The following is a 45655-nucleotide window of genomic DNA, read 5'->3' as shown; positions in this document are numbered from 1 at the left end:
GGACGCCCCGCGCACCCCCGGCCCCGCACCCCGGCCTCACACAAGGACGCCCGTCCCGCCCCGGTGGGGCGCCCGGGGCGGTCCGCCGTGCCGTCGTCGGTGGACGTGGCGGCCGAGGGCCCGCGCCACGCGGGCCGTGCGTGCGCCCCGGCGTCGCCGTTGCCGTGGTCCCCGCTCGGTATGCCCACCGGTCCCCGGAGCGACGGCCGCTCATGGATCGCCGGGTGTGTCGGCGTCCCCCGTGTGCGGCAGGACCTTGCCACCGCTCATGAGCATGCTCCGGGCCTCGGACACGCGCCGTGGGCCGGCCCGGCACGTCCGATGCCGGGAGACGTGCGTGCCGAGTGTCCGGCCGGCGGGCACGGGCCGTCGTGTTCCGCGAAGCCGATGTGCGACCAGGGCGGTGTCCGGCCGGCGCTCGGCCAGGAATGCCCCGGGCGAAGGCCGTGGCGGGCCGGTGCCGGTGCACGCCGCCCGGGCCCGCCCGCCGCGGGCCGGTGCTGGTGCCGGTGCGCCACGGGCTCGGATCCGTGCTTCGAGCAGCATCGGGCACACGATCCGCGGCGACGTGCCCCGGGTACGGCTCCGCGGGCGCAACGATGCGGCCCGTCCGGTGGCAGCGTGGCGGTCGGCCGCGGGATGCGCGGTGGCCGGCCTCCCGGTGACGATGCGCGGTCGCGTCGGCCCGTTCCGGTGGTGGGCCGGGTGGGATGGGAACACCACGGCCCGGCGCCGCTCCGGCGGGCCTCTGACGGAAAGGTCGGCAGGTGACGGATCCGGGGGTGCTATGGGACACCGGGCTGGACGAGTTCGCGGCCGCCGCCGCGCCATGCCCGCAGGCCGTCTGGGAGTTCACCGCCCGCCTGTGCCTGCTGGGTGACACCCACATCGGGGCCGCGCACAGCGCCCCCCGGCACACGGCGGGCAACGACGTCGACCTGATCGACCGCGACCCCACGGACGGCCGCCCGCGGCTGCGCGCCACCACCCAGGCCGGCCTGCTCCGCCACCATCTGGCCGCGCGGCTGGGCCGAGAAGGGCGCCGCGCCGCGGCCGAGCTGTTCGGCGAGGCCGCCCCGCCGCGCGGCGACGACGACGCCATCGCCGCCCAGCTCACCCGAAGCGCGCTGGACCTCGACGACGCGTTCGCCGACCTGCCCCCCGAGGCCGGTGTGGCCGTGCGCGCCGGCAACCGGGTCGACCCCGGCAGCGGCGCCGCGGTCCCCGGCGCCCTCTGGCAGATGGAGACCCTGCCCGCGGGCACCCGGTTCACCCTCACCCTGCGGCTGTGCATCGACGACCCCGAATCCGAGGGGCGGCTGCTCGCCCTGACCGCCCTGGCCGCCGAGGGGCTGTCCGGCGAGGGCCCCGGCATCTCCTTGGGGGCGCGCACGGCCCGCGGCTACGGTGCGGCACACGCCGACGCCTGGCACGCCCGCCGCCACGACCTGCGCACCCCGCAGGGCTGGGCCGCCTGGTACGCACCCACGTGGGCCGAGCGCTGGGAGCGCGCCCGCGACACCGTCGCCGACACCGCCGCGCACGAGGGCGGGGGCGGCCTGCTCGCCCTGCTGTCGGCGCGGCTGCGCGACGCCCCGGACCTGGCCACGGCGGTCGGCGACGCCTTCCACGACACCCTGGCCGCCCACGGCGACGACCGCCGCCACCGCGACGAACTGACCCTCACCCTGGAGCTCGCCGAGCGCCCCACCGCCGCGTTCCTGCCCGCCCCCGAGGAGCCCGGCGCCCCGGCCGCCGACGGCGGAGCGGCCGCCTCCCGGCCCGGGCTGCTGATGGTCGGCGACGCCCCGGCGCCCGACTCCATCGGCGAGGTCGACCGCACCCACCTGCGCCGTCCGCGGGTGACCGGTGACGGCGGCGTCGAATGGCGCCCCACCCTCGGCGACACCGCCCTGTTCGCGCTGTTCAAGCGCGTGAGCCAACGCCTCATCCGCGACATCTCCGGCGAAGCCGACCGCGCGCTGGGGGAGTGGCCCGAGCACAGCCCCGGCCGCCGGCTGCACACCCGCTGGTGGGGCGGTGAATCGCGCGGGGGCAGGGCCCCGGCCTCCTCACGCATCCGGCTCCGTGAGGCCGCCGAGCTCACCGGCGGCACCAGCCAGCGCACCGCCCGCGTCAACATCGACGCGCTCTTCGGCGACGCCGTCGACACCCGCTTCTTCGCCGACGACGTCTACGCGGGCGGGCGGGCGCACGTCACCCTCGACATCTCCCGCCCCGACGACGCCGTCCGCGGCCTGATCGCCCTCATCGTGCGCGAGCTGCGGACCGTGCCGCTCGACACCATCGGCGGCGGATCGGGCATCGGCAACGGCCGGCTGATCGTCACCGGAGCGGTCCTCACCCGCCACGACCCCGGCGCCCCGCCGCAGCCGTGCGACCTCGTCGCCGCCATCGACGACGCCCGGGGCCCCGAACGGGCGGCGGTCACCCCCTGGCTCGCCGCGCTGCGCGCCGCCGTCGCCCCCCGCGCCGCGGGCCGCCCGGGCCGGGCGGTCCGATGAGCGCCGCGCCTCCTGTGAAACCGTCCGCGGCGGGACCCTGGCTCAGGGCCGCTTCCGCAGGCGCCACCACATCGGTGGCCCCATCACCGCCGGGTACTCCCTTGCCGACCGGTCGTTGCCGGGCCGGAGCCGATCCCTCGATCCGGCCGGGCGGACCCACCCGGGATCATCCGCACCCTGGTCACAGGTGGCCCGGTTCGGGAAGGCTCCGCCTCCCGAACCGCCCGGCGGTGGCGCCGCGCCCACTGCCGCCGCATTTCCCAGGGCCACCTCCCCTCAGCACGCCGAGCCCGGATCCCAAGGAAGGCAGGGGCCGGTCATGACCGACACCACCACCGCCACCCCGAGCGCCGCCGACTCCCCGCCCGCTCCGCTGGGGGTGCACACCGTCGCCGTGGCGGGCGACCAGACCGCGCAGGTGATCTCCGAACTGTTCGGGTGCCGCACCCGAAGCACCCTGCTCGACTCCTACGCGCCCGGCGAACCCCAGTGGCTGCTCGCCGAACTCGGCGACGGCCGCATCACCGGCGGCTGCCCCGCCCAGGCCTGGCGGTTCTCCGGCGACGACCCGGAAACCGCCGCCCTGTCCGCCCCGCTGCTCGCCCCCGACTGCGGCGACGCCTGGCGGCTCCTCGACGCCGTGCTGTTCTCCCCCTCGGCCCAGATCCACATCGCCGAAGGCGCCGAGGCCGCATGGGTGTCCCACGACAGCGCCGACGCCGCCGCCCTCGCCCCGTGGCTGCGCCCCCGCGACCGCTCCTTCCTGCTGACCGGATGGCGGGCCCGCCCGGGAAGCCCCAACCGGCACAGCCGCACTCTCGAGGGCGACGTCCCCTTCAGCATCGGCCGCGAACTCTCCGGATCCACCGCCTGCCACCCCGTGACCTGGCAGGACTTCGAGGTGGAGTGGCCCGCCGCCGCCTCCGGGACCGACCAGCGGACCCCGGTCAGCGTGGGCAGCTGGGTCAGTGTCCGAGAGTACTGGGCAGAGGATCCCGTCACTGGGGCGGTCGGGGTGGCCTTCCATCGCCTGACCGGCTACCACGCCGGGCCGAAGCCCACGGCGCCGCTCGGCATCGACGAACCGGACGCCGTGTAGAAGGAGGACCGCGTGAGCGATCAGCCGCACTCCGCCGCCCGGAGACCGAGTCCTGCCGCAATGCCGCGCCGCCGCGCCTCCGTCGCCGCACGGCGATCCGCGCCACTGCCCCCCGGTGGCCGATCGCGATCCCGCGACGAGCGCGGCGGCGCCCTCAGCCGCCGCCCGGGCCCGCCCGACCCCCTCCGCGACCACCAGGCCGTCGCCCCCTACGGCCTGGTCCCGCTGCCCGACCACCCCATGCCGGCCGAGCGCCTCCAGGAATCCGTCCTGCGCAACGGCGTCACCCAGCGCCACGTCCTCGCCGGGCACGACCGCCGCATCCCGGGCACCCACACCGGCTGGATCGACCTCGAGATCCGCTCCCTGACCCCCCTCTTCGTCGGCGCCACCCACAAGGGCGCCGACCCCGCGCGCTCGCTGACCATCGACGGCCGCCCCGCTCTGCCGGGCGCCACCCTCCGCGGCCTCACGCGCAACGTCCTGCGCGTCGTCACCGGCGGCGAGACCGGGCACGTCAACACCCCGCAGCTCTTCTTCCGCGCACCGGCCGCCTCCAGCACCGACAAGCGCGCCCGCCACGTCATGCGCAACCAGAACCGCCGCTACCGCGAACGCCACGGGGCGCCCTCCAGCCCGCCCGGCGCGCCGGTCAAGGCCGGGTTCCTCCGCTACCTCGGCGCCGGACGCGGCTGGGTCATCCACCCGCTGCCCGTCGAGCGCCCCCTCCAGGTCCGCCTGACCGACGTCCGCGACGACCTCGCCCGCTACCCGGCGCTGCCGCCCTTCCCGCTGCCCGCCCCCTCCGGCGACCCCGCCGCGGGCGGCCACGTCCCCGCCGAAACCCACCGGGAATTCCAGTTCCTGCGGGTCACGGCCCTGTGCCCCGACATCGACGGCCGCACCATCGGCGAGACCCGGTTCTGGGCCATGGCCGTCCTGCCCGCCGGCGAACCCGTCACCCCCGCCCACCGCGAGACCGTCCGCGACCGGCTGCGCGAGCGCTGGTCGGAGAAGCTCGTCCGCGCCCAGCAGGCGGTCGACAAGGCGGGCGGCGAACGCGCCCGCGCCTCGGCCCGCGGCCGGCGCAACGACATCGACCGCGCCATGGAGCGCGTCGACTCCATCGGGATCCGCAGCCACGACTGCGTCCTGGTGCTCACCGGCGCCGCGGGCGAGCGGAAGAACGCCTACCTCTTCCCCACCGGCATCGACCCCGAGCTTCGGCTGCCGGTGCCCGACCACCTCGTCCGCATGGTGGAGTCCGCCGACCAGATCACCCGCTTCCAGGAACGCAACTTCCCGGTCGACCTCACCACCGGCCTGACCCTCGGCGAGGCCGCCCCGCAGACCCCTGCCGCCCCCGGGCGGGAGCGCCCTGGCGGGCTCGACCGCGGCGCCTGCGAGCCCGTCTGGTACCAGGACAGCGGCGGCCACGTGATCTCCTTCGGCCGCTCCGGCGGCTACCGGGTGGCCGTCGGCGAGTACGACCCGATCCGCCGCGCCCTGCCCAACGGCGTCCTCAGCCCCGACCCCGCCGACCCCGGCGCGGCCGGCCGCACCCCCGACATCCCGCGCGCGCTCTTCGGCGATATCGACCTGCTGCCCCAGCGCGAGGGCGCCGGCCCTGCGGTGCGCGGGCGGGTCTCCGTCGGGTCGGCCGTGTGCACCGACCCCGACCCCTGGTTCCCGCACGCGCTGCGGGTCGAGCTGCTCTCCCCGCAGCGCTCGTGCTTCGCCAATTACCTGCTCCAGCCCATGACCGACCGCACCTGGGGCAGCGCTCCCGACCTCGTCACCTGGTCGCACGAGGGCGACGTCCGCCTCGGCGGCTACAAGGTCTACCTGCACCGCCACGACCCCCTGCCCGATGAGGGCCGCCGCTACGCCGGCCTCCGCGCCGACCGGGTGCCCGACGGCGACACCAAGCGCGATGTCGTGCCGCTGCGCGCCGGGCTCACCTTCCACGGCCGGATCACCTTCACCAACCTCACCGACGCCGAGATCGGCGCGCTGCTGCGGGCCCTGCTCCTGGGCAACCCCGCCGACGGCGGCGACACCGCCGACCCCGTGTACGCCCACAAGCTGGGCCTGGGCAAGGCGCTGGGGTTCGGCAGCGTGCACATCACCCCGGTCCTGCACCTGATCGACCACGCCGAACGCGCCGCGTCGCTCGACCCGGGCGCGGGCGTCCAGCGCGTGGGCGCCGAGGGCGTGCAGAAGCTCCTCGACGCCTTCGACGACGCCCTGCTCACCTGGGAGCGCGAGGAGAGCGTGCGCGCCGGCCGGTCGCTCCCCGACGACTGGACCGACGTCGCGCGCGTGCAGGCCCTGCTCCTGGCGGCCCAGTGGCGCGATCGGCTGCCCGAGAGCTGGACCCGCGTCATGGAACTCGAAGAGTTCTCCGTCTACCCGGTCCTGCCCGCATTGCGGGACCGGTTCGCCGCCCATACCCGGATCTCGCAGACAGCTCCGGGCTGATGGGCACAGCCCCGGCGGTGCCCTGCCCCGTGCCGCCGGGGTCGCCGCAGCCCCCCGCCGCCCGATCGAGGGCATAGCAGCAGCGCATTCCGGCATCGCCCTACACCCGCAGAGCCGGAGACAGCCCGTCGAGGGCATGAGCCGCAGCGGGGGCGCACGGCCCGGTCCGCCCAAGGGAGGGTGGACCGGCAGCCGGAGGACACCGCCCATGGCGGGTGCCCTCCGGCGCCGGGGCTCGTGCGGCGGCGGTCCGGTGGTCTCCGGGCCGCCGCCGCGGGCCTCAAGGAGCTTCGGTGACGCCTTCGGGGACCAGGTCGGCCACCTCGACCGGCAGGCCGGTGCGGATCGACTCGTTGGCGGCCAGGCCCGTGAGCAGGGCGTAGGCGCCGTCGAGGTGGGTGGGCCGCGGCTGGGCTCCGGGGACCCCGAACAGCGTGTCGAGCATGCGCGTGTCGCCGCCGCCGTGCCCGCCCTCGCCCACCCGGACCGGCACCACCTGCGGCTCCTCCCAGTGGGGGCGCAGGGTGAGGGTCGAGACCGTGTTCTCCTTGGGGGCGGGCATACCGCGCACGGGCAGGGTGTCGGTGCGCCCGGCCGTGACCGAGGCGTTCTCGGTCACATCGAGCTCCAGCCGGCCCCGGCTGCCGGTGATGGCGACCCGGTAGCCCTCCCAGGGGGAGTAGGCGACCAGGTGGTAGCTGAGCTTGGCGCCCGACGCGTAGCGGACGAGCACCGACATGTCGTCCTCGATGGTGATGCCGGAGCCGAACACGTTGCGGTCGCGGTGGTAGCCGTCCTCGTGCTCGGCCTCCAGGTACAGTCGCGTCATCGCCGGGCTGTCGCTCATGTGCAGGGCGAAGGGGTCGTCCTCGGCGCCCGCGGCCTGGTGGGCGCGGTCGTAGCCGCCGGACAGCTCCCGGCGGCGGCCGTTGCCGTCGCCGTAGAAGAACAGGTCGCCCCAGCCGAACACGGTGCGCGGGGTGCTGCCGATCCACCAGTCGACCAGGTCGAAGTGGTGGCTGGACTTGTGCACGAGCAGCCCGCCGGAGTGCTCCTTCTCGCGGTGCCAGCGGCGGAAGTAGTCGGCGCCGTGGCGCAGGTCGAGCAGCCATTCGAAGTGCACCGAGGCGACCTCGCCGATCGCGCCCGAGGACACCAGCTCGTGGACCTTCGCGTGCACCGGGTTGTAGCGGTAGTTGAAGGCGACGTTGACGCGCCGGCCGGTGCGCCGCTGGGTTTGCAGGATGCGGCGGCACCCGTCGAGGTCGGCGGTCATCGGCTTCTCGGTGACGACGTCGCAGCCGGCCTCCATGGCGGCGCAGATGTAGTCGGCGTGCGTGCGGTCCACGGTGCACACCACGACCTCGTCGATGTGCTCGGCCGCGAGCATCTCGGCGAACCGGTCGGCGGTGTAGGCGGGGACCCGCGGGTGGCCGTTGGCCTCGATGAGGTCGTTGTGGGCGCTCATCCGTGTCCGGTTGGTGTCGCACAGGGCGGCGAGGCGCGCGACGTTGGCGTGGGTGGACGACAGGGCGCCGGTGTACATGCGGGCGCGAGACCCCGTGCCCACAACGGCGAAGCGGCGGGTGGCGGTGGAGGCCGACGTGGAGGATGAAGTGGAGTCGATCACACCTCTACGGTAAACGCTTTCCCTGCGTCGGTCCACTTCGGGGGATCGAATACGGGCGCCGTTGCGCCCCGTACGGGGCGTGTGACAGGCGGGGACGGTGATCGCCCGCCCTGCCCCCGGGAGTCGCCCGGATGTCGTGTGCGCGGCCGTCCCGGCCTGCCGGTCGGCAACGATCCGGACACGTTCCGCGCCTTCGGGCGTTCGTGCCGGTGGCGATCGCCGGGAGGCCCGGCGTCGTTCTCCGTGTGCCCTCCCGTTCCGCGTTCCGGCTGGTCGGGGGCGATTCTGGTCGGGTCGTCGCAGCCTCTGGCCGTCTCCGGATCCCCATGTGATGATTGACGTCACATTGCGGGGGTGTTAGAAACCGTTCATCACGTTCTGGATAGCGCTTACCGACACCGTCGCCGGACCTGCGCCGTCCGGAACGCACACAGGGGGAGCCGACGTCCCCCCACACTGCCCACCGGGCCGATCGAGGACGGTTGACGCACATGAACTTGGATCGAAGGGCCGGCCGGGTTCCCGCCCCCGCGCGGTGCGCCCCCTCCCGGGCGGGAGCGGCGGCGTGATCGGGGCGACCCGCGAGCGCGCCGCAACCGCGCCGGCCGAGGCCGCCCCCGCCGCCACGCCCCCGCGACGCCGCTCCCGCTCGCGCCGGCGCCGCGAGAACCTCGCCGCCTACGCGTTCCTCTCGCCGTGGATCGCCGGGATGCTCGTCATCACGATCGGGCCGATGCTGGCCTCGCTGTACTTCTCGTTCACCGACTACCCCCTCATCGGCGACCCCACTTGGGCCGGGCTGGACAACTATCGCGCGATGCTCGACGACGAGCGGCTGCACAGCTCGCTGCGGGTCACGTTCACCTACGTGTTCGTCTCCGTCCCGCTGCAACTCGCCATGGCGCTCGCCCTGGCCATCGTGCTCGACCGCGGCGTGCGCGGCCTGGCGTTCTACCGCTCGGTCTACTACCTGCCCTCGCTCCTGGGCGGCAGCGTGGCCATCGCCATCCTGTGGCGCCAGGTGTTCGGCGCCCAGGGCCTGATCAACCAGCTCCTCGGGTTCTTCGGCATCCAGGGCGAGGGCTGGGTCTCCCACCCCGACTACGCGCTGGGCACGCTGATCGTGCTCAACGTGTGGACCTTCGGGGCGCCGATGGTGATCTTCCTGGCCGGGCTGCGGCAGATCCCAGCGATGTACTACGAGGCCGCCGCGGTCGACGGCGCCGGCCCGGTGCGCCGGTTCTTCTCGGTGACCGTGCCGCTGCTGACGCCGATCATCTTCTTCAACCTCATCCTCCAGATGATCAACGCCTTCCAGACCTTCACCCAGGCGTTCGTGGTCAGCGGCGGATCGGGCGGCCCCTCCGACGCGACCATGTTCTTCACGCTCTACCTCTACCAGCGCGGCTTCGGGCAGTTCGACATGGGCTACGCCTCGGCGATGGCCTGGCTGCTGCTGCTGATCATCGCCGGGTTCACCGCCGTGAACTTCCTTTTCTCCAGGTACTGGGTCTTCTATGGTGACAACGACTAAGCCCTCCGACGCGCGCCGCCCCACCGACGTCCGGCGCCGGTTCTTCACCCACCTGGCGCTGATCGGCTTCGGGCTGGTCATGCTCTACCCGCTGCTGTGGATGGTCTCCAGCTCGCTCAAGCCCACCGAGGACATCTTCAGCGAGCCCGGCCTGCTGCCCAGCCCGCTCAGGCCCGAGAACTACTCCGAGGGCTGGAACGCGCTCGAGTACCCCTTCCACCACTACATCTGGAACTCGCTGATCGTGGTGGCGGGGTCGATCATCGGCAACCTGCTGTCGTGCTCGATGGCCGCCTACGCGTTCGCGCGGATGGAGTTCCGCGGCAAGAAGCTGTTCTTCGCGGCCATGCTGATGACGATCATGCTGCCCATCCACGTCGTGATCGTGCCGCAGTACATCATCTTCGCCGAGCTGGAGTGGATCAACACCTTCTATCCGCTGATCGTCCCCAAGCTCCTGGCCACCGACGCGTTCTTCATCTTCCTGATGGTGCAGTTCATCCGCGGCCTGCCCCGGGACCTCGATGAGGCGGCCCGGATCGACGGCTGCGGCCACGCGCGCATCTTCCTGCGCATCATCCTGCCGCTGTCGCTTCCGGCCCTGGCCACCACCGCGATCTTCACCTTCATCTGGACCTGGAACGACTTCTTCAGCCAGCTCATCTTCCTGACCGACCCGAACATGTACACCGTTCCCGTCGCGCTCCGCACGTTCGTCGACTCGCAGGCCCAGACCTCGTGGGGCCCGCTGTTCGCGATGTCGGTGGTCGCCCTGGGACCGATCTTCGGGTTCTTCCTCGCCGGACAGCGCTACCTCGTCAAAGGCATCGCGACGACCGGAATCAAATGACCGAAAGGAACTCGACTATGCGACCGGTTCTCAGGTCGGCGGCGGTCCTCGCCGCACTGGCCGTCGCCGCGACCGGATGCGGTGGCGGCGGCTCCGACGACGGCGTGGTGGAACTGCGGTTCTCCTGGTGGGGGGCCGACGAGCGGCACACCAGGACCCAGGAGGTCATCGACCGCTTCGAGGCGGCCCACCCCGATATCCGGATCACCGGCGAGTACACCGACTGGGACTCCTACTGGGACCGGCTGGCCACGAGCACCGCGGCCAACGACGCGCCGGACATCATCTCCCAGGAGGACCGCTACCTGCGCGAGTACGCCGACCGCGGTGCCCTTCTCGACCTCACCGAGTACGGCGAGCAGCTCGACCTCGGCGAGATCGACGAACTGGCGCTGACCAGCGGGCAGCTGGAGGACGGCACCTTCGGCATCGCGTCCGGGATCAACGTGGCGACCATCATGGCCGACCCGGAGCTCTACGACCAGGCGGGCGTGGAGATGCCCGATGACGAGAACTGGACCTGGGACGAGTTCATCGAGACCAGCGCCGCCATCACCGAGGCCACGGACGGCGAGGTCTACGGCACCCAGGCCATGGGCGTGACCGAGGGCCCGTTCCAGATGTTCGCCCGCCAGCACGGCGAGTCGATGTACACCGATGACGGGCAGCTCGGCTTCTCCCCGGAGACCATGGAAGCCTGGTGGGAGATCGTCGCGCGCATCCACGAGGAGGAGGCCGCCCACGGCGCTGCCGAGAGCGTCGAGATCGACGCCGGCGGCCCCGACCTCTCCACCGTGGCCACGGGCTCCGGCGCCATGGCGCACTTCTGGACCAACCAGTTCGGCGTCATCTCCAACGCCTCCGGCCACGAGCTGGAACTGCTGCGCTTCCCCGGGGAGACCGAGTTCGAGCAGCCCGGCGTCTTCCTCAAGCCGGCGATGTTCTACTCGATCTCGGCGGGCACCGACCACCCGGAGGAGGCGGCGATGTTCGTCGACTACCTCCTCAACGACGTGGAGGCCGCCGAGATCATCCTCGCCGACCGGGGCCTGGCCGCCAACACCCGGCTGCGCGACGAGACGCGCGACGCCCTGCCCCCGGCCGACGCCGCGACCGCCGACTACATCGACGAGGTCACCCCCGACGTCGCGGGCCCGCTCCAGGTGCCGCCGATCGGCGCCGGCGAGGTCGTCGACATCTTCAAGCGCATCAACGAGGAGGTCATGTTCGGCCGCCTGACCCCCGCCGAAGCCACCGACCAGTTGATGTCGGAGGTGGAGACCGCCATCGGCTCCGGCTGACCCGCCCCCGCCGGGCCCCCGCACGGGGCCCGGCACCCGCCCCGGCCTCCCGCCGGCGGCGCCCGTGCCCCCCTCCCGCACGGGCGCCGCGCCATGCCGGGAACCGGGCGGTGCGGGCGTGCGGCTCAGTGCAGGAGGACCGGGGCCAGGGCACTCAGGGCCTTGAGCTGCTCGGCGGCCGTGGGGGCGACGGGCTGGATGCAGACGTGGTCGGCTCCGGCCTCGTGGTGGGCCCGCACGGCCGCGGCGATGGCGTCGGGGCCGCCCCACGGCACGATCGCGTCGACCAGGGCGTCGCTGCCGCCGTCGGCGAAGTCGGCGTCGGTCCAGCCGAGATCGCGCAGGTTGTTGGTGTAGTTCGGCAGGGTCAGGTACGTGGCCATGAAGCCGCGGGCGGCGGTCCGCGCGCGCTCGGGATCTGTGTCGACGACCACCGCCACCTCGGGGGCCAGTACCGGTTCGGGGCCGAGGATCCCGCGGGCCTTGGCGGTGTGCTCGGCGGTGGTGAAGTAGGGGTGCGCGCCCGCCGTGCGGTCGCGGGCCAGCTCCAGCATGCGGTGGCGCAGGGCGGCCAGCACGACGGGGGCGGGCGTCTCCAGCGGGGCCGGGTAGGGGACCGACTCCATGGCGTCGAGGTAGGCGCGCATGGCCGAGTACGGCTTGGCGTAGTTCTGCCCCCGGGCCGCCACGATCGGGGAGTGGCTGACGCCGAGCCCCAGCAGGAAGCGGCCCGATGACAGGTCGTTGAGCCCGTCGGCGCCGGATGCGGCGGCGGCCGCGTCGCGCGACCAGATGCTGGCGATCCCCGTGGCCACGGTGATCCGATCGGTGGCCGACAGCAACAGCGCGGCCTGCGTGAACGCCTCCTTGGTTCCGGCCGCGTCCCCGCCGAACCACAGGGCGGTGTAGCCCAGCCGCTCCACCTCGGCGGCGACGCGGCGGTTCTCGTCCGCGGTGGTGGAGGCCAGCGACGTCCCCAGCCACACACCCGTGCTCCCCAAGCGCCGCTTCAGGGCGGCCGTGTCGGCTCTGCCCGCCATTCCCGCATCGCCCATGGGATGCTCTCCTCCGACCTCATGTACGCGTGGATTCGAACATGAAACCTACACGATGTACGCGCGCATGTGAACATGTCGAATACGGCATAATCGGGGCATGGCCAGCCGAACCGCGAACCCCCTGGTACACCCCCGCGAGGAGGATCTGGAGTTCCTCGCGGTGATGGCCGCCCTCAGCGATCCCGTGCGGCTCGGCATCATCGCCATGCTCAACGACCACCCCGGCGTCTTCTGCGGGCGCATCGACCTCCCGGTCGGAAAATCCGCCGCCACCCGGCACTTCCGCGTGTTGCGCGAGGCGGGGCTGCTCCGGCAGTGGGACGAGGGCACGCGCCGGCGCAACGCCCTGCGCCGCGAGGAGATCGACCGCCGGTTCCCCGGGGTCCTGGACCTCGCCGTGGCCGAAGGCCGCCGCCACGCGGGGGTGCGCTCCCTGGACGACTGAGCCCGCAGCCATCCGGTGGCATGGCGATATGACGACGGCGGCCCCCGTCCCCGAGATCGGGGACGAGGGCCGCCGGGCCGTTCAGCGGGCCGTTCAGAGCCCTTCGGACGCGATCGAGTGCTCCGCGCGCAGCGACGCGGCCGCCCGGTCGAGCAGGAACAGGGTCCGCGAGCTCCCGCGCGCGCCCGACGCCGGGACCCGATCCGGGGCCGCGCCCGCCAGGGCCGACCGCACGGCCCCCGCCTTGCCCTCACCCGACGCCAGGACCCACACCTCGCGCGCCGCCCCGATCGCCGGCAGGGTCAGCGAGACGCGGGTCGGCGGCGGCTTGGGCGCCTCGCGCACCGCCACCACCGTCCGCTTGCGCTCCCCGAGCGCCGGGTGCCCCGGGAACAGCGACGCCACATGGGAGTCGGGGCCGATGCCGAGCATGCACACGTCGAAGACCGGGGTCGGCGTGCCGACCGCCTCGCGCGCGGCCCCCGCCGCTGCGGCCAGGGCGCGGGCGTAGCGGTCCGCGCCCGCCTCGGGGTCGTCGCCGTCGGGCCCGTCCGACGCGGGCATCGGGTGCACCCGGTCCGGATCCAGCTCCAGCCGGTCCAAGAGCGCCGCCCGCGCCTGGGTCTCATTGCGCTCGGGGTCGTCGGCGGGCAGGAACCGCTCGTCGCCCCACCACACGTCCACGCGCCGCCAGTCGACCGCGTCGCGGGCCGGGGACACGGCCAGCGCGGCCAGGACCGCGATCCCGATCCCGCCCCCGGTCAACACCACCGACGCGGATCCGCGCGCGGCCTGGGCGTCGGCGAGGCGGGTGACGGCCCGCGCCGCCGTCGCCGCGGCGAGCAGGTCGGCATCGGCGTGGACGATGACCGTGGGCGCGCTCACGCGGGCGTCTCCACCGTCTTGAGCAGCGTCGTCATGTGCTTGGCGGTCCTCTCGTAGATCTCGTCGGCGTCGAGCCTACGCAGCTCCTCGGCCAGCGCCTCGGCGGCCCGCCGTCGCGCCAGCGCGACCTTCTGGTCCGGCCGCCCGGGCGACGACAGGGTGGCCACCCGGCCGTCGAGCCGGTTGACCGCGATCTCCCCGGAGTCCGTGGTCAGAGTGACCCCGGTGATGCCCGGCCCGTTGGAGACCTTGCGCTCCACCGGCACCTCCAGCTGGTCCGACAGCCACGCCACCAGCAGGTCGGCGCTGGGGTAGCGCGCCTCGGCCGACACCTCGGCCGCCGTGACCCACCCGCACGGCTGGTCCATGGTGCTCGCCAGCAGCGACCGCCACGGCGTGAGCCGGGTCCAGGTGAGGTCGGTGTCGCCCGGCGCGTAGTGGCGGACCCGCTCCAGCAGGTCCTTGACGGGGTCGGCGCCCCGCAGCGCGTCGGTGATGCGGCGGTGGGCCAGACGCCCCACCGGGTCCGACGCCGGGTCGACCGGCCCGGCGCCCGGCCACCACGCGACCACCGGCGCATCGGGCACCAGCAGCGGGGTGACGACGGAGTCGGCGTGCTCACCGAGGGGCCCGTACAGGCGCAGCAGCAGGGCCTCGCCCGGCCCGGACGTGCCGGGGCGGCGGATCTCGGCGTCGATGGCCGGCTCGGCGCCGGGGTCGCGGCGGATCAGCGCCAGCACCCGCGAGGGGTGCTCGCGCCCGGCCTCGGTCGCGGCCTGAACGGCGTCGTAGTGGTCGGCCTCGTCGGTGACGATGACCAGGGTCAGCACCATGTTCATCGCACCGCCCCCGACACTGTGCCGCTCGGCGGTCAGCGCCTCGGTGATCTGCGACGTGGTGGTGCGCGGAAGGTACAGCGTCATCGGTCCTCCCTTTGGGACGGCGCGGCGGCCGGGTTGTCCACAGGCGCGGGAATGCGGCGTGCGGCCGGTTCCGGCCGCACGCGAAGCTGAAGGTAGGAACCGGGGCTGGGGTTGCGGGTGGCCCCCCTGGGCCGGAGCGGCGAGCCGACGAACGAGCGGAGGCGGCGCTGCCGATCGCCGAAGGCGCTGTCCGCGGGGCCGTTGGAGTCGAGTGAGGAGGTGAGCGCTCCCCAGTAGGCACCTCGCGGCGAGCCGACGAACGAGCGGAGGCGGCGCTGCCGATCGCCGAAGGCCCACCCGCTCCGGCGGTGCAGCGGAGTGAGAAGGCAAGCGCCCCCAAGGAGAGCGCGGGGTGTGCGCTCGGGCGTCATGGGCGCCTCCACTGGCGGCCGTCGCGGGCCAGCAGGTCGTGGGCCGATTGCGGGCCCCAGGTTCCGGCGCCGTACTGTTCGGGGCGGCCCGCCTTGGCCCAGTACTCCTCCACCGGGTCGAGGATCCGCCACGACAGCTCCACCTCCTCCTGGCGGGGGAACAGCGGGGGGTCGCCGATCAGCACGTCCAGGATCAGCCGCTCGTAGGCCTCCGGGCTGGCCTCGGTGAACGACTGCCCATAGGCGAAGTCCATGGTCACGTCGCGCACCTCCATGGCCGCGCCGGGCACCTTGGAGCCGAACCGCAGGGTCACGCCTTCGTCCGGCTGGATGCGCAGGACCAGGGAGTTCTGCCCCAGGTCCTCCACATCGGCCGACGCGAACACCTGGTGCGGCGACCGCTGGAACACCAGGGCCACCTCCGTCACCCGCCGCCCCAGCCGCTTGCCGGTGCGCAGGTAGAACGGCACCCCCGCCCAGCGGCGGCTGTTGACCCCCACCTTCATCGCGGCGTAGGTCTCGGTGATGGAGTCCGAGGGGATCCCCTCCTCCTCCAGGTAGCCGCGCACCTCGGCGCCGCCCTGCCAGCCGGCCGCGTACTGCCCGCGCGCGGTGCCCGCCGCCAGGTCGCCCGGCAGCTCCACCGCCGACAGCACCTTCTCCTTCTCGGCGCGCATGGCGTCGGCGCTGAACGTCACCGGTTCCTCCATGGCCACCAGCGCCAGCAGCTGGAGCAGGTGGTTCTGGATGACGTCGCGGGCCGCGCCGATCCCGTCGTAGTAGCCGGCGCGGCCGCCCACGCCGATGTCCTCGGCCATGGTGATCTGCACGTGGTCGACGTAGCTGCGGTTCCACAGCGGCTCGAAGAGCGTGTTGGCGAACCGCAGCGCCATGATGTTCTGGACCGTCTCCTTGCCCAGGTAGTGGTCGATCCGGAACACCGACTGCGGCGGGAACACGTCGTCCACGACCGCGTTGAGCTCCTTGGCGCTCTCCAGGTCGTGGCCGAACGGCTTCTCGATGATCACCCGCCGCCACGAGTCGCCGTCGGACTCCGCCAGCCCCGACCGCTTCAGCTGCTTGACCACGGTCGGGAACAGCTTGGGGGGCAGCGACAGATAGTAGGCGTAGTTGCCGCCCGTGCCGCGGTGGGCGTCCAGCTCCTTGACGGTCTCGGCCAGCGTGTCGAACGCGGCGTCGTCGTGCAGCTCGCCCGACACGAACCGCATGCCCTCGCTGAGCTGGCGCCACACGTCCTCGCGGAACGGGGTCCGCGCGTGCTCGCGCACCGCGTCGTGGGCCTCGGCCGCGAAGTCCTGGTCGGCCCAGTCGCGCCGCGCGAAGCCCACCAGCCCGAACCCCGGCGGCAGCAGCCCCCGGTTGGCCAGGTCGTAGATCGCCGGGAGCAGCTTCTTACGGGCCAGGTCGCCCGTCACCCCGAACAGCACGAGCACGCTCGGCCCGGCGATACGGGGCAGCCGCCGGTCGAGCTCGTCGCGCAACGGGTTCGGGATCGCTCCCGGCATCACCGGTTCTTTCACGTCTTTTCCCCGCTATCTCTCACATCGGCTCCGCATGCTCGCGGTGGGTTGTGGACCCGCCGCGGCGCCCTGCGGCGTGCGGCGGGGTTCTGCGGTGGGCCGCACCGGGCGCGGCGGACGCCCGGTGCGCGCGGACGGACCGGTCAGCCCGCGTCGCCGAGCTGCTGGGACACCCGCGACAGCAGGTCGTTCCAGGACTTCTCGAACTTCTCGACGCCCTCGTCCTCCAGCACGGCCACGACGTCGTCGTAGTTCACCCCGACCTCGGCCAGGGCGTCCAGGTCCGCGCGTGCCTCGGCGTAGGCGCCGCGCACCGTGTCGCCGGTGATCACCCCGTGGTCGGCGGTCGCCTCCAGGGTGGCCTCGGGCATGGTGTTGACCGTCCCCGGCGCCACGAGCTGGGTGACGTAGCGGGTGTCGTCGTAGGCGGGGTCCTTCACCCCGGTCGACGCCCACAGCGGGCGCTGCGGTGAGGCGTGCTGCGCCGCCAGCGCCTTGAACCGCTCCGACCCGAACACCTCCTCGTAGGCCTGGTAGGCCAGGCGCGCGTTGGCGATCGCCGCGCGACCGCGCAGCTCCAGGGCGCGGTCGGTGCCCACAGCAGCCAGGCGCTTGTCGACCTCGGCGTCCACCCGGCTGACGAAGAACGACGCCACCGACTGGATGCGCGAGAGGTCGTGGCCGTTCTCGGCGGCCTGCTCCAGGCCCGCCAGGAAGGCGTCCATGACCTGCCGGTAGCGCTCCAGCGAGAAGATCAGCGTGACGTTGACGCTGATGCCCTCCGACAGCGCCTGCGTGATCGCCGGCAGGCCCTCGAGCGTGGCCGGGATCTTGATCAGCAGGTTGGGGCGGTCCACCAGCCACCACAGGGCGCGCGCCTCGGCGACCGTGCGCTCGGTCTCGCGCGCCAGCCGCGGGTCGACCTCCAGCGACACCCGGCCGTCGACCTGCCCGGTGGCCTCGTAGACGGGCCGCAGCAGGTCGGCGCCCCAGCGGATGTCGTAGGCGGTGATCGCGCGCACCGCCTCGTCGACCGAGACCCCGCGCACGGCGAGGTCGCGCAACTGGTCGTCGTAGGCGTCGCCCTCCTTGAGCGCCTTCTCGAAGATGGTGGGGTTGGAGGTCACCCCCACGACGTTGCGCTGGTCGACCAGCTCCTGGAGGTTGCCCGAGCGCAGGCGCTCACGGCTGATGTCGTCCAGCCACACGGCGACGCCCTCGCCGGACAGGTCCTGCAACGGATTCGTCATCACTTCGCTCTTCCTCGTCGTCGCCGCCGGCCGCGCAGCGGGTGCGCCCCGACGCGCAGGGGGTCCTTCCCCGGTTTCGGTGAAGGACCCCCGCCACATCGATCAGTTTCCGGTCGTCGTGCCGTACTCGCCGCCGAGCTTGGCGACGCTCGCGTGCACCGCGGCCACCACCCGGTCCGGTGTCAGCCCGAACTGCTCGTACAGGGTTCCGTAGGGCGCCGACGCGCCGAAGTGCTCCAGGCACACCGCTTCGCCGTGGTCGCCGATGAACTCCCGCCAGCCCAGGCCGATCCCGGCCTCGACCGACACCCGCGCCGGGACGTTGGGCGGCAGCACCTCGTTGCGGTAGGACTCGTCCTGCTCGCGGAACCACTCCACGCTGGGCATGGACACCACCCGGGTCGGGGTGCCCGACTCCTCCAGGCGGGTGCGCGCCTCAAGGGCGATGGTGACCTCGCTGCCCGTTGCGATGATCACCGCTGCGGGCTTGCCGTTGCCGGCCTCGGCCAGGACGTAGCCGCCCTTGGCCGTGTGCTCGGCGGAGGCGTAGACCGTGCGGTCGAGGGTGGGCACGTTCTGCCGGGTCAGCGCCAGCGCCGAGGGGCGGTCGCCGTTGCGCAGGATGGTGCGCCAGGCCACCGCGGTCTCGTTGGCGTCGGCCGGCCGGATGACGTCGAGCCCGGGGATGGCGCGCAGCGACCACAGGTGCTCGATCGGCTGGTGGGTGGGGCCGTCCTCGCCCAGGCCGATCGAGTCGTGCGTCCACACGTAGGTGACCGGAAGCTTCATCAGCGCCGCCAGCCGCACCGCGGGCCGCATGTAGTCGCTGAAGACCAGGAAGGTGCCGCCGTAGGGGCGGGTGGGCCCGTGCAGGGCGATGCCGTTGAGGATCGAGCCCATGCCGTGCTCGCGGACCCCGAAGTGCAGGACCCGGCCGAACCGGTTGCCCGAGAACATCTTGGTCGAGTACTCCTCCGGGATGAAAGAGGGCTCGCCCTTGGGGGTGGTGTTGTTGGAGCCCGCCAGGTCGGCCGACCCGCCCCACAGCTCGGGCAGGATCGGCGCGATGGCGCTCAGCACCTCGCCGCCGGCCTTGCGGGTGGCCATGCCCTTGTCGCTGGCCGGGAACACCGGCAGCGCGTCCTCCCAGTCCGTGGGCAGTGTGCCCGACTGGAGGCGGTCGAACAGCTCGGCGCGCTCCCCGGCGCCCTCGCGCCAGGCCGCGAGATCGCCGTCCCAGGCGGTGCGCGCCGCGCGCCCGCGGTCGATCGCCTCGCGGGTGAACGCCAGGAGCTCCTCGGGGACGTCGAAGACGGCGTCGGGGTCGAGGCCGAGGATCCGCTTGGTGGCCGCGACCTCGTCGGCGCCCATGGCCGCGCCGTGGACCGCGCCGGTGTTCTGCTTGTTGGGTGCCGGCCAGCCGATGATGGTGCGCAGCCGGATGAAGGAGGGGCGCTCGGTCTCGGCCTGGGCGGCCAGGATGGCGCCGTGGAGCTGGGCGACGTCCTCGTGGTAGGTGCCGCCCGCGGTCCAGTCGATCTCCTGGACGTGCCAGCCGTAGGCGCTGTAGCGCGCGGCGACGTCCTCGGAGAACGCGATCTGGGTGTCGTCCTCGATGGAGATGTGGTTGTCGTCGTAGATGACGACGAGGTTGCCGAGCTTCTGGGTGCCGGCGAGCGCGCTGGCCTCGTGGCTGATGCCCTCCTGGACGTCGCCGTCGGAGCAGATCGCGTAGACGAAGTGGTCGAAGGGGCTCTCGCCGGGGGCGGACTCGGGGTCGAACAGGCCGCGCTCGCGCCGTGCGGCCATGGCCATGCCGACCGCGTTGCCGACGCCCTGGCCCAGGGGGCCGGTGGTGGTCTCGACGCCGGGGGTGTGGCCGTGCTCGGGGTGGCCGGGGGTGAGGCTGTCCCACTGGCGCAGCCGCCGCAGGTCCTCCAGGCACAGCCCGTAGCCGGCGAGGAAGAGCTGGATGTAGAGGGTGAGGCTGGAGTGTCCGGCCGACAGGACGAACCGGTCGCGGCCGACCCAGTGGGGTTCGCTCGGGTCGTGCCGCATGACCTTCTGGAACAGCAGGTAGGCGGCGGGGGCGAGGCTCATCGCGGTCCCGGGGTGGCCGGAGCCCGCCTCCTCGACCGCATCCATCGCGAGTGCGCGGACCACATCGACGGCGCGACGGTCGAGGTCCGACCACTCAAGGGATTCCGAGGTGTCGATGTTCACGCGGGCTCAGGGCTCCTTTCGCGCATCCAGCAGATGCCCGGGCGCCATCGTCCGGGATCGTGAATGTGGGGTTGTCCGTGGTCGCGCCGCCCTGACGGCGGTCGGCGCGCGGAGCCCGCACACGGCCGGACCATCGGCCGGCCCGGGTCTCCCGGGTCCGCTGCGGGGCACGCGAATTCCGAACGCGACAGGTGCGACCAACTGCGAGCCTATCGCCCCAACGCGGGCACGGCATGTTCAACACGTCACCCTCCGGGCCGTGCGCGGACGGTGACCGCCCACGGCCACGGGAAGGGGCGCCGAAAGGGGGGAACGCCGCGGCGGCACGCGGGGGCGCATGCCCGGCGCGACGAGGAGCGATGCGAGACCGCGCCCCGGTCGAGGGGGCGCCGCGGCGAGTACTACAGTATGTCGTTGACGGGGTTGTGCGGTTCCTGGCGTGGCGTCGATTGAGACCCGGACCCCGCTGTGGCGAGCAGTGAAATCCCCGATTCGTTTGAGGTTCAGCGTGTCTGTGTCCGAAGACCGGATGTCCCCCGAGACCACGGCCCCCCGCGCGGTGCCGGGCACCCGGCGGCACTGATGGCCCTGCTCGACGAACCCCCGCAGGGTGCCGCGCAGGACCACGGCACCGCCCGCCCCGAGACGGCGGAGCCCCGCACGGCGGGGCTGGGCGCCTACGTGCGCGCCTATGTCGCGCTGTCCAAGCCGCGCGTCATCGAGCTGCTGCTGATCACCACCATCCCGGTGATGTTCGTGGCCGCCGCCGGTGTGCCGCCGCTGTGGACGGCGGTGGCGACCCTGGTGTTCGGCACGATGTCGGCCGCCAGCGCCAACGCGCTCAACTGCTACATCGACCGCGACATCGACCAGGAGATGCGCCGCACACGGCGCCGCCCGGTGGCCATGGAGCAGGTCACCCCGCGCGGCGCGATGACCTACGGCCTGGTGCTGGCCGTGGGGTCGACGGCCGGCCTGGCGGTGTTCGTGAACGTGCTCTCGGCCGCGCTGTCGGCGTTCGCGATCCTGTTCTACATCTTCGTCTACACGCTGCTGCTCAAGCGGCGCACGGCGCAGAACGTGGTGTGGGGCGGCATCGCGGGCTGCATGCCGGTGCTGATCGGCTGGTCGGCCATCACCAACCGGCTCGACTGGGCGCCGCTCATCCTGTTCCTGGTCGTGTTCTTCTGGACGCCGCCGCACACCTGGGCGCTGGCCATGCGCTACCGCGAGGACTACGCGGCGGCCAAGGTGCCGATGCTGCCGGTCGTGGCGGGGGAGCGCCGGGTGCTGCTGGAGTGCGTCCTCTACAGCTGGGCCACCGTCGTGGTGTCGCTGCTGCTGTGGCCGGTCGCCGGGACCACCCTGTTCTACCCGGCGGTCGCGCTGGCCCTGGGGGCGCTGCTGCTGGTGCAGGCCCACCGGCTGCTGGCCCGCGTGCGCGCCGGGGTCACCGGGCCCGAGCTCAAGACCATGGGCTTCTTCCACCTGTCCAACGCCTACCTGGCGCTGCTGTTCGCCGCGGTGACGATCGACCCGCTGCTCGCCGGCCTCCTGGCCTGACCCCGCGGGGCGCGCGGCGCCCGGCGGGCCGCCCCGGTCCGGCCGGGGGGTGGTATGCGTCTCCCAACCGGGCAAAACGGCTGTTCACGCGCGGGGTGGAATTCCTCGGCGGCATCCGGCACGTTACGATCTGGGGCCATGGCCGGACTTGACGCGAAAGCGATCCTGGAGGGGCGCCCGCCAGGGCGCCGCTCCATCGGACTGACCATCGGCATCTTCATCAGCGTCCTGTGCATGCTGGCGATGATCGGTTACCTGCTCTGGTCCGGACTCTCCAGCGGCGGAGTCGCCGGCATGGTGGGCTTCGTCATCAGCCTGGTCGCGGCGGTGATCCCGGTCGCCATCCTGGTGCCGCTCATCCTGCTGCTGGACCGGCTCGAACCCGAGCCCGGGCAGATGCTGATCTTCGCGTTCCTGTGGGGCGCGGGCGTGGCGGTGGTCGTCTCCTTCGTCCTCAACACGGTCGGCATGGAGCTGTGGGCGGTCCCCGTGTTCGGCCCTGACGTGGGCGTCTTCGTCACCACGGCCGTGGGCGCGCCGCTGGTCGAGGAGAGCGCCAAGGGGCTGGTGCTGCTCATCCTGCTGTGGCGGCGCCGCTACGAGATCGACTCCTACACCGACGGCGTCATCTACGCCGCGATGGTGGCAACCGGGTTCGCCTTCACCGAGAACATCCTCTACTTCCTCACGGCCTACTTCGAGTCGGGGTTCTTCGGCCTGGCGTTCACCTTCGTGCTGCGCGGCCTGGTCTCCCCGTTCGGGCACCCGCTGTACACGTCGATGATCGGGATCGGGGTGGCCTACGCCGCGATCAACCGGGGCGCACTGCGCTACGTCGCCCCGGTGCTCGGCTGGACCGCGGCGGTGCTGCTGCACGGGCTGTGGAACGGCGCCACGATCTTCGGCTGGCTCGGGTTCGGCATCGCCTACGTGCTGTTGTTCTTCGTGCTGCTGGCGATCATCGCGGTCGCGGTGCAGGACCGGCGCCGCCAGGTCGCGGCGATCTCCCACTACCTGCCGCCCTACATACCCACCGGCCTGGTCACCCCCGCCGACGTGCGGATGCTCAGCTCCATGCGGGTGCGGCGCTCGGCCCGCAACTGGGCCCAGCGCAACGCGGGCCAGCGCGGTCGGGCGGCGATGAAGGACTACCAGCTCGCCGCCACCGAACTGGCGCTCCTGCACCAGCGGCTGGACCGCGGGGTCGCCCGCCCCCGCCCCGAGTGGGAGGCCCGGCGCGACTCCTTCCTCGCGCTCATGCACGTGGCGCGCGAGGCGTTCCTCGGCCGTGTGGAGCGCCCGGCGGCGCCCGTCTGGGCGCCGAGCGTGACCGACTCCGGGTTCCTCAAGCGGGCGGACTTCCAGCACGTCATCGCCAGGGCCCAGGCGCAGCGCGAGGCGGAGCGGCCTCCCCCCGCTATGGGCGGGCCGCGGCCGCCGTCGGGTCTGCCGGGGCACCGGCCGCCGTCTCCGGGGCCGCCGCCTCCCCACCAGTGACGGCGACCCGCTCGGCGGTACCGAAGTACACGCGCAGGATCGCGACCCACACCAGCGTCGAGCCCAGGACGTGCAGCACCACGAGCGCTTCGGGCAGGCCCAGGAAGTACTGGGCGTAGCCGACCGCGCCCTGCGCCAGGACCGCGGCCACCAGCAGCAGAGCGGGTGTGCGCACCCCGCGCGGCGCCCCCGCCCGCAGCGCCGGGACCAGCAGCGCCACGGCGCCCAGCACGACCGCCCAGGCGAGCACGGAGTGCACACGGGTCACGGCGACGATGTCGAAGCCCCACCGCGGCGCGTCGGCGTCGCCGCCGTGCGGGCCGGTGCCGGTGACCACCGTGCCCGCCACCAGCAGCGCGAACCCCACGGGGACCAGGGCCGTGGCGATCCCGCGCGTCAGGGGCGACACGGTGGGCCGCAGGACGCCCTCGGGCTCGCGGCAGCGCACGTAGAACGCGACCGTGAGCACGACCACGACCATGGACAGCAGGAAGTGCGCGGCCACCGATGCGGGGTGCAGCGAGGACCAGACGGTGATGCCGCCGACCACGCCCTGGCCCAGGACGCCCAGCGGGATGACGGTCGCCAGGGTCAGCAGGTCGCGGCGGCGGGGGCGGCTGCGCAGCACCGCGACGAAGACGATGACGCCGACGGCCAGCACCACGAACGTCAGCATGCGGTTGCCGAACTCGATCGCGGCGTTGAGCGCGGCGTGCCCGGTGCCGATGGGGACGAAGCTCTCCTCGGTGCAGCGCGGCCACTCCGAGCAGCCCAGCCCCGAGGAGGTCACCCGGACCGTGGCCCCGGTGACGGCGATGCCCGCGTTCGCCGCGATGTTGGCCAGCCCCCACCACCGCAGCGTGGCCGTCGTCGGCCGCAGGGCGGTACGGGCGAGCAGCACCAGCCCGCCGACCAGCACGACGGCGAAGGCGACCTGCCAGGCCCAGAACGGCACGGACAGAATGACGATGTCGTCCGCCGCGAACACGGCCGGACCGGGGAGACCACGCATACGACACACTGTAGTACTGGCGGCCGGGTTCGTTGATCGGGGTCGGAACGGGCGTATGGCCAGCGGAAACGTCGACCACTGGATATCGATGACGATCGTCGCGTGCAGAAGCGACCCGAGCGATCCGCGGCGTCAGGCCAGGCTGCGTCGTGCGTTGGGTCAGATACGTCAGAGCTCCTCCCACGGTCACCCCGACGATCGAAATCACCGTTGTCCACAGATCTCCTGCCATGGGCCACTACTACCAGCACCGCTCCCCGCGAAGGAGCGTCCGGCGACGAGGACGGTTCCGGCCGGATCGGCGCCGCCTTGGCCGCTTCCCACAGGCTGAACGGGAAACACAGCACACGGCCCCGGCGACCGGATGGTCGCCGGGGCCGTGGCGGGCGCGGAACCTGACCCGTCAGATGCGGGTCACCCTATGAGCGAACGGGGAACTCACAGCGTGGAGACGTTCAGCAGCAGGTTGACGGTGTCGCCCTGCACGCCGCTGAGAGCGTCGGGGGTGGCGTTCTCGGTCAGGTAGCCCTGGACCTCGTCCTGGCCGGCGCCGGCGTTGGTCTCCTTGAACAGCGCCGCGGCGCCGGCGACGTGCGGAGACGCCATTGAGGTGCCGCTGATGGTGTCCTCGCCGCCACCGATCCAGGTGGAGGTGATGTCCACGCCGGGGGCGTAGATGTCGACGACCGACCCGTAGTTGGTGAACGACGCGGAGGCGTCGGTCTCGTCCGAGGCCGCCACCGTGGCGACGCCCTCGGCGCGGGCCGGCGAGGAGTTCCCGGCGTCCGCGCCAGAATTGCCGGCCGCCACCGCGACGAACGTGCCCGACGCGGAGAGCGCGTTCACGGCGTCGTCGATGGCCTGGGAGGCGCCGCCGCCCAGCGACAGGTTGGCCACGGAGTTCTCCGCGGCGTTCTCGGTCACCCAGTCGATGCCCGCGACGACGTCGTCGGTGGTACCCGAGCCGTTGTCGTCGAGGACGCGGACGCCGTAGAGGTCGGCCTCCTTGGCGACACCCCAGGTGGTGGAGCCGATGGTGCCGGCCACGTGGGTGCCGTGGCCGTTGCCGTCGGCGCCGTCGCCGCCGGTGGCGTCGAAGCCGACCTGGGCCCGCCCGCCGAAGTCGGCGTGGTCGGCCTCGATGCCGGTGTCGATGATGTAGGCCGAAACGCCGGCGCCGGTGGCCTCGACCGAGTAGGAGTCGTCCAGGGGCAGGGCGTCCTGGTCGATTCGGTCAAGGCCCCAGGTCTCGGTGGCCTGGACCGTGCCGACCTCCTCGACGAAGGCGACGCTGGAGTTGGCGCGAACGTCGGTGACCTCGGTTTCGCTGAGCTCGGCCGAGAAGCCGTTGATCGCGTTCGTGTAGGTGTGCTCGACGGCCTCCGACCTGATGCCGAAGTCCGACGCGGTGACGCTTGCCGCGGAGACGCCATCCTCCAGGACCACGATGTACTGGCCCTCGACGGCGTCGGCCGCGGTGTTCAGGGGAGCGAGGTCGTCGGCCCCGGCGGTGGCGGTGCCCATGAGGGCGAACGGCACCGCGAGGACGCCGGCCGCGGTGAAGCCGAGGGTCGTTCGCTTGGCGGACGATCGATCCACGTGATTCCTCCAGATCCGGATGGGGACACGGCGTACATATGGTGGGGACGCCGTGGGCCGCGGACCAGGTATGGTCCGAGGCACGCACGAACCGTAGATGAGCGATGAGCACATTGTGAAGGATCGTCACGGAGCGTGCTTGTTACTCGCAGGTTGCGGAGTATGACGATGCCCCGCGAACTGGGGTCGTTCGATTGGAAACTGATTCCCAGTGGCCGCTTTCGGCCATACCCTCACCCTGCGCAATCACGAACCGTGAAAGCGATCCCGGCCCCCGGGCCGGTCGGACCGGGTGGCCCGGCGACCGAATGACGCGCACGGGGGCGGTCGCCGTTCAGCGTTCGGATCCCGATTCCGCGGCGGGCGTGTCGGACGCCTCTTCCGCGCCGGGCGCGGGCCGCGGAGCGGGGGTGCGGGTCGCCCCGACACTGGCGCCCACCACGCAGCCCACGGCCAGCCACTGCCAGACCGACAGCACCTCGCCGAGCAGCGCGAGGCCGATCAGCGCCGCGGCGGCGGGCTCCAGGCTCATCAGGATGCCGAAGACCCGCGGCGGCATCCGGCGCAGGGCCTGCATCTCGAGCGTGTAGGGGACCACCGACGACAGCAGGCCCACCGCCGCGCCGATGGCCAGCAGGCGCGGGTCGAGCAGGGCGGTGCCGCCCTCGGCGATCCCCACCGGCGCCATGACGAACACGCCCACGACCGCGGCGATGGCCAGCCCCGACGTGCCCGCGAAGCGCCGCCCCGTGGCCGCGCTGAGCAGGATGTAGCCCGCCCAGGCCACCCCGGCCAGCAGCGCGAACGCCACCCCCGCGAAGGTGATGTCGCCGTCGCTGCGGCCGAGCAGCAGGACGCCGCAGCCGGCCAGCGCCACCCACACCAGGTCCACCCGGCGCCGCGAGCCCGCGACGGCCACGGCCAGGGGGCCCAGGAACTCGATCGTCACGGCGATGCCCATGGGGATGCGCGCGATGGCCTGGTAGAGGGAGTAGTTCATCAGGGCCAGGCAGACGCCGAAGCCGACCGCCACCATCCAGTCGGCGCGGGTGCGCCCGCGCAGGGCGGGGCGCGCCAGGGCGACCAGGATGACCGCCGAAGTGGCCAGGCGCAGCCACACGACGGCGCTCGGCGGCAGGACGCCGAAGAGGTTCTTGGCGATGCCCGCGCCCATCTGAACGGACACGATGCCGATGAGGACCATCCACGTGGGCGGGATGGTGTCGCCGGCCGCGCGCAGCAGGGCGCCGACCGGGGGGAGACCGATGCGGAGAGGGCGGGGGGAGGCGTTCGCCGTTGCATGTGCGCTCACAGGGGACCATCCTATGAATCCGCGCGGTGCCCCTCGGCCTCAGCCTGCGGAGACGGTGCGCGGCCGCCGCCCCCACGCCGGCCGGACCGGGCTGCGTAAGAGCGGCGGCACTGGGGAATGCTCCATTCGTCCGGATCGCGAAGGAAAGCCGAGGGGCTCATGGGGTTTTCGGTCACATCCGAGGTGGGCCGGCTCCGCCAAGTGCTCGTCCACCGGCCGGATCTGGAGCTGACCCGGCTCACCCCGTCCAACAACGACGAACTGCTCTTCGACGACGTCCTGTGGGCCCAGCGCGCCCGTGAGGAGCACGACGCGTTCGCGGAGGTGCTGCGCGAGCGGGGCGTGCGGGTGGTGCTCTTCCACGAACTCCTCCAGGACGTCCTGGAGATCCCAGAGGCCGCCGCCTACATCCTCGACAACGTCTTGGACGAGCGGTTCTTCGGCCCCATGGCCGTCGACGCCATCCGCTCGGCGTTCGAGGCGATGGACCGGGCCACGCTGCGCCGCCTGCTCATCGGCGGGATCACCAAGCGCGAGCTGCTGCTGCGCATCGAGGAGCCGCGGTCGGTATGGTTCCGCAGCCTGGGCCCCGACGACTTCGTGCTGTCGCCCCTGCCCAACCACATCTTCACCCGCGACACCTCGTGCTGGCTGGGCAACGGGGTCTCCATCAACCCCATGCGCAAGAAGGCCCGCCGCCGCGAGACCATCCACTACGAGGCGGTGTACCGCTGGCACCCGATGTTCGCCGAAGCCGACTTCGAGGTGTGGAACCCGGGCCGGGCCTGGGCGCCGGCCACGATCGAGGGCGGCGACGTCATGCCGATCGGCAACGGCTCGGTGCTGGTGGGGCTGAGCGAGCGCACCCGCCCGCAGGCGGTGGAGCTGCTGGCCCACGAGCTGTTCTCCCGCGGCGGGGCCGAGCGGATCCTGGGCCTGTGGATGCCCAAGTCGCGGGCGGTGATGCACCTGGACACGGTGATGACCAACGTCGACCACGGCGTCTTCACGAAGTACGCGGGGCTGGGCATGCTGCCCTCCTACACCATCGAGCCCGGCGACGACGAGAAGGAGCTGAAGGTCACCGACCACCCGCCCGAGGACATGCACCGCGCCATCGCGCAGGCCGCGGGGTTCGACGACATCAAGGTACTCACGCCCGTCCAGGACGTGTTCTCCTCGCAGCGGGAGCAGTGGGACGACGGATGCAACGTGTTCGCGGTGGAGCCCGGCGTGGTGGTCGCCTACGAGCGCAACGTCACCTCGAACACCTACCTGCGCGAGAATGGGATCGAGGTCATCGCGGTCAGCGGCAGCGAACTCGGCCGCGGCCGCGGCGGCCCGCACTGCATGACCTGCCCACTGGAGCGCGACGCGTGAGGCTCAGGCCGCCTCAACGCTCGCGGCCACAGTGGTCGGGACCGGGATGGGCAGGCCCTCTTCACGCATTCCGTCGAGGTGGAACTGGATGGCATCCCGCATCTCGGAAATGGTCTCTTCGACAGTGTCGCCCAGAGCCACGCATCCGAGAAGGTCAGGGCACCACGCGCCGTATCCCCCGTCCGGTGTGGGTTCAACGATGATGCCGTAGCTGCTCATGTTCGATCCTTTGCTCACAGGCCCGCCTGCTTCAGGATGCTGCGTTCCATGTCGATGTTCAAGGTCTGTCCCCGGCGTCCGGGGATGGTGACCAGCCCCTTCTTCGTGGGGTGCTTGTACTGACGGTGGCTCCCGCGTGTTCGACAAAGGTACCACCCATCATGTTCGACACATTTGATTATCTCGCGGACTGTCATCGGCATGCTGCGTAACGTATCGACTCATGTGTGCCGCGTCCGGCGAATCCGAGAATTAGTGTTTACGCCTACTCCCAGCGGAAGTACCTGCTGGCCAGAGCCGCTGCAATGACCGCCCAAGCGGCGAGGATCGCCGCGGGGACGAGGGGCGCCGAACCCTCTGTCAGGGCCGAGCGCAGGCCCTTGGTCAGCGCGGTGATCGGGAGGGCCTGGACGGCCGCCTGGACCGGCTCGGGGAAGCGGTCGGTGGGGAAGAGGACGCCGCCGAGGCCCAGGAGGATGACGTAGACGAGGTTGGCGGCGGCGAGGGTGGCCTCGGCGCGCAGGGTGCCGGCCATCAGGAGGGCCAGCGCGCTGAACGCCGCCGTCGCGAGCAGGAGGAGGACCGCGGCGTAGGCCAATCCGGAGGCGCCGGCGGCGGGCCGCCAGCCCAGGGAGAACGCCACACCGCACAGGACCGCGATCTGGAGGGCCTCCACGGCCAGCACCGCCGCCGTCTTCGCGGCCAGCAGTCCGAACCGCGACAGCGGGGTGGCGCCCAGCCGCTTGAGGACGCCGTAGCGCCGCTCGAACCCGGTGCCGATCGCCTGCCCGGTGAACGCGGTGGACATGACCGCCAGGGCGAGCACGCCGGGCGCGAGGAAGCCCACCCGCGACCCCTCGCCGATGTCCAGCACCGAGGTGAGGCTGAAGCCCACCAGCAGCAGGACGGGGATGACCATGGTGAGGAGCAGCTGCTCGCCGTTGCGCAGCAGGATGCGCAGCTCCATGGACGCCTGGGCGGCCACCATGCGGTGCAGCGGTGCGGCCCCGGGGGAGGGGGAGAACATGCCCTGGGCGGGCTGCCGGTCCTGATCGATCATGACTCGCGGATGTCCCGCCCGGTGAGTTCGAGGAAGACGTCTTCGAGGCTGCGCCGGTGCACGCTCAGGCCGCCGGGCAGTACCCCGTTGGCGGCGCACCAGGTGGTGACGGTGGCCAGGAACTCCGGGCCCAGGCCGCCGGGCGCGTCGGTGACGATGACGTATGTGCAGTGGGGGTCTTCGGCGCCGCACGGATGGACGACGTCCACCCGGGTCGTGTCCGGCAGTGCGGCGAGCAGGCCCGCGGTGTCGAGCCCGGCCGGCGATGTGAACCGCAGCTCCTGCCGGGTGTCGGTGAGCTCGTCGGTGCTGCCGTCGGCCACCACGCGCCCGTGGTCGATGATCACCACGCGGTCGGCGAGGCGTTCGGCCTCGTCCATGTGGTGCGTGGTCAGCACGACCCCTACTCCGCTGTCGCGGAGCTCGGCGACCAGGTCCCAGGTGGCGCGGCGGGCCTGCGGGTCGAGCCCGGCGGTGGGCTCGTCGAGGAAGACCAGCTCCGGGCGGCCGATGACCGCCGCCGCGAGAGACAGCCGCTGCTGCTGCCCGCCCGACATCCGGCGGAAGGGCGTGCCCGCCGCCGAGACCAGCCCCAGCCGCTCCAGCAGGAGGGACGCAGGGACCGGGTGGGCGTGGAAGGACCCCATGAGCCGCAGCCATTCGCCCGCGCGGGCCCCCGTGGGCACGCCGCCCGACTGGGGCATCACGCCGACGCGCGGCCGGAGCCGGGCGCCGTCGGCGGCGGGGTCGAGGCCGAGGACCCGGACGCATCCGGAGTCGGCGCGGCGGAAGCCCTCGCAGATCTCGATGGTGCTGGTCTTGCCGGCGCCGTTGGGCCCGAGGAGCGCGGTGACGGCCCCCCGCGGAGCGGTGAACGACAGGCCGGCCACGGCGGTGGTATCGCCGTAGCGTTTGACCAAGTCGGTGACCTCGACCGCGGCTGTGCTCATGGCAGCCAAGTTTACGGTGGGTGTGCGAAGGTCCCGCACCGCCCCGGTCCCGGCGCGGCCGGCAACGGGGAGGACGCGGAATCGGGGACCGGGGAATATCGGCGCGTCCGCGGTGTTGCCGTTGAGCGGACGGGGTCGGCCCGGGGCGGTGCTCCGATTCCGTCGCGCCCGTGTTCCGACACGTGAGATCGGCGTCTCGGAATGTGAGTGACGGCGCCACTGCGGCCCGCCCCCGCCGGGCGCGCCCCGTGTGACGCCGACGCGAAGTGCCTGTTAGGCAAGGCTTACCTGGGTGATGTATGGCATGGATCACCATTTGCCCCCCAGGACTTATTTACGCCACACTGATGTTGTGAAAAAGGTGAGCGGTCCACAGCGAGCCGACGGAGGCGCCCCCGCGGGTGCGCCCCGGATGCCCGCTGCCTCCGAGCTGGGTGCCGAGACCGGCACCCGCGCCCGGGTGGCCCGGCTCATCCTGGAACACGGTCCGATCACCGCATCCACGCTGGGGGAGCGCCTCGGGCTCACCCCCGCGGCCATCCGCCGCCATCTCGACAACCTCATGTCCGAGGGCATGGTCGAGGCGCGCGACGCCCGGCCGCACGCCCGCCGCGGCCGAGGCCGCCCGGCCCGCGTCTTCGCCATCACCGACGCCGGCCGCGACGCCTTCGTCCACGGCTACGACGACCTCGCATCCAGCGCCCTGCGCTTCCTCGCCGAGAAAGCCGGGGCCGAGGCCGTCACCGAGTTCGCCCGCAGCCAGGTCGCCGACCTGGAACGCCGCTACCGGCCCCTGCTCGCCGCGGTCCCGCCGCAGCACAGGGTCCGGCTCCTCGCCGAGGCGCTGTCCAACGACGGCTATGCGGCGTCGGCCGGGTCGGCACCGGCCCCGGGCGGCGGCGAGCAGCTCTGCCAGCACCACTGCCCTGTGGCGCACGTGGCCACCGAATTCCCCGAACTCTGCGAGGCCGAGGTCGAGGTGTTCGCGCGGCTGCTCGGCACACCCGTGCGCAGGCTCGCCACCATCGCCCACGGCGACGGCGTCTGCACCACCCATGTCACTCCCCGCGACATCGCCACGGCAGAGATGCGCGCCGCTGAGAACGACCCCCGCCCGAACCCGGGTGACGGCGGGCAACGCCCTGTGAAGGACTCTTGAGTCCAGGAGGATCCGCGTAATGACGTCAATCGCGCACCCCGAGCTCGAAGGGCTCGGAACCTATGAGTACGGCTGGGCCGACTCCGATGAGGCCGGCTCCTCCGCGCGCCGCGGCCTCAACGAAGAGGTCGTCCGCGACATCTCCGGCAAGAAGAACGAGCCGGAGTGGATGGAGAAGCTCCGTCTGAAGTCGCTGAAGCTCTTCGGCAAGAAGCCCATGCCCTCGTGGGGCGCCGACCTGTCCGGCATCGACTTCGACAACATCAAGTACTTCGTGCGGTCCACGGAGCAGCAGGCCACCTCGTGGGAGGAGCTGCCCGAGGACATCAAGAACACCTACGACAAGCTCGGCATCCCCGAAGCCGAGAAGCAGCGCCTGGTCGCCGGTGTCGCCGCGCAGTACGAGTCCGAGGTCGTCTACCACCAGATCCGCGAGGACCTGGAGGAGCAGGGCGTCATCTTCCTCGACACCGACACCGCGCTCAAGGAGCACCCGGAGCTGTTCCAGGAGTACTTCGGCACGGTCATCCCGCCCGGCGACAACAAGTTCGCGGCGCTCAACACCGCGGTGTGGAGCGGCGGGTCCTTCATCTACGTGCCCAAGAACGTGCACGTCGAGATCCCGCTCCAGGCTTACTTCCGCATCAACACCGAGAACATGGGCCAGTTCGAGCGGACCCTCATCATCGTCGACGAAGGCGCCTACGTGCACTACGTCGAGGGCTGCACCGCGCCGATCTACAAGTCCGACTCGCTGCACTCCGCGGTCGTCGAGATCATCGTCAAGAAGAACGCGCGCTGCCGCTACACCACCATCCAGAACTGGTCGAACAACGTCTTCAACCTCGTGACCAAGCGCGCCGTCGCCTACGAGGGCGCCACCATGGAGTGGATCGACGGCAACATCGGCTCCCAGGTCACCATGAAGTACCCGGCCGTCTACCTCATGGGCGAGCACGCCAAGGGCGAGACCCTGTCCATCGCGTTCGCCGGCGAGGGCCAGCACCAGGACACCGGCTCCAAGATGGTGCACTGCGCGCCCAACACGTCCTCCACCATCATCTCCAAGTCGGTGGCCCGCGGCGGCGGCCGCGCCTCCTACCGCGGCCTGGTCCAGGTCCAGGAGGGCGCCGATCACTCCAAGTCCACGGTGAAGTGCGACGCGCTGCTGATCGACACGGTGAGCCGCTCCGACACCTACCCCTACGTCGACGTCCGCGAGGACAACGTCGAGATGGGCCACGAGGCCACGGTCTCCAAGGTCAGCGAGGACCAGCTCTTCTACCTGATGAGCCGGGGCCTGGACGAGGACGAGGCCATGGCCATGATCGTGCGCGGGTTCGTCGAGCCCATCGCGCGTGAGCTGCCCATGGAGTACGCGCTGGAACTGAACCGGCTGATCGAGCTGCAGATGGAAGGAGCGGTTGGTTAAGTTGACCAGCCCCAATCTCGGAATCAAGGAGCACACCCACGGCGGGGAGCTCCCGATCTCCAAGCTGGACGTCCACGGGTCGTTCGACGTCGCCGACTTCCCCGTGCCCAATGGGCGCGAGGAGGAGTGGCGGTTCACCCCGCTGCGCCGGCTGCGCGGACTGCACGACACCCGCGAGACCGCCGAGGGCGCCGTCACGGTCGCCACGAGCGCTCCCGGTGACGTCCGCGTCGAGACCGTCGCCCACGGCGACCCCCGCCTTGGCACCGCGTTCCTGCCCACCGACCGCGTGAGCGCGCTCGCCTTCCGTGACTTCACCCAGGCCACGGTCGTGACCGTCCCCAAGGACACCGCCGCCTCGGCACCGGTGTTCATCACGGTCACCGGCGACGCCCAGGGCGGCGCCAACGGCCACCTCCTGGTGCACGCCGAGCGCCACTCCACCGCCACCGTGGTCCTGGAGTACACCGGCAGCGCCGTCTACGCCGACAACGTCGAGTTCATCGCCGACGACGGCGCCCGGCTCGACGTCGTCAGCCTCCAGAACTGGGAGCGCGACGCCGTCCACGTGTCGCACCAGTACACCAAGGTCGGCCGCGACGCCCGGTTCCGCAGCTACGTGATCACCCTGGGCGGCGACCTCGTCCGGATCTCGCCGAAGGTCGGCTACACCGGCCCCGGCGGCGACGCCGAGCTGCACGGCCTCTACTTCACCGGCGCCGGCCAGCACCACGAGCACCGTTCGCTCATCGACCACAACGTGTCCAACACCCGCAGCCGGGTCGAGTACAAGGGCGCGCTCAGCGGCGAGGACGCCCACGCGGTGTGGATCGGCGACGTCATCATCGGCGAGGGCACCCAGGGCACCGACTCCTACGAGCACAACCGCAACCTCGTGCTGACCGACGGCACCCGGGTCGACTCCGTGCCCAACCTGGAGATCTTCACCGGTGAGGTCGAGGGCGCCGGCCACGCCAGCGCCAGCGGGCGGCTCGACGACATCCACCTCTTCTACCTGCAATCGCGCGGGATCCCCGCCGATGAGGCCCGCCGCCTGGTGATCCGCGGCTACTTCGCCGAGCTGATCAACCGGATCGAGGTCCCGGAGCTGCGCGAGCGGATCCTCCAGCAGGTGGAGGACAAGCTGACCGAGCAGGGCCAGTCGTGAGCACCCCTGACACCGGTGGATTCACGAAGGTCTGCGCACTGGGCGACCTCCCCGACGAAGGGGCGCTCGGCGTGGAGATCGCCGACACCCCCGTCGCGGTCGTCCGCAGCGAGGGCCGGGTGTACGCGATCAACGACATCTGCTCCCACGCCGAGGTGAACCTGTCCGAGGGCGAGGTCGAGGACGGCACGATCGAGTGCTGGCTGCACGGCTCGTGCTTCGACCTCGCATCGGGCAAGCCCATCAACCCGCCGGCGACCCGCCCGGTGGCCACCTACGCAGTGAAGATCGAGGGCGACGACGTGCTCGTCTCGCTGGACAAGAATTCTTGAGGCTGAATCAGATATGACGAAGTTCGAAATCCGCGGGGTCCACGCCGACGTCCTCATCGGCGCCGAAGAGCGCCAGGAGATCCTCAAGGGCGTCGACCTCACCATCAACTCCGGTGAGACCCACGCCATCATGGGCCCCAACGGCTCCGGCAAGTCCACGCTGGCCTACGCCATCGCGGGCCACCCCAAGTACGAGATCACCGCGGGCGAGGTCCTGCTCGACGGCGAGAACGTGCTGGAGATGAGCGTCGACGAGCGCGCCCGCGCCGGCCTCTTCCTGGCCATGCAGTACCCGGTCGAGGTCCCCGGGGTCTCCATGTCCAACTTCCTGCGCAGCTCGGTCACCGCCGTGCGCGGAGAGGCGCCCAAGCTGCGCGCCTTCTCCAAGGAGCTCCAGCAGTCCATGGGCGACCTGTCCATCGACCCCGCGTTCGCCGCCCGCGGCGTCAACGAGGGCTTCTCCGGCGGTGAGAAGAAGCGCCACGAGATCCTCCAGCTCGAACTGCTCAAGCCGAAGGTCGCGATCCTCGACGAGACCGACTCCGGCCTCGACGTCGACGCGCTGAAGGTCGTCTCCGAGGGCATCAACCGCTCCCGGGCCACCGGCGAGGTCGGCGTCATGCTGATCACGCACTACACCCGGATCCTGAACTACGTGAAGCCCGACTTCGTGCACGTCTTCGCCAACGGCCGCATCGCCGAATCCGGCGGCGCCGAGCTGGCCGACGTCCTGGAGTCCGAGGGCTACGAGCGGTTCGCGAAGGCGGGCGCGGCCAAGTGACAACACGCGAGCTGGGGCTGCTCGACGTCGAGAAGATCCGGGCGGACTTCCCGATCCTGGCCCGGACCGTCCGCGATGGGCGCCCCCTGGTCTACCTCGACTCCGGGGCGACCTCGCAGAAGCCCCGCCAGGTCCTCGACGCCGAGCGGGAGTTCTACGAACGCCACAACGCGGCGGTGCACCGGGGAGCGCACCAGCTCGCGGAAGAGGCCACCGACGCCTATGAGGCCGCGCGGGCGACCATCGCCGGCTTCATCGGCGCGCCGGCCGGTGAAGTGGTGTTCACCAAGAACGCCACCGAGGCGATCAACCTCGTCGCCTACGCCATGAGCAACGCCGCCACCAGCGGCGCCGAAGCCGAGCGCTTCCGCGTGGGCCCGGGCGACGAGGTCGTGGTCACCGAGATGGAGCACCACGCCAACCTCGTGCCGTGGCAGGAGCTGTGCCGGCGCACCGGGGCGACCCTGCGCTGGTTCGGCATCACCGACGACGGCCGCCTCGACCTCTCCGACCTCGACTCCCTGGTCAACGAGCGCACGCGGATCGTCGCCCTGAGCCACCAGTCCAACGTCCTGGGCACGGTGCCGCCGATCGCGGTGATCTCCCGGCGGGCGCGCGAGGTCGGGGCGCTGGTCCTGCTCGACAGCGCCCAGGCGGTGCCGCACATGCCGGTCGACGTGCGCGAACTCGGCGTCGACTTCATCGCGTTCTCCGGGCACAAGATGCTCGGGCCCACCGGCATCGGGGTGCTGTGGGGACGGGCCGACCTGCTGGCGGTCATGCCGCCGTTCCTCACGGGCGGGTCCATGATCGGCGTGGTGCACATGGACCACTCCACCTGGGCCGACCCGCCGCAGCGGTTCGAGGCCGGGGTGCCCATGACCGCGCAGGCGGTGGGGCTCGCCGCGGCCTGCGACTACCTCAGCGCCATCGGCATGGACAACGTCGCGGCCCACGAGCACGCGGTGACCTCCTACGCGCTGGAGCGGCTGGGCGCGCTCGACGGTGTCCGCATCGTGGGCCCGCTCGACCCCGAGGACCGCGGGGGAGCGGTGTCGTTCGTGGTCGAGGGCATCCACCCCCACGACGTCGGGCAGGTGCTCGACGACCTCGGGGTCGCGGTGCGGGTCGGCCACCACTGCGCCTGGCCGCTGCACCGCCGCTGCCAGGTGGTCGCCACCACGCGCGCGTCGTTCTACCTGTACAACACCCTCGCCGACGTCGACGCCCTGGTCGACGGGGTCCAGGCCGCGCAGCGGTTCTTCGGGACCGCCCCGGCGGCTCCGCAGGTCTGAGAGAGGGGGCACCGATGCGGTTGGACGCGATGTACCAGGAGATCATCCTGGACCACTACCGCAACCCGCACAACAAGGGGTTGCGCGACCCGCACAACGCCGAGGCGCACCACATCAACCCCACGTGCGGCGACGAGATCACCCTCCGGGTGACCCTCGAACCCGCCGGGGGCGATGGCGGCCGCCTCGACGGCTCGGCGGTGGTGCGCGACGTCTCCTACGACAGCATGGGCTGCTCGATCAGCCAGGCCAGCGCCTCGGTACTGACCGATCTGCTGATCGGGCGCAGCGTCGACGACGGCCTGCGCACCCTCGACGCCTTCACCGTCCTCATGCACTCCAAGGGCCAGGGCGAGCCCGACGAAGACGTGCTGGAGGACGCGGTGGCCTTCGCCGGCGTCTCGAAATACCCTGCCCGTATCAAATGCGCCCTGCTCGCCTGGATGGCGTGGAAGGACGCGACCGCCCAGTCCCTGGAGAAGGAGAAGGAGGGCGCCTCATGACCGACGACAGCACGGCCGCGACCGCGCCGGACACCCGCGAGGACCCCGCAGCGGAGCCGGCCGGGACCCCTGCGACCCCCGTCGACACTGCGCTGGTCGAGGAGATCAATGAGGCGCTGAAGGACGTCATCGACCCCGAGCTGGGGGTCAACGTCGTCGACCTCGGCCTCCTCTACGGGGTCAACGTCGACAGCGGCATCATCACCCTCGACATGACCCTGACCAGCGCGGCGTGCCCGCTGACCGACGTCATCGAGGACCAGGCCACCAGCGCGCTCGACGAGTTCGACCGCGAGGTCAAGATCAACTGGGTCTGGATGCCGCCGTGGGGACCCGACAAGATCACCGACGACGGACGCGACCAGCTCCGCATGCTCGGGTTCAACGTCTGATCCCCGCGCCCCGCACAGGGGCGCACCACCGGGTACGAGAAGGGCCGTGGCACCGCCACGGCCCTGTTTCGTTCGCACTCACCCGTGGGCGGTCATCAGCACCGGGCGCAGTTCGGCGGCGATGTCGGTGTCGCCCCGCTGGGTGAGCCGGTCCAGCAGCGACTGCGGGTCGGCCTGGGGGTCGTCGCTGTCGTCGCTGATCCGGCGGGCGATGATCTTCAGCGCCTCGTCGGTGGGGGCGGGCGCGGTGTAGCCGATGAGGTGCAGCGCCCGGCTGGTGGGCCCGTGGTCGCTGAGGTCGGCGGCCGGCAGCCGGCGGGCGTCGAGCCGGTCGCCGTTGACGGTGATGAAGACCCGGTCGCCGTGCTGGGCGGAGAGCCGGCGCAGCAGCGGGCGCAGCGAGTCGAAGGCCGGCTGGTCCCGCCAGACCAGCACGAGCAGGTCGGCGCCGGGCGCCGTGAGGCACAGCAGCCGCCCCGGTTGCAGCCCCAGGTGCGTGGCGTAGCCCGGCGGCACGGTGACCGGTGCGCCGTTGAGGTGGTCGCCGGTGACGTCGACCCGGTGCCACCAGCGGCCGTCGGGCGCCCGGAAGCACCGCACCGACCCCGCGACCTGCGGCGGGAGGTCCTGCGGCATCGGGGAGGAGGCGGCGGCCGCCGACTGCGGCTGCTGGTCGCCGGGGCGGCGCCGGATCGGCAGGCCGTTGGCGGTGGTGGAGCCGCCGTCGGGGACGACGCCGGTGTGGCCCCCGCTGTAGGAGGGGGTGGGTGTGGGCGCCTCCATCGGGGTGGAGGGGTCGACCAGGACGTGGCCGTCGCGGATGCTCACCCCGGGGGTGCTCAGCAGCCAGGCCCGCAGCGACTGCTGCTGGATGCCGATGCGCGCGAGCCGCAGGCCGGCGTCGGTGAGGCTGGGGGCGTCGCCCAGCAGCTCGCGGGTCTGCCAGCGCAGCCGGTGCGGGTCGTCGGCGACCAGCCAGCCGTTGTGCAGGCGGCGGTCGGTGAACAGGGTGATCACCACCCGCCACAGCGGGGTGCCCAGCGACGGCACGTCCACCGGGTGGTCGGGGTGGGCGCTGATGAGGTGGTCGATGGTCGTGGCGGTGCCCAGCTGCTCGGACATGTCGCGCAGGTGGTTGGTGATGGGTGCGCCCTCGGGCGAGGCCAGCCACTGGAGCAGCCGCTCCTCGACGGTGCGCTGGGCGTTGCGGATGGCGCCCAGGTCGACCTGGATCTGGTCGGCGAGCAGCCGGATGCTGATGGGGTCGGCGGCGAACAGGCGCTCGGCGGCGACCGTGCGCTCGATGTCCGACCAGCTGCGGAACAGCCCCTCCAGCAGGTCGACCAGCGGGTGGCGGCCCAGCTCGGGGGCCACCGGGGTGGGGTCCTCCCGAAACTCCCGCGGCGGGTTGAACGAGGGGCGGCGCAGGGTGCGGCCCGGCCCCAGGAGCGAGCTGCGGAAGCTCTTGCCGGGCCCGGCGGCGTCGGTGGCGGGCGCGGGGGGCGGCACCGACGGGGTCCGGGACTCGCCGGCCGCGTTCTGGCGCGCCTCTTCGTCGCGCTGGGCGCGCAGCGCGCGCAGGGTGCGGATCGCCCGGGTGGCGGGGGTCTGCGGCGGGTCGACGGGCTCGGAATCGGCGCCGTCGGACACCGAGTCGGCGGAATCGGCGCCGGTGGCCGAGGTCAGGTAGGCCAGGGCGTTGTGCACGTGCTCGGGGGCCGACGCCGGCATCCAGTTGGCGATGGTCCGCACGGCCTCGACCACCAGGGCGGGGGAGGGCGCGGGGGTGCGGCCGGTGTCGCGGCCGAAGGGGTGGACGGCGCGGCCGATGACGGTCCCGATGACCTCGATCGGCCCGCAGCCCTGCGGCAGCGGCCAGGTGGCGATGGTGGCCGGGCTCGCCGAAATCAGCCGGTCCCAGGTGACCGCGGTGCCCAGGACCGCCCCGCGCACGGGCTCGGCGATGTCGTCGAGGTCGACGGTCAGCGCGCGCAGCGAGGGCAGGAACTCGGCGAGCTCCAGGTGCTCGAAGTGGTCGGCGGCGAGGTGGGCCAGCGTGTGGGCGAGCCAGGTGGCGCCCACGATGTCGAGGACGCGGGGCAGCGGAATCGACCGCCACCAGCCGTCGATGAGCCGGGCGTGGCGCAGGACCGGGCCGACGTCGGCCGGGTTGCTCCAGCGGAGAGCGGGCGCGAGGTCGGAGAGGCAGATCGGGGAAACGGCGTTCATCTGCGGGGGACCTCAACCTCCAGGCATTCGGCTCGTGACAGGCTGAACCGCACGGGCATTCGGTCAGTGCTCCACACTATGTCCGGTCGGCCCGGGCGGGGCCGTGGAACCACCGGCTCTGCGTGGTCGTGCTCGGAAAACCGATTTGGGTCGGTGTCCGCCGCGATGGTCGCAGGCCGACCCGAAAGCCCGTTTTCGAACACGCCCCTGGGTGGAGGGCGGTGGCGTGCTGTGCACTCCCCGAGATCGTACGTGCGCGTGGGGCTCGTGGGTAGTCCCACGCGACCGAAATGCGGAGCGGCGGGCGCGCCGGGCGCCGCGGGCGGGCGATCGGAACTCCGGGCCTTCGCGGGAAACGCGACGGAACGCGACGATATGTGAGGTGCATCACTTAAGAGTCGTGTGCGGGGGTGGGTTCCCGCCGCCGATACCCGGCCGGGCGCCCCCGCCGCGCCGCCGCCGGGCACGGAGCCCCGGCGATGGCCTCCTGCCAGGTACGCCGACCTCCGGGCCAGGGGCGCGGGTATGCTGGCGGGGTGCGCCGAACCCCTGACTGTCCCCACTGAGAACGCCCTCCGGGCGTCCCCGGGGTCTCCACGTGGCGCCGCCCGTCCCGCGCGCTGCCCGGTGACCCCGGCATGTCGGCGCCAGTGGCCTAACTGCATGATTGGTTGACGTGACTGACCTGGAGATGAATCCCCCTGGAGGCGCTCCGGCCGAAAGCCCGGCGGTCATTCGCTCGTACGTGGCCATCGGCGACAGCCTGACCGAAGGCCTCGACGACCGCCGCCCCGGCGGCGGCTACCGGGGCTTCGCCGACCGCCTCGCCGAACACCTGGGAACGTGCACGCCCGGCCTGCGCTACGCCAACCTCGCGGTGCGCGGTCGGCGCATGCGCCACATTTTCGGCGAACAGCTCGACCGCACCCTCGCCTTCCGGCCCGACCTCGTCACCGTGCACGCGGGCGGCAACGACGTCCTGCGGCCCAACACCGACCTCGACGCCCTCGCCGCCGAGTTCGAGGCCGGTGTCCGGCGGCTGCGCGACGCCGGGATCCGGGTGGTCATCCTCTCCGGCCACGACACCGGCTGGATCCCCGTGCTGCGCGCCTACCGCGGGCGGATCGCGGTGTTCAGCATGCACCTGCGGGCGATCGCCGATCGCACGAGCAGCGACATCGTCGACCTGTGGTCGATGACCGCCCTCAACGACCCCCGGTCCTGGAGCGCCGACCGGCTGCACTTCAACGCCGACGGCCACCGCATCGTCGCCGCGCGCATCGCCGAGGTGCTGGGGACCCCCATGGGGCCGCGGGAGGTCTGGGCGCGCCCCTGGGACACCCCGCCCGAGCGGCTGCCGCGCATCCTGCGCCGCCGCGAGAACCTGCGGTGGACCCGCCAGTACCTGGTCCCCTGGCTCAGCCGGCGCGCCATGGGGCGCTCCACCGGCGACGGCCGGGTGCCCAAGCGCCCCGACCTCACCGTCCTCAGCGGGGAGCGGCCCTGCCCGCCGGACACCCCGGGCAACGGCCTGCCCCGCTCCTGACCCGCCCGCCCCGGCACGGCGACCGGCCGGGGCCTGCGGGTCAGCCGTGCGCCAGGCTGCGGATCAGGTCGCCGACGTGCACCACCCCGGTGCACTGGCCGAACTCGTTCACCGTCACCAGGTCGTCGTAGACGCGCTCCCGGTCGGCGCCGGCGGCGCGCAGCGCCTCCATCGCGCGGAATCCGCGCGGGACCGTGCGGGGCGGGTCGGCCAGCCGGCGCGCCGGGCGCTTGGCGTGCAGCGCGTGCCCGTAGGGCCCGGTGATGGCCAGCAGGAACCGCGTCCGGTCCAGCAGCGCGATGGGGCGCTCGGCGTGGTCGATGAGGACCACGCTCGTCAGGGCCGTGTCGTTGGTGAACGCCTCCAGCACGTCCTCGGCCGTCGCATCGTTGGCCATGGCCACCGGGGGCAGCACGAACTCCGCGATCGAGGGCCCGTTGTCACCGGGCGCCGCGGAGGCCGCCGAGGCCACGGCGGTGTCGGGGACGGGACGGATCCGGTCGCCGGGGCTCCACTGGTCGTCGGCGAAGAGCGGGCCGTGGGCGAGCCGGATGCCGATCTCCCGCAGCCGCAGCAGCTGCGGCACCGAGTCGACCCCGGTGGCCAGCAGGAACGCCCCGGTGCCCTGGGCGATGCGCGCCAGGCCCTCCACCATCGCGGTGCGCCGGTCGTCGCCGGGGACGCCCGCGGTCAGCTTCGGGTCCAGCCGCACCAGGAACGGGTCGGCCTCCAGGAACAGGTCGGGGGCGATCGAGGAGGTGCCCAGCGCGCAGCGGAACCCCAGCCCGCGCGCCCGGGTGATCCCGCGTACGAGATCGCGCCGGGGCAGGGTGCCGATGTCGGCGCCGAGCATGAGCGTGACGTCGCGGGGCCGCCGCCCGGCCCGCCGAAGGCCGCGCTCGACCAGCCGGAACAGTTCGGGGTCGGCGCCGGCGACCGCCGCCGCGGGCAGCGGGAGGACCAGCGGGAGCAGCGATTCCAGGGAGGTCATCCGGCGTGTCAGGCGGGCCAGCAGCTCGGCCTGGGCGGCGGGGTCGTCGGCGGGGGCGGAGACGGGGCTTTCCACTTCCACCGCGAGTACGGACCCGGAGTCCAGATCGACGACCGGCCGCATGACCGGGGCACCGCCGGGGCCGTCTCCCGGGCCGTCGCTCCTGGTGGCGCCGTCACCGGGGGTCATGCCACCGGCGGCGAGGGACGAGGAGGACACCCCTCCATCTTCACCGCGCCGCACGGCACTGTCAGGCGCGATGACCCGGAGTTCCCGCGAACTTCGCCGCCGGGACCGGAACCGTTAACCAGGTTCGGACACGCTCCGTAACGAAAACGGCGGTGACCGGGGAGTCCCCGGTCACCGCCGCAACCACGTCTTAGCGCCTACACCCGCCGGAAGGCGAGGGCGATGTTGTGGCCGCCGAACCCGAACGACTCGTTCAGCGCCGCGATCGCGTCGGCCGGCAGGTCGCGCGGCTTGTCCCGCACGATGTCGACCCGGACGCCGGAGTCGAGGTTCTCGATGTTGATGGTCGGCGGGATCCGCCCCTCGTGCAGCGCCAGGACGGTCGCGATCGACTCCACGGCGCCGGCGCCGCCGAGCAGGTGCCCGGTCATGGACTTGGTGGAGGTGACGGAGACCTCGTCGGCCGCGGCGTCGCCCAGAGCGGAGCGGATGGCGATGGTCTCGCCGACGTCCCCGGCCGGGGTCGAGGTGGCGTGCGCGTTGACGTGCGCGATGTCCGACGGCTTGAGGTCGGCGTCGGCCAGCGCCATGGTGATGGCCCGCGCCTGGCCGACACCCTCGGGGTCGGGCTGCACGATGTCGTGGGAGTCGTTGGTGTACCCGGCGCCGGCGGCCACCGCGTAGATGCGGGCGCCCCGGGCGCGGGCGTGCTCGGCGCTCTCCAGGACGACGATGCCGGCGCCCTCGCCCATGACGAAGCCGTCGCGGTCGGCGTCCCACGGGCGCGAGGCGCGCTGCGGGTCGTCGTTGCGGGTCGACAGCGCCCGCATGGAGGCGAAGGACGCGATGTTCAGCGGGTGGATGGCGGCTTCGGTGCCGCCGGCGATGACGACGTCGGCGCGGCCCGCGCGGATCATCCCGATCGCGTCGGCGATGGCCTCGGCGCTGGACGCGCAGGCGCTCACGGGGGCGTGCGCCCCGGCGCGGGCGGTGAACTCCAGGGCGACGGCGGCCGAGGGGCTGTTGGGCATGAGCATCGGCACGGTGAACGGCGAGACGCGCTGCCAGCCCCGCTCACGGAAGGTGTCGTACTGCTCCAGGATGGTGAGGATGCCGCCGATGCCGCTGGAGACCACCACCCCCAGCCGCAGCGGGTCCATCTCGGGCGCGCCGGCGTCGTCCCACGCCTCCTGCGCGGCGATCAGCGCGAACTGCTGCGTGCGGTCGAGCCTGCGCAGGCGCTGCCGGGGCAGCTTCTCCTTGGGGTCGACCGCCGCCTGGCCGGCGAAGTGGACCGGCAGCACATCGTGCCAGTCCTCGGGGAGCGCCGTGATACCGGACCGACCTTCGAGAAGCGCGGACCAGGTCGTGGCGACGTCACCTCCCAGCGGGGTGGTGGCGCCGAGGCCAGTGACGACGACTTCGGTGGGACTCATTGGCCTTATCGCCCTTCTCGTCTCGTGGGTTCGGTCCCGCGGTGCGGGGGGCGGGGTACCGGGTGGGGTCTGGGCCGCCGGCGGGGGCGGCGCGGCCTGCCGGGCGGCCGCGGCCGGACGGGGTCCGGCGCGGGCCGCGCCCGCCCGGCAGGCGGAGAACCGCGGAAGAAGTGCCGCTACTTCTGGGACTTCTGGACGAAGTTGACGACGTCCTGGACCGTCGTGAGCTCCTTCAGCCGGTCGTCGGGGATCTCGGCGCCGAACTTGTCCTGCGCGGCGACCGCGATCTCCACCATGGAGAGGGAGTCGATGTCGAGGTCGTCGACGAAGTTCTTCTCCGCGGTGACCTCTGCGGCCGGGACACCCGCGATCTCGTCGATGATCTCGCCGAGGCCTTCGAGGATCTCCTGCTCAGAGTGCTGCGCCATGTTGGGGTTTCTCCTTGGGTCTTCGTGCGGTCGTACGTTCGCCGTGGGACCTGCGCGCGAGCGCGCGCCGGCCGGGGTCCACGGATGTCTAGGGAATCTCCAGCACCTGGGCCGCGTAGGTGAGCCCCGCGCCGTATCCCAGGGTGAGCACGGTGCTCCCCGAGGGCAGTTCGCCGCGGCCGGCCATGCGCGAGAGCGCAAGGGGGACGGATGCCGACGAAGTGTTGCCCGCCGTGACAATATCGCGGGCGATGATCGCCTGCGGCGCGCCCAGCTTGCGGGCGATGGCCTCGACGATACGCAGGTTGGCCTGGTGGGGGACGAACGCCGTCAGCTCCGACGGCTCGACGCCCGCGCGCCGCAGCGCCTCCAGGGCCACCGGGTAGAGCTGGGTGGTGGTCCACCGGAAGACCGCCTGGCCCTCCTGGGTCAGGTACTTGCCGTCGCGCAGGTGGATCTTGTCGGCCTGGTCGCCCGCGCTGCCCCACACCACCGGGCCGATGCCCGGGGTGTCGGCGGCCGAGACCACCGCCGCGCCCGCGCCGTCGGCGAAGATCACGCAGGTGGTGCGGTCGTCCCAGTCGAGCCAGTCCGACAGCTTCTCGGAGCCGATGACCAGCGCGTTGGTGGCCGACCCCGCGCGCACGGCGTCGGCGGCCACGCCCAGCGCGTAGCAGAACCCCGCGCAGGCGGCGTTGACGTCGAACGCCCCGGGCGCGCTGATCCCCAGCCGGGCGGCGACGCTGGCGGCGGCGTTGGGGATCTGGTCGGTCTGGGTGCAGGTGGCGACGATCACCAGGTCGATGTCGGAAGGGTCGAGGCCCCCGGCCGCCAGCGCCTTGCCGCCCGCCGCCGCGGCCATGCTGACCACGGTGTCGTCGGCGCCGGCGATGCGGCGCTCTCTGATGCCGACGCGGCTCTGGATCCATTCGTCTGAGGTGTCCACCCGCCGGGCAAGGTCGTCGTTGGTGACGACGTTGCTGGGCTGGTACTCCCCGAGCGCGACCAGGCGCGCTCCGGGGGCCCCGGGAGTCAGGTTCATTCGGGCAGGCCTTCCTGGTCGACG

39 protein-coding genes (1 of these 39 running past the window's edge) are annotated in these 45655 nt (G+C 72.5%); 19 read left to right on the top strand and 20 right to left on the bottom strand.

Going from position 1 to position 45655, the window contains the following annotated elements; translation table 11 throughout:
- Window positions 1-767: 767 nt before the first annotated feature.
- From ACFOVU_RS01000 to ACFOVU_RS00990, 3 genes are all read left to right on the top strand, one after another.
- Entirely contained in the window at window positions 768-2525 is a 1758-nt protein-coding gene (locus ACFOVU_RS01000; protein ID WP_378529347.1) for an RAMP superfamily CRISPR-associated protein, read from the top strand.
- 319 nt (window positions 2526-2844) lie between these two features.
- A complete protein-coding gene (locus ACFOVU_RS00995) occupies window positions 2845-3624 on the top strand; it encodes a hypothetical protein (protein ID WP_378529346.1) in 780 nt (259 codons plus the stop codon).
- A 12-nt stretch (window positions 3625-3636) separates the two neighbouring features.
- Window positions 3637-6105: a TIGR03986 family type III CRISPR-associated RAMP protein gene (locus ACFOVU_RS00990; protein ID WP_378529345.1), complete on the top strand. Its 2469-nt coding sequence runs from the start codon at window positions 3637-3639 to the stop codon at window positions 6103-6105.
- A gap of 280 nt (window positions 6106-6385) precedes the next feature.
- Here the strand turns inward: ACFOVU_RS00990 and ACFOVU_RS00985 are convergent, their stop codons facing one another.
- Window positions 6386-7735 carry a Gfo/Idh/MocA family protein gene (locus tag ACFOVU_RS00985; protein ID WP_378529344.1) on the bottom strand — a complete coding sequence of 450 codons (1350 nt, stop codon included), beginning with the start codon at window positions 7733-7735 and terminating at the stop codon, window positions 6386-6388.
- A gap of 565 nt (window positions 7736-8300) precedes the next feature.
- Between ACFOVU_RS00985 and ACFOVU_RS00980 the strand changes: the two genes are divergently transcribed.
- From ACFOVU_RS00980 to ACFOVU_RS00970, 3 genes are read left to right on the top strand one after another with little or no spacing between them, the layout of a single operon-like run.
- Window positions 8301-9269, top strand: a complete 969-nt coding sequence (locus ACFOVU_RS00980) for a carbohydrate ABC transporter permease (RefSeq protein ID WP_378529343.1) — start codon at window positions 8301-8303, stop codon at window positions 9267-9269.
- Window positions 9253-10119: a carbohydrate ABC transporter permease gene (locus ACFOVU_RS00975; RefSeq protein WP_378529342.1), complete on the top strand. Its 867-nt coding sequence runs from the start codon at window positions 9253-9255 to the stop codon at window positions 10117-10119. Before ACFOVU_RS00980 ends, ACFOVU_RS00975 begins: the two co-directional genes overlap by 17 nt.
- Before the next feature lie 17 nt (window positions 10120-10136).
- Window positions 10137-11420 carry an ABC transporter substrate-binding protein gene (locus tag ACFOVU_RS00970; protein WP_378529341.1) on the top strand — a complete coding sequence of 428 codons (1284 nt, stop codon included), beginning with the start codon at window positions 10137-10139 and terminating at the stop codon, window positions 11418-11420.
- A gap of 125 nt (window positions 11421-11545) precedes the next feature.
- On the opposite strand, the gene ACFOVU_RS00965 is transcribed toward ACFOVU_RS00970, so the two are convergent.
- Window positions 11546-12475: a TIGR03620 family F420-dependent LLM class oxidoreductase gene (locus tag ACFOVU_RS00965; protein WP_378529340.1), complete on the bottom strand. Its 930-nt coding sequence runs from the start codon at window positions 12473-12475 to the stop codon at window positions 11546-11548.
- Between the two features lie 100 nt (window positions 12476-12575).
- Here ACFOVU_RS00965 and ACFOVU_RS00960 point away from each other — a divergent pair, with 100 nt between their 5' ends.
- A complete protein-coding gene (locus ACFOVU_RS00960) occupies window positions 12576-12923 on the top strand; it encodes an ArsR/SmtB family transcription factor (RefSeq protein WP_378529339.1) in 348 nt (115 codons plus the stop codon).
- 93 nt (window positions 12924-13016) lie between these two features.
- Here ACFOVU_RS00960 and pgl read toward each other — a convergent pair whose 3' ends face one another.
- The 5 genes from pgl to tkt all read right to left on the bottom strand — a co-directional run bounded on the left by pgl (window position 13017) and on the right by tkt (window position 20116).
- Complete coding sequence (pgl, locus tag ACFOVU_RS00955) at window positions 13017-13808, bottom strand: 6-phosphogluconolactonase (protein WP_378529338.1); 792 nt, start codon at window positions 13806-13808, stop codon at window positions 13017-13019.
- Complete coding sequence (locus ACFOVU_RS00950) at window positions 13805-14731, bottom strand: glucose-6-phosphate dehydrogenase assembly protein OpcA (RefSeq protein ID WP_378529337.1); 927 nt, start codon at window positions 14729-14731, stop codon at window positions 13805-13807. Before ACFOVU_RS00950 ends, pgl begins: the two co-directional genes overlap by 4 nt.
- Window positions 14732-15098: 367 nt before the next feature.
- A complete protein-coding gene (gene zwf, locus ACFOVU_RS00945; RefSeq protein ID WP_378529336.1) occupies window positions 15099-16628 on the bottom strand; it encodes a glucose-6-phosphate dehydrogenase in 1530 nt (509 codons plus the stop codon).
- Between the two features lie 158 nt (window positions 16629-16786).
- On the bottom strand, window positions 16787-17893 hold the full coding sequence (gene tal, locus ACFOVU_RS00940; protein WP_378529335.1) for a transaldolase: 1107 nt from the start codon (window positions 17891-17893) through the stop codon (window positions 16787-16789).
- 102 nt (window positions 17894-17995) lie between these two features.
- Window positions 17996-20116 carry a transketolase gene (gene tkt, locus ACFOVU_RS00935; protein ID WP_378529334.1) on the bottom strand — a complete coding sequence of 707 codons (2121 nt, stop codon included), beginning with the start codon at window positions 20114-20116 and terminating at the stop codon, window positions 17996-17998.
- Window positions 20117-20698: 582 nt separating this feature from the next.
- Between tkt and ACFOVU_RS00930 the strand changes: the two genes are divergently transcribed.
- A complete protein-coding gene (locus tag ACFOVU_RS00930) occupies window positions 20699-21679 on the top strand; it encodes a heme o synthase (protein ID WP_378529333.1) in 981 nt (326 codons plus the stop codon).
- 138 nt (window positions 21680-21817) lie between these two features.
- Window positions 21818-23176 carry a PrsW family glutamic-type intramembrane protease gene (locus tag ACFOVU_RS00925; protein WP_378529332.1) on the top strand — a complete coding sequence of 453 codons (1359 nt, stop codon included), beginning with the start codon at window positions 21818-21820 and terminating at the stop codon, window positions 23174-23176.
- On the opposite strand, the gene ACFOVU_RS00920 is transcribed toward ACFOVU_RS00925, so the two are convergent.
- From ACFOVU_RS00920 to ACFOVU_RS00910, 3 genes are all read right to left on the bottom strand, one after another.
- Window positions 23097-24188 carry a COX15/CtaA family protein gene (locus ACFOVU_RS00920; protein ID WP_378529331.1) on the bottom strand — a complete coding sequence of 364 codons (1092 nt, stop codon included), beginning with the start codon at window positions 24186-24188 and terminating at the stop codon, window positions 23097-23099. The genes ACFOVU_RS00925 and ACFOVU_RS00920 overlap by 80 nt on opposite strands.
- A gap of 438 nt (window positions 24189-24626) precedes the next feature.
- The gene (locus tag ACFOVU_RS00915) at window positions 24627-25787 is read right to left on the bottom strand and encodes a S8 family peptidase (RefSeq protein WP_378529330.1); all 1161 of its coding nucleotides are present in this window, start codon (window positions 25785-25787) and stop codon (window positions 24627-24629) included.
- Window positions 25788-26121: 334 nt separating this feature from the next.
- Entirely contained in the window at window positions 26122-27099 is a 978-nt protein-coding gene (locus ACFOVU_RS00910; protein WP_378529329.1) for an EamA family transporter, read from the bottom strand.
- Between the two features lie 159 nt (window positions 27100-27258).
- Here ACFOVU_RS00910 and ACFOVU_RS00905 point away from each other — a divergent pair, with 159 nt between their 5' ends.
- The gene (locus tag ACFOVU_RS00905; RefSeq protein ID WP_378529328.1) at window positions 27259-28479 is read left to right on the top strand and encodes an arginine deiminase; all 1221 of its coding nucleotides are present in this window, start codon (window positions 27259-27261) and stop codon (window positions 28477-28479) included.
- A 3-nt stretch (window positions 28480-28482) separates the two neighbouring features.
- Here ACFOVU_RS00905 and ACFOVU_RS00900 read toward each other — a convergent pair whose 3' ends face one another.
- The 4 genes from ACFOVU_RS00900 to ACFOVU_RS00885 form a co-directional block, all read right to left on the bottom strand.
- On the bottom strand, window positions 28483-28698 hold the full coding sequence (locus tag ACFOVU_RS00900) for a type II toxin-antitoxin system HicB family antitoxin (RefSeq protein WP_378529327.1): 216 nt from the start codon (window positions 28696-28698) through the stop codon (window positions 28483-28485).
- Between the two features lie 14 nt (window positions 28699-28712).
- A complete protein-coding gene (locus tag ACFOVU_RS00895; protein WP_378529408.1) occupies window positions 28713-28895 on the bottom strand; it encodes a type II toxin-antitoxin system HicA family toxin in 183 nt (60 codons plus the stop codon).
- Between the two features lie 68 nt (window positions 28896-28963).
- A complete protein-coding gene (locus tag ACFOVU_RS00890; protein WP_378529326.1) occupies window positions 28964-29758 on the bottom strand; it encodes an ABC transporter permease in 795 nt (264 codons plus the stop codon).
- Window positions 29755-30708: an ABC transporter ATP-binding protein gene (locus ACFOVU_RS00885; protein ID WP_378529325.1), complete on the bottom strand. Its 954-nt coding sequence runs from the start codon at window positions 30706-30708 to the stop codon at window positions 29755-29757. Before ACFOVU_RS00885 ends, ACFOVU_RS00890 begins: the two co-directional genes overlap by 4 nt.
- A 412-nt stretch (window positions 30709-31120) precedes the next feature.
- On the opposite strand from ACFOVU_RS00885, the gene ACFOVU_RS00880 reads away from it, so the two are divergent.
- From ACFOVU_RS00880 to ACFOVU_RS00845, 8 genes are read left to right on the top strand one after another with little or no spacing between them, the layout of a single operon-like run.
- Window positions 31121-31867, top strand: a complete 747-nt coding sequence (locus ACFOVU_RS00880) for a helix-turn-helix transcriptional regulator (protein ID WP_378529324.1) — start codon at window positions 31121-31123, stop codon at window positions 31865-31867.
- 19 nt (window positions 31868-31886) lie between these two features.
- Window positions 31887-33299: a Fe-S cluster assembly protein SufB gene (gene sufB / locus ACFOVU_RS00875; protein ID WP_378529323.1), complete on the top strand. Its 1413-nt coding sequence runs from the start codon at window positions 31887-31889 to the stop codon at window positions 33297-33299.
- A 1-nt stretch (window position 33300) separates the two neighbouring features.
- Complete coding sequence (sufD, locus tag ACFOVU_RS00870) at window positions 33301-34467, top strand: Fe-S cluster assembly protein SufD (RefSeq protein WP_378529322.1); 1167 nt, start codon at window positions 33301-33303, stop codon at window positions 34465-34467.
- A complete protein-coding gene (locus ACFOVU_RS00865; protein ID WP_378529321.1) occupies window positions 34464-34799 on the top strand; it encodes a non-heme iron oxygenase ferredoxin subunit in 336 nt (111 codons plus the stop codon). Before sufD ends, ACFOVU_RS00865 begins: the two co-directional genes overlap by 4 nt.
- 13 nt (window positions 34800-34812) lie before the next feature.
- Window positions 34813-35580, top strand: a complete 768-nt coding sequence (gene sufC / locus ACFOVU_RS00860; RefSeq protein ID WP_378529320.1) for a Fe-S cluster assembly ATPase SufC — start codon at window positions 34813-34815, stop codon at window positions 35578-35580.
- Window positions 35577-36875: a cysteine desulfurase gene (locus ACFOVU_RS00855; protein WP_378529319.1), complete on the top strand. Its 1299-nt coding sequence runs from the start codon at window positions 35577-35579 to the stop codon at window positions 36873-36875. The genes sufC and ACFOVU_RS00855 overlap by 4 nt, the downstream gene beginning before the upstream one ends.
- Before the next feature lie 14 nt (window positions 36876-36889).
- Window positions 36890-37378 carry a Fe-S cluster assembly sulfur transfer protein SufU gene (gene sufU / locus ACFOVU_RS00850; protein WP_378529318.1) on the top strand — a complete coding sequence of 163 codons (489 nt, stop codon included), beginning with the start codon at window positions 36890-36892 and terminating at the stop codon, window positions 37376-37378.
- Window positions 37375-37770, top strand: coding sequence for a metal-sulfur cluster assembly factor (locus ACFOVU_RS00845; RefSeq protein WP_378529317.1), 396 nt, complete (start codon window positions 37375-37377; stop codon window positions 37768-37770). The genes sufU and ACFOVU_RS00845 overlap by 4 nt, the downstream gene beginning before the upstream one ends.
- A 78-nt stretch (window positions 37771-37848) precedes the next feature.
- On the opposite strand, the gene ACFOVU_RS00840 is transcribed toward ACFOVU_RS00845, so the two are convergent.
- Window positions 37849-39999, bottom strand: a complete 2151-nt coding sequence (locus ACFOVU_RS00840) for a hypothetical protein (protein ID WP_378529316.1) — start codon at window positions 39997-39999, stop codon at window positions 37849-37851.
- A gap of 691 nt (window positions 40000-40690) precedes the next feature.
- Between ACFOVU_RS00840 and ACFOVU_RS00835 the strand changes: the two genes are divergently transcribed.
- On the top strand, window positions 40691-41545 hold the full coding sequence (locus ACFOVU_RS00835) for an SGNH/GDSL hydrolase family protein (RefSeq protein WP_378529407.1): 855 nt from the start codon (window positions 40691-40693) through the stop codon (window positions 41543-41545).
- A 40-nt stretch (window positions 41546-41585) separates the two neighbouring features.
- On the opposite strand, the gene ACFOVU_RS00830 is transcribed toward ACFOVU_RS00835, so the two are convergent.
- From ACFOVU_RS00830 to ACFOVU_RS00810, 5 genes are all read right to left on the bottom strand, one after another.
- Window positions 41586-42755 carry an EAL domain-containing protein gene (locus tag ACFOVU_RS00830; protein WP_378529315.1) on the bottom strand — a complete coding sequence of 390 codons (1170 nt, stop codon included), beginning with the start codon at window positions 42753-42755 and terminating at the stop codon, window positions 41586-41588.
- A 167-nt stretch (window positions 42756-42922) separates the two neighbouring features.
- Window positions 42923-44161, bottom strand: coding sequence for a beta-ketoacyl-ACP synthase II (gene fabF, locus ACFOVU_RS00825; protein ID WP_378529314.1), 1239 nt, complete (start codon window positions 44159-44161; stop codon window positions 42923-42925).
- A gap of 176 nt (window positions 44162-44337) precedes the next feature.
- Window positions 44338-44589 (bottom strand): acyl carrier protein, encoded by a 252-nt coding sequence (locus ACFOVU_RS00820; protein WP_378529313.1) that lies wholly within the window; start codon window positions 44587-44589, stop codon window positions 44338-44340.
- Window positions 44590-44677: 88 nt separating this feature from the next.
- Window positions 44678-45631: a beta-ketoacyl-ACP synthase III gene (locus ACFOVU_RS00815; RefSeq protein WP_378529312.1), complete on the bottom strand. Its 954-nt coding sequence runs from the start codon at window positions 45629-45631 to the stop codon at window positions 44678-44680.
- Window positions 45628-45655 carry the final stretch of an ACP S-malonyltransferase gene (locus ACFOVU_RS00810; RefSeq protein ID WP_378529311.1) on the bottom strand. Its footprint extends 935 nt past the window's final position, so 28 of the gene's 963 nt are visible here — the last part of the coding sequence; its start codon lies beyond the right edge, outside the window; the stop codon is at window positions 45628-45630. The genes ACFOVU_RS00815 and ACFOVU_RS00810 overlap by 4 nt, the downstream gene beginning before the upstream one ends.

The sequence above is a fragment of the Nocardiopsis sediminis genome (assembly GCF_042650565.1).
Classification (GTDB): Bacteria; Actinomycetota; Actinomycetes; order Streptosporangiales; family Streptosporangiaceae; genus Nocardiopsis_B; species Nocardiopsis_B sediminis.
This window is presented reverse-complemented; position numbering and strand designations above follow the sequence as displayed.

Excerpts from the sequence above, each read along its gene's own strand:
- ACFOVU_RS00930 (WP_378529333.1), top strand. The coding sequence starts at position 20,699 with ATGGCCCTGCTCGACGAACCCCCGCAGGGTGCCGCGCAGGACCACGGC.
- ACFOVU_RS00905 (WP_378529328.1), top strand. The coding sequence starts at position 27,259 with ATGGGGTTTTCGGTCACATCCGAGGTGGGCCGGCTCCGCCAAGTGCTC.
- ACFOVU_RS00845 (WP_378529317.1), top strand. The coding sequence starts at position 37,375 with ATGACCGACGACAGCACGGCCGCGACCGCGCCGGACACCCGCGAGGAC.
- ACFOVU_RS00900 (WP_378529327.1), bottom strand. The coding sequence starts at position 28,698 with ATGAGCAGCTACGGCATCATCGTTGAACCCACACCGGACGGGGGATAC.
- ACFOVU_RS00995 (WP_378529346.1), top strand. The coding sequence starts at position 2,845 with ATGACCGACACCACCACCGCCACCCCGAGCGCCGCCGACTCCCCGCCC.
- ACFOVU_RS00815 (WP_378529312.1), bottom strand. The coding sequence starts at position 45,631 with ATGAACCTGACTCCCGGGGCCCCCGGAGCGCGCCTGGTCGCGCTCGGG.
- ACFOVU_RS00950 (WP_378529337.1), bottom strand. The coding sequence starts at position 14,731 with ATGACGCTGTACCTTCCGCGCACCACCACGTCGCAGATCACCGAGGCG.
- ACFOVU_RS00920 (WP_378529331.1), bottom strand. The coding sequence starts at position 24,188 with ATGCGTGGTCTCCCCGGTCCGGCCGTGTTCGCGGCGGACGACATCGTC.
- ACFOVU_RS00895 (WP_378529408.1), bottom strand. The coding sequence starts at position 28,895 with ATGACAGTCCGCGAGATAATCAAATGTGTCGAACATGATGGGTGGTAC.
- sufC (WP_378529320.1), top strand. The coding sequence starts at position 34,813 with ATGACGAAGTTCGAAATCCGCGGGGTCCACGCCGACGTCCTCATCGGC.
- ACFOVU_RS00965 (WP_378529340.1), bottom strand. The coding sequence starts at position 12,475 with ATGGGCGATGCGGGAATGGCGGGCAGAGCCGACACGGCCGCCCTGAAG.
- tal (WP_378529335.1), bottom strand. The coding sequence starts at position 17,893 with ATGACGAATCCGTTGCAGGACCTGTCCGGCGAGGGCGTCGCCGTGTGG.
- sufU (WP_378529318.1), top strand. The coding sequence starts at position 36,890 with ATGCGGTTGGACGCGATGTACCAGGAGATCATCCTGGACCACTACCGC.
- ACFOVU_RS00820 (WP_378529313.1), bottom strand. The coding sequence starts at position 44,589 with ATGGCGCAGCACTCTGAGCAGGAGATCCTCGAAGGCCTCGGCGAGATC.
- ACFOVU_RS00890 (WP_378529326.1), bottom strand. The coding sequence starts at position 29,758 with ATGATCGATCAGGACCGGCAGCCCGCCCAGGGCATGTTCTCCCCCTCC.
- ACFOVU_RS00835 (WP_378529407.1), top strand. The coding sequence starts at position 40,691 with ATGAATCCCCCTGGAGGCGCTCCGGCCGAAAGCCCGGCGGTCATTCGC.
- ACFOVU_RS00880 (WP_378529324.1), top strand. The coding sequence starts at position 31,121 with ATGCCCGCTGCCTCCGAGCTGGGTGCCGAGACCGGCACCCGCGCCCGG.
- ACFOVU_RS00960 (WP_378529339.1), top strand. The coding sequence starts at position 12,576 with ATGGCCAGCCGAACCGCGAACCCCCTGGTACACCCCCGCGAGGAGGAT.
- ACFOVU_RS00975 (WP_378529342.1), top strand. The coding sequence starts at position 9,253 with ATGGTGACAACGACTAAGCCCTCCGACGCGCGCCGCCCCACCGACGTC.
- zwf (WP_378529336.1), bottom strand. The coding sequence starts at position 16,628 with ATGCCGGGAGCGATCCCGAACCCGTTGCGCGACGAGCTCGACCGGCGG.
- ACFOVU_RS00885 (WP_378529325.1), bottom strand. The coding sequence starts at position 30,708 with ATGAGCACAGCCGCGGTCGAGGTCACCGACTTGGTCAAACGCTACGGC.
- ACFOVU_RS00925 (WP_378529332.1), top strand. The coding sequence starts at position 21,818 with ATGGCCGGACTTGACGCGAAAGCGATCCTGGAGGGGCGCCCGCCAGGG.
- fabF (WP_378529314.1), bottom strand. The coding sequence starts at position 44,161 with ATGAGTCCCACCGAAGTCGTCGTCACTGGCCTCGGCGCCACCACCCCG.
- sufB (WP_378529323.1), top strand. The coding sequence starts at position 31,887 with ATGACGTCAATCGCGCACCCCGAGCTCGAAGGGCTCGGAACCTATGAG.
- ACFOVU_RS00970 (WP_378529341.1), top strand. The coding sequence starts at position 10,137 with ATGCGACCGGTTCTCAGGTCGGCGGCGGTCCTCGCCGCACTGGCCGTC.
- ACFOVU_RS00840 (WP_378529316.1), bottom strand. The coding sequence starts at position 39,999 with ATGAACGCCGTTTCCCCGATCTGCCTCTCCGACCTCGCGCCCGCTCTC.